Here is a 57,671-nt window from a genome sequence, read left to right on the forward strand (position 1 = left end):
GACCGGTGCAATCAGGGACGCAAAGCGCGCTTGCTCGTCTACCGACAATTGCTGGTAGACCTCACCGAGTAGCGACGGCATGACTTTTATCAAAGCCTGCGCCAGCATCTCGATCTGGGGCGCAAAAGCCGCCCCCAGCACCACTGAAAACACCAATCCCATCGCTATGCTGACCAGCAGCACGCGGTTCCAGGACTCGCTTGCGCGCAAAACCAACGCAAGGCTCGAAGACCCCAGCAGCACCAGAAGTGCCCGTGGGTCGTCGAAGAAAAGCCACCAGATCAACGCCGGCAGCAGTCCCAGAGCAAGTACGCCAACGGCGTCCTTCAATCCGCGCCGCAGGAGCACAAGGCATCCAGCGGCAGCACCCAACCAATACAACAACGGCAATGTTGCGCATCCGGCCACTACCAGAGTGGCCTGCATACGGCCGCGCATGATGAACTCAGCTAAGGCGCGCATGCATTCAATCCTTTGCTACGTGTCGACTGCCCGGTCTCAGCGGCCGTGGCTGTCGGTGTAGGCCAGCAGGGCCAGGAAGCGGGCGCGCTTGATAGCGGTGGCCAGCTGACGCTGATAACGTGCTTTGGTACCGGTGATGCGGCTTGGAACGATTTTGCCGGTCTCGGATACGTAAGCTTTCAGAGTGTTGAGATCTTTGTAATCGATCTCTTTCACGTCTTCAGCGGTGAAGCGGCAGAATTTACGACGACGGAAGAAACGTGCCATGTAATAGGCTCCTCAAAAGGTCCGTGGATTACTCGTCAGCGTTATCGCTGTTGTCGCTGTCATCACTGTCAACGCCTTCAGCGTCGGAGTGCTCAGGACGGTCGCGACGCTCACGGCGCTCACTGCGGTTTTCTTCAGCCTTGAGCATCTCGGATTGGCCGGTAACGGCTTCTTCGCGACGGATGACCAGGTTACGGATCACTGCATCGTTGTAGCGGAAGTTGTCTTCCAGCTCGGCCAGGGCCTTGCCAGTGCACTCAACGTTCAGCATCACGTAGTGAGCCTTGTGAACATTGTTGATTGCGTAGGCCAGTTGACGACGGCCCCAATCTTCCAGACGGTGGATTTTGCCGCCGTCTTCTTCGATCAGCTTGGTGTAACGCTCAACCATGCCGCCGACTTGCTCGCTTTGATCCGGGTGGACCAAAAAGATGATTTCGTAATGACGCATGAATGCTCCTTACGGGTTGTAGCCTGCCGCTCAAAAGCGGTCAGACAAGGAGTGAATGACACTTATGGACTTGCTTGCGATAGACACATGCGTGCCTGCCGTCACAGCAAGGGGCGCAATTGTAGAGAAGGGTCGAGGGAGGTGCAAGGCAATTGGTGATTATTTGAACAATCACTTCGACTGGAAAGCCGAACACTTGCAGGAGCAGCCTGCGGCGGCTCCTGCAAAGGAGTGTCAGGACTTTTTGGCGGTCCCGGCGGCTTTGACGCCACGCTGGCGCAGCGCTTCGAACAGGCAGACGCCGGTGGCGACGGACACGTTGAGGCTGCTGACGCTGCCAGCCATCGGCAGGCGCACCAAATAGTCGCAAAGGTCGCGAGTCAGGCGGCGCATGCCGCTACCTTCGGCACCCATGATCAGGATGGTCGGGCCCGTCAGGTCCTGCTGATACAGATCCTGCTCAGCCTCGCCCGCCGTACCGACGACCCACAAGCCGCGCTGCTTGAGTTTTTCCAGGGTGCGCGCCAGGTTGGTCACGGCGACCAACGGAATCACTTCCGCCGCGCCACAAGCAACTTTTCGAACCGTCGGGGTCAGCGTGGCTGATTTGTCCTTCGGCACGATCACCGCCAGCGCGCCGGCCGCATCGGCCGAACGCAGGCAAGCGCCGAGGTTGTGCGGATCGGTCACGCCGTCGAGCACCAGCAGCAACGGCGCGCCTTCGGTGCGATCGAGCAGCTCGTCGAGCATGGCCTCGCCCCAAACCTGGCTCGGGCTCACGTCCGCCACCACGCCCTGGTGCACGCCTTCAACCCAGGCGTCCAGCTCACGACGCTCAGCCTGACCGACGGCCACGCGATTTTCGGCAGCGAGCTCGATCAGCGTCTGAACGCGCGGATCGCTGCGGCCTTCAGCCAGCCAGATCTGCTTGACGCGTTTTGGGTGGTGACGCAGCAACGCTTCTACCGCGTGCACGCCGTAGATCTTTTCCAACTGACTCATGACTTGGCCTTAGGTTTACGCGCCCCGCCGCTTCTGGCGGCTGGAGCGGAACCCGCTTTTGGCGGGCCTTTACGGTGTTTGCTCGATTTGGCTGGCTTGCCGCCGGGGGCCTTGTCAGGCGCCGACCGCCCGGTCTTTCCCCCAGACGCCGCTTTACCGCCGCTTTTCGCTTCAGACAGCAATGCCTGTTTCATTTCACGACTTTTGCGCAACTCGGCATTTTTTGCCGCCGCATCGCTCGGACGATAGGCCTCGACGGCCTTTTCCTTGGCCGGACGACGCCCAGCTTTGGCCAGTACCGGCTCGGCAGCTGTTTTGATAGCAGGCGCTGCGGTTTCAGTACCGCGTTTTTTGCGACCGATCGGTGCGCTGATGGTTTTTTCGGCCATCTCGAAGTCGATCTTGCGCTCGTCGAGGTCGACGCGCATGACGCGCACTTCAACAGTGTCGCCCAGGCGGAAGCTACGACCGGTACGCTCACCGGCGAGGCGATGGTGCACAGGATCGAAGTGGTAGTAGTCACCCGGCAGCGCGGTGACGTGCACCAGGCCTTCGACGTAAATATCGGTCAGTTCGACGAACAGGCCGAAACCGGTCACGGCGGTGATCACCCCCGGGAACGATTCGCCCACGCGATCTTTCATGAACTCGCACTTGAGCCAGTTCACTACGTCGCGGGTGGCTTCGTCGGCACGGCGCTCGCTCATCGAGCACTGTTCGCCGAGCTGCTCCAGGGTCGCTTCGTCGTACGGATAGATCCGCGCCTTCGGAATGGTCATCGCGCCGGCACGGCGAACGTGCGGGGTGTCCATTTTCGAATGGATGACGCTGCGAATCGCCCGGTGCGTGAGCAAGTCCGGGTAGCGGCGAATCGGCGAAGTGAAGTGGGTATAGGCTTCGTAATTCAGGCCGAAGTGGCCCTGGTTATCGGCGCTGTACACCGCTTGGCTCAACGAGCGCAGCATGACGGTCTGGATCAGGTGGAAATCCGGACGATCCTTGATGCCCGCGAGCAAAGCCTGGTAATCCTTCGGCGACGGGCCGTCCTTGCCTTTGTGCAGGGACAGGCCGAGCTCGCCGAGGAAGGCGCGCAGTTTTTCCAGACGCTCCGGCGGCGGGCCGTCGTGGACGCGATACAACGCAGGGATTTCGTGCTTTTTCAGGAATTCGGCGGTGGCCACGTTGGCCGCCAGCATGCATTCCTCAATCAGCTTGTGAGCATCGTTGCGAACGGTCGGACGGATTTCGGCAATCTTGCGCTCGGAACCGAAGATGATCCGGGTTTCCTGGGTTTCGAAATCGATCGCGCCGCGCACGTGACGAGCCGCCAGCAGAACCTTGTACAGCGCATACAGCTGCTTGAGGTGCGGCAGGACGTCGGTGTATTCACCACGAAGCTGACGCGCTTCGGTGGCTTTCGGCGTTTCCAGCATGGCGCTGACCTTGTTGTAGGTCAGGCGGGCATGGGAGTGAATCACCGCTTCGTAGAAGCAGTAGTCGGTCATTTCGCCGGATTTGGAGATGGTCATCTCGCAAACCATGGCCAGGCGATCGACGTGCGGGTTCAGCGAGCACAGGCCGTTGGACAACTGCTCAGGCAGCATCGGCACCACGCGCTCGGGGAAGTACACCGAGTTGCCGCGAACCTGGGATTCGTTATCCAGCGCCGAACCGATTTTCACGTAGCTGGAAACGTCGGCAATCGCCACGTACAACTTCCAGCCACCGGAGAACAGGCGCAGCTTGCCCGGTTTGGCTTCGCAGTAGACCGCGTCATCGAAGTCGCGCGCATCTTCACCGTCGATGGTCACGAACGGCAGATGACGCAGGTCGATGCGCTTCTCTTTGTCTTTCTCTTCGACTTCAGGCTTGAGCTTGGCGGCTTCTTTTAAGACCGCTTCAGGCCAGACGTGCGGAATATCGTAGGTGCGCAGGGCAACATCGATTTCCATGCCCGGCGCCATGTAGTTGCCCACCACCTCGACCACGTCGCCTTGCGGCTGGAAGCGTGGCGTCGGCCAGTGAGTGATCTTCACTTCAACGAACTGACCGATCTGCGCGTTGGCATTGCGACCTGGCGTCACCAGCACTTCTTGCTGGATCTTCGGATTGTCTGCGACGACGAAACCGATACCGCCCTCCTCGAAGTAACGACCGACGATGCTCTCGTGGGCACGGGACACCACTTCGACAATCATGCCTTCGCGGCGACCGCGACGGTCGAGGCCGGAAACACGGGCCAGGGCACGGTCGCCATCGAACACCAGGCGCATTTGCGCCGGGCTCATGAACAGGTCGTCACTGCCGTCGTCCGGGACCAGGAAGCCGAAACCGTCACGGTGACCGCTGATGCGGCCCAGGATCAGGTCGAGCTTGTCCACCGGCGCATAAGTGCCGCGACGGGTGTAGATGAGTTGAGCGTCGCGCTCCATGGCGCGCAGGCGGCGACGCAGGGCTTCGATCTGGTCTTCTGTGGTCAGACCAAACTCTTCGACCAGCTGCTCGCGGTTAGCAGGCGAACCTCGATCAGCAAGGTGCTGAAGGATCAGTTCGCGGCTAGGAATAGGGTTTTCATATTTTTCCGCTTCACGAGCGGCCTCGGGATCGAGGGACTGCCAATCGGCCATTAGAGAGTTTTCACCTTGTCTATATGCGGGTTAGTTTGGCATAGGCGTAATGAAACGGGAAATTTCAGGCTATGACAGCCCATCTAAAGCCCTTTATCGACACCGCGAAGCTGATTTGAATGCCGCCGGTAAAATTTTCCAGGTTTTTTTGATGACAGGGGTTTACAGTTAAAAAGACGCTCCGTATAGTGCGCGCCATCGACGACGCACTAGCGCTGCCGATACTGCCCAGATGGTGAAATTGGTAGACACGCCAGCTTCAGGTGCTGGTGACCGCAAGGTCGTGGAAGTTCGAGTCTTCTTCTGGGCACCAATTTCGAGCTTGAGATTAGATCAATTTCAAGGCTCACACAAAAACCCGCGAAAGCGGGTTTTTGCATTCTAGACTTCTGAATTATTAAAATTAAATCAGGGGTTTACAGATCAAAATGCTCTCCGTATAGTGCGCCACATCAACAGCGGCAACGCTGAAGATCATGCCCAGATGGTGAAATTGGTAGACACGCCAGCTTCAGGTGCTGGTGACCGCAAGGTCGTGGAAGTTCGAGTCTTCTTCTGGGCACCAATTCAAATTCAAGGTCACGATCTTGAGTTTCACAAAAACCCGCGAAAGCGGGTTTTTGCGTTTCTGGCCTTTGAAAACCCCAAGCCATTACTTCCCCGTGGCGAGGGGGCTTGCCCCCGCTGGGTCGCGAAGCGGCCCTCATCACTCGTTAGTCATACCGTAACTTCAGGATTTACGACTGCTTCGCAGCCGAACGGGGGCAAGCCCCCTCGCCACAGAGTCCAGCGCCAGCCCATTAGCAAACACTCCTCAGACCCTCAAGGCGCACTTGAGAAACAATATCGTTTATCATTGTTTCAAGTTTTTGCAATGCGACAGTGAGGAACCCTGCGAATGATGCTTCGAAATACCCTGCGCCGCGGCCTGACCATCACCCTCCTCGGCCTGACACTCGCCACGCCCCTCACCCAAGCCGCCGATCCGGTTTCCCTGACACTCTATAACGGTCAACATAAGGAAGTCGGCGATGCCGTCGCCAAAGCCTTCGAAGCCAAGACCGGGATTCACGTCAATGTGCGCAAGGGCAGCAGCAACCAACTCGCCAGCCAGATCGTCGAAGAAGGCGATCGCTCTCCCGCCGATGTGATCTACACCGAAGAATCGCCACCGCTGAACAAGCTCGGCGAACAAGGCCTGCTGGCGAAAGCCGATGCCGCCACGCTAGAAGTGCTGCCCAAGGACTACGTTGCCGGCAACGGCACCTGGATCGGCATCACCGCGCGGGTCCGGGTCGTCGCCTTCAACCCTAAACTGATCGACGAAAAAGACCTGCCCAAGTCCGTGATGGAATTCTCCGATCCAAAATGGCAAGGCAAGGTCGGCTTCGTGCCTAGCAGCGGCGCCTTCCAGGAACAGGCGGTGGCGATTATCAAGGTCCACGGGATGGACGCCGCCGAAGAGTGGCTGACCGGCCTGCGTGCGTTCGGCAAGACCTACAGCAACAACATGGTTGCGCTGAAAGCCGTGGAAAATGGCGAAGTCGCCACCGTGCTGGTGAACAACTATTACTGGTTCGCCTTGCAGCGTGAAAAAGGCCAACTCGACTCGAAGCTGCATTACTTCACCGGTGGCGACGTCGGCGGACTGATCACCGTCTCCAGCGCTGGCGTACTGAAATCCAGCAAACATCCAAAAGAAGCCCAGCAATTGCTCGCCTACATGGCCAGCGAAGAAGGTCAGCGCGTGATCACCCGGACCACTGCCGAATACCCGCTGCACAAGGGCATGGAATCGGATCGCGGTCTCAAGCCGTTCAGCGAACTGCAAGCGCCGAACGTCACGCCAGCCGACCTCGGCAATGCCGAAGAAGCACTGGACCTGGAACGTGACGTTGGCTTGAACTGATGAGCGCCTCGTTATCCGCCCCCGCTTCGCACGGGGGTTACATGCCAAGGCGCAAGCGGCCGTCGATCTGGCTGCTGCTACCGGTTCTGCTGTTGGTGGTACTCAGCCTGTTGCCGCTGGCCTATGTCAGCCTCAAAACCTGGCAAGCCGGCTGGGCCGAGGCGCTGCATCTGCTGTGGCGGCCCTACGTGTTTGGCCTGCTGCGCAATACCCTGGCGCTGATGCTGGGCGTCACATTGGCCTGCGGAGTGATTGGCCTGTCACTCGCCTGGCTGCTGGAGCGCAGCAATCTGCCGGGACGGCGGTTATGGGGCGTGATCCTGTGCCTGCCGTTCGCAGTGCCGGCGTTTGTCAGCAGTTTCACCTGGGTGTCCCTGAGCGCTCACTTCGAAGGGCTGGGCGGGGCGATACTGGTGATGACGCTGTCCAAGTACCCGCTGATCTTTCTGCCGGTCGCGGCAACGCTGCGCAATCTCGACCCCTCTCTTGAAGAGTCTGCCCGCACCCTGGGGCAGAATCGTTGGGGTGTATTCTTCAAAATCACCCTACCCCTGCTCTGGCCGTCACTGCTGGCCGGTTCACTGTTGATTGCGCTGCACATGCTGGTGGAGTTCGGCGCGCTGTCGATCATCGGCCTGCAAACCTTTACCACGGCGATCTATCAGCAGTTCGAACTGGAATTCAGCAACGCCAATGCAGCGATGCTTTCTGCGGTGTTGCTGGCGCTGTGCCTGGTGCTGCTATGGCTTGAGTTACGCGTGCGCGGCAAAGGCCGTCACGTACGCACCGGCCAGGGCGCTGCTCGGCATGCAGAGCAGGTTCGGCTCGGGCCGTGGGCGGCTGTGGGACAACTTTACTGCTTGCTGCTGGCGATCATCGGCAGCGGCATTCCACTGGGAATGCTGGCGTACTGGTTGATGGTGGGTTCGTCGGCAGCGTTCCCGGTGGCCGCGATCAGCGAGGCATTGCTCTCGTCGCTGGCGCTGTCGCTCGGTGGCGCTGCGCTGTGCCTGGTGCTGGCGGTGCCGGTGGGGTTGCTGGTGGTGCGCCATAAAGGCCGACTGGCAATCTGGGCCGAGCGCTTGCCGTATCTGCTGCATGCACTGCCGGGATTGGTGATTGCGCTGACCCTGGTGTATTTCGCCCTGCATTATGTGCCAGCGCTGTACCAGACCTCGGCGTTGCTGCTGATTGCCTATGCGCTGTTGTTTCTGCCACTGGCGCAGGCACCGATTCGCACCGCGCTGAACAAGGCCGCGCCGCAGCTGGAAGAGGCCGCACGCACGCTGGGGGCGTCGTCTTTCAGCGCGTTTTGTCGGGTGACCCTGCCCATCATCTTTCCCGCCCTGGGTGCTGCGTTTGCGCTGGTGTTTCTGGATGCGATGAAGGAACTGACGGCGACGCTGCTGCTGAGCCCGACCGGGCTCAATACATTGGCGACGGAAGTCTGGGCGCATACCGCGAATGTGGAGTTCGCGGCAGCGGCGCCTTATGCGGCGTTGTTGATTGTGGTGTCGGGGTTGCCTGTGTATCTGCTGACGACGCGGATGTATTTGAGCCGTTGAGAGCGCCATCGCGAGCCAGCTCGCGATGGCGATTGTCCTGCCTGAAGATCAAGCCCTGAACTGCCCCAGGCTCGCCTTCAGCTGCGCCGCCAACCCATCCAGCACCTTGCCGCTGGCCGTGGTCTCCACCACCGCCTGAGCTGCTTTCTCAGCTTGAGCATGAATGGTCTCAACCCGCCCACGCACAGCCTGCGCACCTTGCGCCTGATGCGCCGCGGCCTGGGTCGCCAGGCCGATCGCTGCATGCACCTGCTCGACCGACGCCTGCACCGACTGCTGCAACCGCGCACTGTCGCGCAACACCAGCAAACCTTCACTGGCCTGACGCCCAGCCTGCCCGATTGCCGCAACAGCCTCACGCGCGCCCTGCTGCAGCGCAACAATGTGCGCCTGAATATCGCCGGTGGAGCTCTGGGTCTTGCTCGCCAGCGCCCGCACCTCGTCCGCCACCACAGCAAACCCGCGACCGGTCTCGCCGGCACGCGCAGCTTCAATAGCTGCGTTCAGCGCCAGCAAGTTGGTTTGTTCGGCGATCCCGTGAATCACCGTCAGCACCACTTCAATCTGCTCACTCTGCTGCGCCAGACGCTCGATGACTTTCGCACCAGTGTCGACTTGTCCAGCCAATGCCTCGATGAGACTGCCGACTTTCGCCGAAGTCCGGGTGTTCTCATCCGTGGCCTGACGAATGTCCACCACCTGCTGCAAAGCGGCCTGCATGGCGTGACTTTCAGACTGAGCCTCGTCAGCCATTTGCGACAACGCGCGCAGGCTTTCGGCCACTTCATCGCGCTGCATGCCAGCCGCTGCATCGGCACCGGCATTGCGCAGGGTCATGGCGCCGATTTCCACGCCGGTACGCTGGGCCACATCGCCTGCCTCGCGCACGATCGGCTGCAACTTATCCACAAAGCGATTGACCGCCGAGGCCATGTCGCCGATCTCGTCCTGGCTGTTGATCTGCACGCGCTTGGTCAGGTCGCCCTCACCTGCCGCCAAGTCATCCATCGCGACAATGAGCATTTTCAGGCGATTGACCACTCGACGCCCCAGCACCACCGCCAGTAACAGCAGCACACCGAAACCCACCACCGCCAGGCCCATGCCGATGCGCCAGCGCAAAGCCCCCGCGGCTTCCTGCACGGCGCCCGTGGTGTTGGCTTTCATTTCAGAAGCAGTGGACTGCGCCGATTGCAGACGCCCACGCATCGCCGTTGCGCTGTCAGCCGCCGCACCTTTGAGGCTGTCACCCACCAATTGATCGCTGCTGGCGATCAGCGCTGAGAAACGCTTGTCCAGCGCCGCCAGATCGGTTTCCACGGAGGCAGTTGAGACCCCCATCAAGACCTTGCCGATTTCCACCCCATTGGGACTGATCGAAGCTTCAAGGTAGTAGACCGAAGGATCGCTCTTCGCTGCATCCAGCACCTTGTCCAGCGCCCGCTCGCCCTGGCCTTTCTCCAGCAGCCCCTTGTTGATCGGGTTCTCCCGGTTGAGGTAGCGCGTCAGGTGCTGGCCCGTGGCGTCGTCATAGACCACGAACAACACGTTGGGATTTCGCTGGGCGCGGCGAGCGAATTCGGACAGGGTAGGAATGTCGCTGTCCCACATGGCGCGGGGTGCGACCGAGGCCAGAAGTTGCGCCATGTCATTGGCCGACTCCTTCAGGTCCTTCTCCAGCGTCGTACGCAGTTGAGCCTGCTCGTCTTTCAAACGTGAAGACAGCCCAGCGGTCAGGCGCTGACGGGTACTGCTAGACAGGTTATCCAGGCTCGACGTGACTTCACGCCCCGCCTGCTCCAGCTCACCGGAGAGCTTTTGGCTATCGGCGCCCAGGCGCACGCCCAGATCGGTTTCCAGCGCAGTCACCGTGCTCCGGGTCAGAGCGACAGCCACCAGCACCTGCACCAAAAGGGCGATACCAAGGGTAACGAACACGGGCCGCAACAAACGGCTTTGTAACAGTGAGAGAACGGCCGACACAGGAAATCCCTCTACTCTAACGCCATTAAATTGATGGCATTCTGAAGGCGATATTCACAGCAAAGGTCATGCCGTCCAACAGGCATAAACGACAAAGGCCCCGATTAAGGGGCCTTTGTGTTTTACATCAACGACTTATTAAGCGAACGGGTGACGCAGAACGATGGTTTCGTTGCGGTCCGGGCCCGTCGAAATAATGTCGATCGGCGCGCCGACCAACTCTTCGATGCGCTTGATGTAGTTGCGCGCAGCCTGAGGCAGCTCTTCCAGGGTCTTGGCACCCAGGGTCGACTCGCTCCAGCCCGGCATCTGCTCGTACACCGGCTCCAGGCCGATGTAGCTGTCGGCGTCGGTCGGTGCGTCGATCACTGCACCGTCTTCGTTCTTGTAGCCTACGCAGATGTTGATGGTTTCCAGGCCGTCCAGCACGTCCAGCTTGGTCAGGCACAGGCCCGAGATGCTGTTCACATCGATAGCGCGACGCAGGATCACGGCATCGAACCAGCCGCAACGACGGGCACGGCCGGTGGTGGCGCCGAACTCGTGGCCACGCTTGGCCAGGAACGCACCAACGTCGTCGAACAGCTCAGTCGGGAACGGACCGGAACCGACGCGCGTGGTGTAGGCCTTGGTGATGCCGAGGATGTAGTCCAGGAACATCGGACCAACACCCGAACCGGTGGCGATGCCGCCAGCGGTGGTGTTGGAGCTGGTGACGTACGGGTAGGTGCCGTGGTCGATGTCCAGCAGGGAGCCCTGGGCACCTTCGAACATGATGTCCTTGCCGGCACGACGCAGGTTGTGCAGCTCTGCGGTGACGTCGAGCATCATCGGCTTGAGCAGTTCGGCGTATTCCATGCACTCGTCGAGTGTCTTCTGGAAGTCGATCGCTGGCTCTTTGTAGTAATTGACCAGTACGAAGTTGTGGTAGTCCAGCAACTCGCCCAGCTTGGCGGCGAAACGCTCACGGTGGAACAGATCACCGATGCGCAGACCGCGACGGGCAACCTTGTCTTCGTAAGCCGGGCCGATGCCGCGACCGGTGGTGCCGATCTTCAACTCGCCACGGGCCTTTTCACGGGCCTGGTCCAGCGCTACGTGGTAGGACAGGATCAGCGGGCAGGACGGGCTGATACGCAGGCGCTCGCGCACCGGTACGCCTTTCTCTTCCAGCTTGTTGATTTCCCGCAGCAGGGCGTCGGGTGCAACCACCACGCCGTTACCGATCAGGCACTGCACGCCTTCGCGCAGCACGCCAGACGGGATCAGGTGCAAGACGGTTTTTTCGCCGTCGATCACCAGGGTGTGACCAGCGTTGTGGCCACCTTGGTAGCGCACTACGGCGGCAGCATGTTCGGTCAGCAGATCAACGATCTTGCCTTTGCCCTCATCACCCCATTGGGTGCCCAGGACTACGACATTCTTACCCATAACACTTGTCCTCATTCGCGCAAACTTGGTGCCGGCGGCGGCCGGCAGGAAAACTCAAGAAGCCAGTGGCGATACTTGCCAAAGCCCGTTCTGCTGAATCAATTGCCGGTCGCAGTCCGCTTCACGGGCGGCGGCCAAAGGTTGCCCAGGCAATGCCTGAACGACACGCTGACCCTCACTGCGCAACTGGCAAACCTGCTGCCAGAGTGCTGCATCCGTACTGTCAGGCATCCAGATACCGCCAGACGGTAGCTCGATCTCAGCACGCCCCAGGGTCACCAGGGTTTTCAAATCGGTGGAGAAGCCTGTCGCCGGACGGGCGCGACCGAAGTCGGCACCGATGTCGTCGTAACGACCGCCCTGAGCGATGGACTGGCCAACACCCGGCACGAACACGGCGAACACCACACCAGTGTGGTAGTGGTAGCCGCGCAATTCGCCCAGGTCGAAGTACAGCGGTAACTCCGGGAAACGCGTGGACAGACGCTCGGCAATCGCCAGCAAATCGTCCAGGGCCGCCAGAACAGGCGCCGGCGCATTGGCCAGACGCTCGCGGGCAGCGCTCAACACTTCACGACCGCCACACAGGTCGACCAGCGCTCGCAGCATGCCCGACAGATCGGCAGGCAGGCCTTCGGTCAAGGTAATGACCTCGTCGATGGCTTTACGTTGCAATGCATCGAACAACTGTTGCTCGACTTCGCCGGACAAACCGGCGGCGCGGGCCAGGCCGCGGTAGATGCCGACATGCCCGAGGTCCATGTGCACATCCGGCACATCGGCCAGTTGCAGCATGGCCAGCATCAGGCTGATGACTTCCACGTCGCTGCTCGGGCTGGCATCGCCGTACAACTCGGCGCCCAGTTGAATCGGGCTGCGCGAGGACGACAACGCACGTGGCTGAGCATGCAGCACGCTACCGGCATAGCACAGACGGCTCGGGCCTTCTCGACGCAGGGTGTGCGCATCGATGCGCGCCACTTGCGGCGTGATGTCGGCACGGAAACCCATCTGCCGGCCCGACTGCGGGTCGATGACCTTGAAGGTGCGCAGATCGAGGTCCTGGCCTGCGCCGGTCAGCAGGGATTCCAGGTACTCGATATGGGGAGTCACGACAAACTCGTAACCCCAGCTCTGGAACAGATCCAACACCTGGCGACGCGCAACTTCAATGCGCGCAGCCTCCGGTGGCAGTACTTCTTCGATGCCATCTGGCAGCAGCCAGCGGTCTACCGTTGCCATTACGCCATTCCCCTATGATCCGGGCAGCAAGCCTTTGGGCGAGCCTTGAGTGAAGCAGAAAATGATCGGCTCATGTGCATAAACCCCGCGCATGAACAACGTGGCGAAAAGCCTGAAACCGGCTTCGCCAACCACTTTCCTCGAAAAACCTGTCGAGTCATTCAACTCGGGCGCCTGCATAAAAACAGCAATCAAACGTGCAGACGCAAAAAAGCCGGGAATTTCCCGGCTGCCGCATCATACACACGTTTTCCCAAAGGATCACCCCGCCCGAGGCTTTAGCCGCCAGGCGGGGGATGATTCAGGTCAACGTCGTATCAAGGCTTGGCTTTTTCCAGGTAACGGAAGAAGTCACTGCTCGGGTCCAGGACCATGACGTCGGATTTGTTCGCGAAGCTTTCACGGTAGGCACGCAGGCTACGGTAGAACGCGTAGAACTCCTGATCCTGGCCGTATGCCTTAGAGTAGATCGCAGCAGCCTGGGCATCACCATCACCGCGCACCTCTTCGGATTCACGATAGGCTTCAGCCAGCAGCACGCGGCGTTGACGGTCGGCGTCGGCACGGATGCCTTCGGCCAGCTCGTTACCCTTGGCGCGGTGCTCGCGAGCTTCACGCTCACGCTCGGTGCTCATACGCTCGAACACGCTGCGGTTCACTTCCTTCGGCAGGTCGATGGCTTTGACCCGGACATCGACAACTTCAATGCCCAGCTCTTTTTCCGCCATCTTGTTCAGCGAAGCGGTGATGTCTGCCATCAGCGCATCACGTTCACCGGATACCACTTCGTGCAGGGTGCGTTTACCGAACTGGTCACGCAGGCCCGACTCCAGACGACGGGACAGGCGCTCGTCGGCAATCTGCTTGAGGCCGGAAGTCGCGGTGTAGAAGCGCTCGGCATCTTTCACGCGCCACTTGGCGTAGGCATCGACCATCACGGCTTTCTTTTCCAGCGTCAGGAAGCGCTGTGTCGGTGCATCCAGCGTCATCAGACGCGCATCGAATATGCGCACCTTGTTAACGTAAGGCACTTTCACATGCAGGCCCGGCTGAACATCGGCCTGGACCACGCGACCGAACTGCAGCAACACCGCGCGCTCGGTCTGAGCCACGATGTAGAAGCAGTTCCAGGCAACGATCGCCACGACGACGCCGACAATAAGGGCGATCAGCGATTTATTGCTCATCAGCGACTCTCCCTGGTACGTGCCTGCTGTTGCTGCAGATCAGCTGCCGCACGCACATTCACTTCATTGCTGCTGGCTGCTGCGCCGGTCACCGGAGTGCTGGTGCGGCGACCATCCTCGACCATCTTGTCCAGCGGCAGATACAGCAGATTGCTCTGGCCATTCTTGTTGCCGGTCACGAGAACCTTGCTGGTGTTGCTGAAGATTTCCTGCATGGTGTCCAGGTACAGACGCTGACGGGTAACTTCAGGCGCCTTGCGGTATTCGGCCACCAGCTTAGTGAAGCGGTCAGCCTCACCTTTGGCGCGGGAGACGGTCTCGTCGCGGTAACCGTTGGCATCCTCGAGGATGCGCTGGGCCTGACCACGGGCTTCCGGCACGACGCCGTTGGCGTAGGTTTCAGCCTGGTTACGCGAACGCTGCTCGTCTTCACGGGCGCGGATCACGTCATCGAAGGCTTCCTGGACTTCACGCGGTGCAGCAGCGCTCTGTACGTTGACCTGAGTGACGGTGATACCGGTGCGGTAGGTATCGAGGAAACGTTGCAGACGCTCCTTGATTTCGCTGGCCATCAATTCACGACCTTCGGTCAGCACCTGGTCCATGGCGGTAGAACCCACCACGTGGCGCAAGGCACTGTCGGTCGCATGCTGCAGACTGATTTCCGGCTGATCGACGTTCAGCACGAAGTCCTGCAGGTTGCTGATCTTGTACTGCACGGTCAGCGGCACTTCGACGATGTTTTCGTCTTCAGTCAGCATTTGACCCTGCTTGGTATAGGCACGCTCACGCGTGACGTTTTCCAGGTACTTGCGATCGATCGGCGGGAAATAGATGTTCAGGCCCGGGCCGACGGTTTCATAATATTTGCCGAAGCGCAGCACCACGGCCTGCTCCTGCTCGTCGACCACGTAGACAGCGCTGTACAGCCACACGGCCGCCAGCACGGTCAGACCGATGCCGAGCAGGCCGCCAAAGCCGCCACTCTTGCCCGGACCACCGCCCTCGTCACCGCGTTTCTTGCCACCACCGAACAACCCGTTCAGGCTTTCCTGCAGCTTTCGGAAGGCCTCGTCGAGATCCGGTGGTCCCTTGCGGTCGCCGTTATTGCGGCGCTTGCCACCCCAAGGATCCTGATTATTCGAGTTGCCACCCGGCTCATTCCAAGCCATAGCGCTCTCCATCTGATAAAGCAAAGACGCACCCACGGCGCGCCGACCAATGCTACAGAATGCCTGTCACCGCGGCACAACCGCTTTCTCAGGCTTTTATTGCAAAGTGTGTTGCTCGATGAATTCCATCGGTTGCAGACCTTCGCGGCTCACGAGTCGATTCAATTCGATCCGTGGCAAGCGAACGGCCAGCAGACTGATGCCTTCTTCGTCGTGTTCTTCTTTTTGCACCGCACCGAGTTCGAAAAACTGCGCACGCAGTCGAGCAAAACGTTGCGGCAAGCGCAAGGTGCCAACAAACAAATCGCTGCCCAACAGTTCCGCCACTGCCTGCTTGAGCAAGTCCAGGCCGGTACCGTCCTTGGCCGACAACCAGACCCGCTGCGGCTTGCCATCGGCATCGCGCTGGATCTGCGGCTCAACCCCCTCGAGCAAATCGAGTTTGTTGTATACCTCAAGGATCGGCAAGTCTTGTGCCCCGATCTCCCCGAGCACCACCATGACCTGTTCGATCTGGGCCATACGATCAGGCTCGTGCGCATCGATCACGTGCAGCAGCAGGTCGGAGTTGCTCGACTCTTCGAGCGTAGCTCGAAATGCTTCGACCAGTTTGTGCGGCAGGTGACGAATGAAGCCCACGGTGTCGGCCAACACGATCGGCCCGAGATCCTCGAGTTCGAGTCGGCGCAAGGTCGGGTCGAGGGTCGCGAATAGCTGGTTGGCGGCAAAGACGTCGGAATCGGTGACCGAGTTGAACAGCGTCGATTTGCCGGCGTTGGTATAACCCACCAGTGAAACCGTCGGAATGTCAGCACGCTTGCGCCCGCGACGAGACTGCTCGCGCTGGCTGCGGACCTTTTCCAGGCGCCCCTTGATCTGACGCAGACGAATCCGCAACAGGCGCCGGTCGGTTTCCAGCTGGGTTTCACCCGGCCCACGCAGACCGATACCACCCTTCTGCCGCTCAAGGTGAGTCCAGCCGCGAACCAGTCGCGTACTCATGTACTCAAGCTGGGCCAGTTCGACCTGGAGCTTGCCTTCATGGGTGCGAGCGCGTTGCGCGAAAATATCGAGAATCAGACCCGTGCGATCGATCACGCGACACTCGAAAATACGTTCGAGGTTACGTTCCTGACTGGGCGTGAGGATGTGATTGAAAATCACCAGATCGACCTGTTCGGCTTTGACCAGGTCGCGTAACTCTTCGACCTTGCCGCTGCTGATCAGGGTTTTGGCGGTTGGCCGATGACGCGGCACGTTAAAAAACGCGACGGTCTCGGCACCAGCCGAAATTGCCAACTCCTGAAACTCCTGCGGATCTTCGCGCGCCTCAGGGTCCTGACCATCCAAGTGAACGAGAATTGCCCGCTCACCACCACCGTGGCGCTCAAAGAACAAAGGAGACTCCTATCAGGCGTTACCTGGCTCAGCGTCGCCTGCTTCGGATTCGGTTGCGCTAGGCAGACGAATTGGACGAACTGGCACCACTGTAGAGATAGCGTGTTTGTAAACCATCTGGCTGACGGTGTTTTTCAGCAGGATAACGAACTGGTCGAAAGACTCGATCGTGCCTTGCAGTTTGATCCCGTTGACCAGGTAGATGGAAACCCCCACTTTCTCTTTACGTAAAGTATTCAAGTAAGGGTCTTGTAGCGAATGCCCTTTTGACATGTGCCGCACTCCTTTAAGGATTCAATATAAAAAATAGGTAAACAGATGGCTTGGGGCCGTCACACCCCCAAGGATAGACGGCAATTGCAAGGACTCAGCTCAATATGGAGATGGTCCCGAGGTATTTCAAGGCGCGCGGCAGATTGTCGCAATCGAGGCTGTCCAACCAGTGTAAATCAGCCCAACTGCGCAGCCAGGTGAACTGGCGCTTCGCCAATTGGCGCGTGGCAATGATTCCACGCTCCTGCATCTCGGCTTGCGTCAGCTTGCCATCCAGGTAATCCCAGACTTGTCGATAACCTACAGCACGTATAGACGGCAACCCGGAATGCAAGTCACCTCTATCTCGCAGGGCTACGACCTCGTCGACGAATCCCTGTTCCAACATATTTGTGAATCTTTGTTTAATGCGCTCGTGCAGTACCTGGCGATTTGCCGGAGCGATGGCCAAGTTCGCGACAGTATAGGGCAATTGTTGCAGTCCCGAAGCGGCTGCTTCAGTACTTTGCGCAGATTGTCGCAAGCGTAGCTCAGTCATGCTCTGACCGCTGACACGATAAACTTCCAGTGCACGACTAAGGCGCTGCGGATCGTTCGGGTGAATTCGCGCCGCGGATTGCGGATCAATCACCGCCAATTGATCGTGCAGGGCTTGCCAGCCAAGGCGTGCAGCCTCCTCTTCGATTTGCGCACGAACGTCCGCATCGGCCGCCGGCATGTCAGCCAGACCTTCGAGCAAAGCCTTGTAATAGAGCATTGTGCCGCCCACCAGCAGCGGAATATTGCCCCGCGCGGTGATCTCGCTCATGGCTTGCAACGCATCGCGACGGAAATCCGCGGCAGAATAACTCTCGGCTGGGTCGAGAATGTCGATCAGACGATGCGGGAATTCGGCCAGGATCTCTTTGGAGGGTTTGGCGGTGCCGATGTCCATGCCACGATAAACCAGCGCCGAATCGACACTGATCAGCTCGCAGGGCAGGACCTTGGTGAGTTCGATGGCCAGATCGGTCTTGCCGGCGGCCGTCGGCCCCATCAGGAAAATCGCGGGAGGGAACTGGCTCATCAACGACCGCGCAAGAACAGTTTGTCCAGATCGTCCAGGCCCAGTTGGGTCCAGGTCGGTCGGCCATGGTTGCATTGACCGCTGCGCTCGGTGTTTTCCATGTCCCGCAGCAGGCCGTTCATTTCCGGCAAGGCCAGGCGCCGATTCGCGCGAATCGCGCCGTGGCAGGCCATGGTGCCGAGCAGTTCGTTCAGGTGCGCCTGAATCCGGTCGCTGGTGCCGTATTCCATCAAATCCGCGAGCACATCGCTAACCAGTCGGTTGGCCTCGGCCTGTTTCAGCAACGCGGGGATTTGCCGGATGGCCAGGGTTTCCGGGCCAAGGCGCTGCAATTCAAAACCCAGACGCTGGAACCAGGCGACGTTTTCTTCGGCGCAGTCAGCTTCGCGCTGGCTGACCGCCAAGGATTCCGGCACCAGCAACGGCTGACCGCTCAACCCCTCGCTGGCCATGGCGACTTTCAGGCGTTCGTACATGATCCGCTCATGGGCGGCATGCATGTCTACCAGCACCAGGCCTTGGGCGTTTTCCGAAAGAATGTAGATGCCCTTGAGCTGCGCCAGTGCATAGCCGAGCGGCGGAATGTCATCCTGCCCGGCGGGCAGCGCAACTGCGTTAGCCTCGGGCAACGGCGCGAAAAACTCGCGATAGGCCGCCTGGGCTTCGGCGACGGGCACGCCGGACTGAGGCCGCGGCGTGTATTGATACTGATAACCGGCACCGGCGCCAGAACTCGCCGCGGTATTGAATGACGGCTGGGCCTGGGGCTGCTCCAGCAGTGCATTGGCCGCCAGACGCATCTCGCCCTGCGGGCCGAACTCGCCGGCTTCGATACCGGTTGGCCGGACCATGGCTGTCGCGACAGGCGCGGCCAACTGGTCTTCCGGCCGCACATCACCCAAGGCGCGATGCAAAGTGCCGTAAAGGAAGTCGTGAACCATGCGCCCGTCACGGAAACGCACTTCGTGTTTGGTCGGGTGCACGTTGACGTCGACGCCCGCCGGATCGACTTCGAAAAACAGCACGAATGTCGGGTGCCGACCGTTGAACAGCACGTCGCGATAAGCCTGGCGCACCGCGTGTGCTACCAGTTTGTCGCGCACGGCACGGCCATTCACAAAGAAATACTGCAGATCCGCCTGGCTGCGGTTGAAGGTCGGCAACCCGACCCAACCCCACAAATGCAGGCCATTGCGTTCGATTTCGATCGGCAGCGCCTGCTCCAGAAAGCCCGCCCCACAGATCGCCGCCACACGCCGGGCGCGGGCCGCGTCATCATGGGCTTCGTGCAGACTGAGGATGGTTTTGCCGTTGTGACGCAGATGGAACGCCACATCGAACCGCGCCAGCGCCAGACGCTTGATCACTTCTTGCAGGTGATCGAATTCGGTTTTTTCGGTCTTGAGAAACTTGCGGCGCGCCGGGGTATTGAAGAACAAATCGCGCACTTCCACCGAAGTGCCCACCGGATGAGCCGCTGGTTGCACGCGAGCCGCCATGTCCCGGCCTTCGGTTTCCACCTGCCAGGCTTGATCGGCGTCGCGAGTGCGGGAAGTCAGAGTCAGACGCGCCACGGAACTGATGGAGGCCAGCGCCTCACCACGAAACCCCAGGCTCATGACCTGTTCGAGGTCTTCCAGGTTGCGAATCTTGCTGGTGGCGTGACGGGCCAGGGCCAAAGGCAGGTCATCGGCGGAAATGCCGCTGCCATCGTCGCGCACCCGCAGCAGCTTGACACCGCCCTGCTCCACATCGACATCGATGCGTTTGGCGCCGGAGTCGAGGCTGTTTTCCAGCAACTCCTTGATCACCGAGGCCGGGCGCTCAACCACTTCACCAGCAGCAATCTGGTTCGCCAGCCGCGGGCTGAGTAGCTCGATACGCGCCGTGTTGGTCAGCACCTGGTTCATTCTTTGGCCGCCAGTTCAGTACCTGGAATGGTCAACGTCTGACCAATCTTCAGTTCGTCACTTTGCAAGTTGTTGGCACTGCGCAAGGTGGCCGCAGACACCTGATAACGCACAGCGATCATCGCCAGGGTTTCGCCGGGGCTCACGCGATGGTCTCGCGGGCCTTGGGCGATCTTGCCGGAATCGCGCAGCCAGGCAATGTAGGTGCCCGGCGGCGGGTTTTGCTGGAAGAATTGCCGCACGCCGCTGCTGATGGAGCGCGCCAGCGCCTGCTGGTGGCTCGATGCCGCGAGTTTCGAGGCTTCGTTGGCGTTGGAGATGAACCCGGTTTCCACCAGGATCGACGGGATGTCCGGCGACTTCAACACCATGAACCCGGCTTGTTCGACACGTTGTTTGTGCAGCGGCGTGACGCGACCGATGTTGCTCAAGACTTTCTGGCCAACGTTCAGGCTGGAAGTCAGGGAAGCGGTCATCGACAGGTCGAGCAGCACGCCGGCGAGCATCCGGTCCTTGTCGTCGAGGCTGACGTTGCCGGCACCGCCGATCAAGTCGGAACGGTTTTCGCTGTCGGCCAGCCAACGGGCGGTCTCCGACGTAGCGCCGCGGTCAGACAGGGCAAACACCGAGGCACCGAACGCAGCGGCTGACGGCGCGGCGTCGGCGTGGATCGAAACGAACAGGTCGGCGCCCTTCTTGCGGGCGATTTCGGTACGGCCGCGCAACGGAATGAAGTAGTCGCCGGTACGGGTCAGTTCGGCGCGGAAACCTTTCATGCCATTGACCTGACGCTGCAACTCACGGGCGATGGCCAGCACCACGTCTTTTTCACGCTGACCGCGAGAGCCCGAGGCGCCCGGGTCTTCACCGCCGTGACCGGCATCGATCACCACGATAATGTCGCGCTTGCCAGCCGGTGCAGGTGGCAGCTTGATCGAAGGCTCGGACGGCGTGACGGGTACGGCGGGTACCGTGGCCACAGACGGTGTTGGCGCAGGCGGTGGCGCGGCGTCGGCCGCGTTGTCGAACAGGTCGACTACCAGGCGATTGCCGTACTGGGCGTTCGGCGCCAAGGTGAAGCTTTTCGGCGTGACCGCTTTTTTCAGGTCGATGACCACCCGCAAATCGGTCGGCGTACGCTGAGCCGAACGCATTGCCGTGATCGGCGTGTTGGCCGTGGAGACGTTCAGTGGCGAGCCGAGCGTCGCGCCATTGATGTCGATTACCAGCCGATCCGGTGCGGTCAGGGTAAAGACGCTGTGCTGGACAGGCCCCGTCAGGTCGAACACCAGTCGAGTGTTATCCGGCGCCCGCCAAAGGCGAACACTGTTGACCTTCGTCTCGGCCACAGCGTCGACGGTCACCGCCAAAAACAACACCCCTACGGCAGCAACCAACGCGCGAAAGCGCATACCTAACCCCATCATTTATTTGGATTCCAATGCCAAAACGGCACACCACGACTCGCCACGCGAGCCTTGGGGCAAAATTCTCAGCGAACGCCCGCTGTCTTGCGGGCTAATGGTAATGGTCAGGTCGGGCTTTGGCAAAAAGCCTGCACCCTTCTGGGGCCATTCAATAAGACACAATGCGTCGTCATCGAAATAGTCGCGGATGCCGAGGTACTCCAGCTCCTCGGGGTCGACCAATCGATATAAGTCGAAATGGAAGGCGCGGACGGCGCCGATCTCGTAAGGCTCGACCAGGGTAAAGGTCGGACTTTTTACCGCGCCGGTATGCCCCAGGCCACGGATGATGCCCCGGGACAGCGTGGTTTTCCCCGCACCCAAATCCCCTTCAAGAAAGATCAGACCGTGCCCTCCGGTGGTTTTGGCGATACGTGCGCCAAAATCGCTCATGGCCTGTTCATCGGCCAGGTACAGGGTTACTTCAGACACGGTGCTTGCTCCTCCAACAACTGACGAATGGCTGGAATCAGATCACTGGCCGCCAGCCCGCGGCCGAATTTACCTTGTTGCTCACCGGCATTGGCGTGCAGCCAGACCGCCAGGCAGGCCGCGTCATACGCGTCCAGGCCCTGAGCGAGCAAGGCGCCGACCAGACCGGCCAGCACATCACCCAGCCCGGCCGACGCCATGGCCGGATGGCCCTGATGACACAGCGCCAGACGCCCATCGGGGCTGGCAATCAGACTGCCAGCGCCCTTGAGCACTACCACCGCTGTATATTTTTTGCTCAACGCATGGGCGGCAGCCGGACGGTCTGCCTGTACGGCAGCTGTCGATATCCCCAGCAATCGCGCCGCTTCGCCCGGATGCGGCGTGATGACACTACCTGCGGGCAAGCTCACGCCACCTTCGGCCAACAGGTTCAACGCATCGGCATCCCAGACTTGTGGCTGCGACGCGTTGGCCGCGGCCGACAACAGGCTGCGCCCCCAGGCGGCCTGCCCCAGCCCCGGGCCGACGACCAGCACCGTGGCCTTCTCCAGCAGGCCCATCAATTGATTGGCCGACGACGTGCCGAGCACCATGACTTCCGGCAAACGCGCCAGGGCGGCCGGAACGTGCTCACTGCGCGTGGCCACGGACACCATGCCGGCACCGCTGCGCAGGGCACTTTGTGCACTGAGCAGGATGGCGCCGCCAAAACCGCGATCACCGCCGATCAGCAATACGTGGCCGAACTTGCCTTTGTGGGCGGTTGGAGCGCGGCCGGTGAGACGCGGCACATTACCGACCGTCAGGCGATGCGCACTGATGTCGGCCCCGATGAATGTCTCGGGGGCGACGTGCAGATCGTTGAATACCAAATCGCCCACCACATCCGCCGCGTCACCGGTGAACAGCCCCACCTTCAAACCGATGAACGTCACCGTCAGGTCCGCTCGAACCGCAATGCCGAGCTGGCGACCTGTATCGGCGCACAGCCCCGAGGGGATATCCACCGCCGCAACCGGGAGCCCACTGGCATTGATCGCGGCGATGACGCTGGCGAACGGCTCGCGTACTTCACCGGTCAGGCCGGTGCCGAGCAAGGCATCCAGCACAATGCCGCGCAACTCGGAGTGCGGGGTCCAGCCTTGAATGGCCACGCCTTCGGCCACCGCCTCGGCATGGGCCGACGCGGCATCGCCCTGCAAACGCCCGGGGTCGCCGGCGGCCAGCACCCGCACATGCCAGCCGGCACGTCGGGCCAGCACGGCCACCAGATAACCGTCGCCTGCGTTATTGCCGCGACCGGCTACCACACTCAATTCGTGCGCCGCCGGCCAATGGCGGACCAACGCACGCCAGGTCGCCCGTGCCGCACGCTGCATCAATTCGAAGCCCGGTGTACCGGCCGCGATCACGCTCGCATCGAGCCCTCGGACTTGCGCGGCGCTATACAGCGCGTCGGGTAATTCATCTTTAGTGTGCGGCATGCGTCTTCAGGCTCCGATGTCTGGCAGAATTATACGCATCTCAGCTCCGGTTTCTCTCGCCTCATGCCCGCTATTACTACAGACCTGCCCGCCCTCGCCCAATCCATCAAGGACTGGGGCCGCGAGCTGGGCTTTCAACAAGTCGGCATCAGCGGCCTCGACCTGGCCGAGCATGAGCAGCACCTGGAGCGCTGGCTCGCCGCTGGCTACCACGGCGAAATGGATTACATGGGCGCCCATGGCAGCAAACGCTCGCACCCGGAAGAACTTGTACCGGGCACCCTGCGCGTGGTTTCGCTGCGCATGGACTACCTGCCGGGCGACACGCACATGGCGCAACGGCTGGCCCAACCGGAAAAAGCCTACGTCTCGCGTTATGCCTTGGGCCGCGATTACCACAAATTAATTCGTAAACGCGTGCAACAACTGGCGGAAAAAATCCAGGCAGTGGTTGGCCCGTTCGGCTACCGCGCCTTTGTCGACAGCGCCCCGGTGCTGGAAAAGGCCATCGCCGAACAGGCTGGCCTGGGCTGGATCGGCAAAAACACGCTGGTCTTGAATCGCAAGGCCGGCAGTTACTTCTTCCTCAGCGAACTGTTCGTCGACCTGCCGCTGCCGGTGGACCCGCCCCACGCCACCGAGCACTGCGGTCGCTGCACGGCCTGCCTGGACATTTGCCCGACCAACGCCTTCGTCGGCCCCTACGTGCTGGACGCCCGTCGCTGCATTTCGTACCTGACCATCGAACTGAAAAGCGCGATTCCTGAAGATTTACGACCGCTGATCGGCAATCGGGTGTTCGGCTGCGATGACTGCCAGATCGTCTGCCCGTGGAACCGCTTCGCCCGGCCTTCCGGGGAAAGCGATTTCAAACCCCGGCACAACCTGGACAACGCCGAACTGGCCGAACTGTTCATGTGGGACGAAGAAAAATTCCTCAGCAGCACCGAAGGTTCACCGTTGCGTCGGGCCGGTTACGAGCGTTGGTTGCGCAATCTGGCGGTCGGCCTGGGCAATGCACCGTCGAGCATTCCGGTGCTGGAAGCGTTGAAGGCACGGCGGGACTATCCGTCGGAACTGGTGCGCGAGCATGTCGAATGGGCGCTAAAACAACACGGGCTTATGTAGTAGCTGCCGAAGACTGCGTTCGGCGCGACTGCGAAGCGAGCCCTTCGGCCTCGAACGCAGCCTTCGGCAGCTGCTACAGGGACTGCGTGTAAATCAGGCTTCGTCGTTATAAACGAACTTGGGCATTTCCCAGTGGAAACGGATCGCCAGCAAGCGCAGCAGGAAGCCGCCGAATAGTGTGATCAGGATCGCCTGTTCACCCGGCAATTGCAGATAGACACAGAATAAATAGCACCACGCCGCGGCAAACGAGACGCTGGCGTAGAGTTCGCGGCGGAAGATCAGCGGGATGTCGTTGCAGAAGATGTCCCGCAGAATGCCACCGAATACCCCGGTGATCACGCCGCTGACCGAGGCCACCAGCATGCCGTGGCCCATTTCCAGGGCGATCATGCAGCCGATCAGGGTAAACGCCACCAGGCCCACGGCGTCGAGCACCAGAAACAGCGAGCGCAGATGGCGCATCCAGCGCGCCGCGAAGACGGTGAACATCGCTGCGATCGACGTCAGCACCAGGTATTCCGGGTGTTTGACCCAGGTCAGCGGGTAATGGCCAAGCAACACGTCGCGCACCGAACCGCCGCCCAACGCCGTGACGCATGCAATCAATACCACGCCAAACCAGTCCATGCCGCGACGGCCCGCAGACAGGGCGCCAGTCATGGCTTCGGCAGTAATGGCGATCAGGTAGAGCATCAGCAACATGGTGGCGGTCCTTACGAGAAGGCGCGCAGTCTACTCAGATCGTCAGGGCACCAAAAGGGGGCAAAGGAACCTGTGACGAGGGAGCTTGCTCTCGCTGGGCCGCAGAGCAGCCCCATCTGCTGACAGAGCAACTCTTCAAATAGACCGCGTCGGCTGACTTTACGACTGCTACGCAGCCGAACGGGACGGTGCGGCGTTCCGACAAGCTCCCTCGCCACAAAAACCTCCCTATACCCAATCAGAACTTGATGAAGTTCTTACGGTAGTGCTGCAGCTCGGCGATCGATTCGCGGATGTCGTCCAGGGCCAAGTGAGTGCTGCCCTTTTTGAAGCTGTCGCGCACATCCGGCGCCCAGCGTGCGGCCAACTCTTTGAGGGTCGACACGTCGAGGTTGCGGTAGTGGAAGTAGCTTTCCAGCGACTTCATATGGGTATAAAGGAAGCGACGGTCCTGGCAGATGCTGTTGCCACAGATCGGCGACTTGCCCTTCGGCACCCATTTCTCCAGGAAGGCGATGGTCTCGGCTTCCGCTTCGGCCATGCTGATGCGGCTGTCGCGAACCCGTTGGGTCAGTCCGGAGCCGCCGTGTTGACGGGTATTCCACTCGTCCATGCCGGCGAGGATCTCGTCGCTGTGATGGATGGCGATCACCGGACCTTCAGCCAAGGTGTTCAAATTACTGTCGGTGACGATGGTGGCCATCTCGATGATGACGTCGGTATCAGGGTTCAGCCCGGTCATTTCCAGGTCGATCCAGATCAGGTTCTGCGGGTTCTGCATATGTCGGCTCCTCGGCGTAGGTTCGCAGTTTAGCCTAGGGAGGCGGCCGGGCGTGCTAAACTCGCGGCCGTTTTACCTAATCGCTGCATTCTCGATACGGAACACCCATGGCCAAACGCCAACTCAATCGTCGTCAAAACTGGCGCATCGAAAAGATTCAGGGCGAGCGCGCTGCCCGCGCCGCCAAACGCGAGTCCTCGGCTGTCGAGGCACTTGAGGGTGGCGACCTGGGTCCGGAACAGACGGGCCTGGTGATCGCGCACTTCGGTGTGCAGGTCGAAGTCGAGGCTCTCGATGGCGAATTGGCCGGCCAGGTATTCCGCTGCCACTTGCGCGCCAACCTGCCGGCGCTGGTGACCGGCGATCAGGTCGTGTGGCGTGCCGGCAACCAGGGCATCGGTGTGATCGTGGCGCAACTGCCGCGCAAAACCGAGCTCTGCCGCCCGGACAGTCGTGGACAGCTCAAGCCGGTGGCGGCCAACGTCGACATGATCGTCATCGTCTTCGCCCCGCTGCCCGAGCCTCACGCCAACCTGATCGACCGTTATCTGGTCGCCGCCGAACACGCGGGTATCCGTCCGTTGCTGCTGCTGAACAAATTCGACCTGATCGACGAGCAGAACGCCCCGGCGCTGAATGCCTTGCTGGCGGTTTACCGCACGCTGGGTTACCCGGTGCTGGAGGTGTCGGCGCACCACGGCAACGGCATGGAGCAACTTCAAAAACTGTTGGATGGGCGCATCAGTGTGTTCGTCGGCCAGTCCGGCGTCGGCAAGTCGTCGCTGGTCAACAGCTTGCTGCCGGAAGTCGAAACCCGCGTCGGCCCGCTGTCCGAGCTGTCGGGCCAGGGCACCCACACCACCACCACCGCGCGGCTGTTCCACTTCCCCGGCGGCGGTGAGTTGATCGACTCCCCGGGCATTCGGGAATTCGGCCTGGGCCATGTCAGCCGCGCCGACGTCGAAGCCGGCTTCATCGAGTTCAACGACCTGCTCGGCACCTGCCGCTTCCGCGACTGCAAACACGACCGCGAACCGGGTTGCGCCCTGCTCAAGGCGCTGGAAGATGGCCGCGTGCAGCAGCAGCGGATGAACAGCTACCGCTCGATCATCGCCAGCTTGCCTGAAAACAGCTATTAAACAGATGCGCCAGCCGCCCAGACATCAATGGGACGGCTGGCTGTTCGCAGCAGCCTACAAAAACCACCCATCGACTTAAACATCAGATATTTCTGTAGGGCATCCGCACGCCTGTTTGAAGGGCACTTCTCTTTCACCGCGAAGCCCTTGTTCCAGCCATTCAACTGCATACATTCAAGCCCTCTTCGCACATTAGCGATACCGAGGGACAGCCATGCCAACCTATCATTTGTTCATCGTTCACTCGTGGAACCGTTCAGGCGCCCATTACCGCGAACTCGCCCTCAAGGGACACGTCTGATGCCTGTATTCATCAGCTACTGTCACGCGGATCGCCCCTACGCGATCGCCATCTGCAGCCGTCTGATACAGGCCAACATCAAGACCTACTTCGACGTGCTGGATCCGGAATCCCAGACCACTGACGACATCACCGGGGTCATCACCCGCTACATCACCGCGAGCACGCATCTGATAGCCGTGGTCTCGGGCAAGACCGTGCCGCCATGGTGGGTACCGTTCGAAGTCGGCGAGGCGACCATCAGCAACAGGCGGATTTGCTCATTCCAGACCGAACCGACGGAACTGCCGCTGTACCTCGATAAATGGCCAAAGCTCAGCACTGACAAGGATCTGGATTTTTTCATTGATGCCTACCGTGAAGAAGTGGCGACCAAGCGTTCAATGACACTCGATTCGATCAGCGAATCCCTTTACGGCACCTACAGACGCAATGCGGAGCTATTCCACGACCAGCTCAAGAGTCGCATCCGACGGGGTTTCTGAGAGGTGCAAAAAAGCCGCGTTCATCGCGGCTTTTTTTGGCCTCAGGAAACCGCTGCCGGCGGTTTCGGTTCGACGCTTTTCAGCCCAGGCTTCTGAAACGGGTACAAGTGCTGGCGCAGGATACCGCCCGGCAAGTCCTTGCCAAAAACCCCGTAGCGCGTCGGCCACTCCTTGGGTGGCAACTTGAAGGTGCCAAACAGCATATCCACCAGCGGCGTATGGATCGCATAGTTCTTGTAGATGTAATCCTTGTGCCGGGCATGATGCCAATGGTGATAGCGCGGCAGGACCAGCACATAATTCAGCCAGCCGCCGTTGATCCGTACATTGGCGTGGGCCAGCACGGCCTGCACCCCGACCAGAATCACGTAGGCGTTCAACGCCTGGGGTGCAAAACCCAGCAGCATCAAAGGCACCAGCACGCCGGTGCGGGTGAGCAGAATCTCGATGAAGTGGACACGCGAGCCGGCGAGCCAATCCATGTGCGTGCTTGAGTGATGTACGGCATGCATGCGCCATAACCACGGCACGACGTGATACAGCCGATGCAGCCAGTACTGACCGAGGTCGGCTACCAGTACCGCCAGTAAGAACTGCACAACGATCGGCAGGCTTTGTACGCTGGCCTGCAAATCCGTCGACACGGCCCAACCAGCCATAAAGCTCGACGAGGCAGTGATGAAAATCAGGATGAACTGCACCAGCATATGACTGACAAAAAAGTAGGTCAGGTCAGTTCGCCAGTGCGGACGCAGAATGTTTTGCTCAGGGTCCTTGGAATAGAGTTTTTCCAGGGGGATAAAGACGATGGCCGACACCAGCAGAGCCAGGACGAACCAGTCCAGCCCCAGCGAGTACGGTGTCTGCCCAATCGAGCTGATCTGCACATTGGTGCCGCCGAGAAACACCGCCAGCCCCGAGGCGACAAGTCCGGTGATCCCCAAGCGCTTTCGCTTGTTGAGCAGGATATTCAGGGTGCCCAGGCTGAAAGACAGTACCAGCCCAAGCAATAGCGTGGTGCGCGCAAACTGCTCGTCGTACACCTTGCGCAGTTCGGCGGTGGTCAGCCATTCGGGAAAGAGAAAGCAGAAGACCGCCAGCAGGCTCAATAGCCCGAGCGTGGCTGAGATGTAGCCACTGACCCGCCCTTCACCAAACTTGAAGGGTGCATTGCCATGCTGCTGAAAATAGGACTTGAGTCTTTCCATTACTGATCTTCCATGATTCCGAAAACAAACTTGCAGTGAGTCGAGTCATTGCGACGCTGCAGTGACGCAGCCAGAAACAGAAAAGCCACTCATGGTGGCTTTTCTGCAGGTTATTGCTTGGGCGGTAGAGCGGGTTTGGGCGGTTCGCCCGGCTTCGGCACCGGGTTATCAAACAGATTCAAACGCTCACGAAGTTCGTGTGCCGGCAGCGGCTCTTTATCCGCCGGCAATGCGTTCGGATCGGCTGGCGGCGCCGGCACTTCGCCCGGACCACCCTGCCCTTGCGTCGGCGCTGGCGCCGGTTCGGCACCTTGTTCGCCTTCGATGGCGCGCTGGGCTTTCTTGGTGAGCACCACGATGTCGATCCGGCGGTTGACCGGGTTGAACGGGTTCTCCCGATCGAACAGTGCCGATGAGGCATAACCCACGACGCGCGCCACCTGTGAATCTGGGTAACTGCCGGCGACCAATGCACGACGAGCCGCGTTGGCGCGGTTGGCCGAGAGTTCCCAGTTACCGAAATCGCCGGTGCCCGAGTACGGCTTGGCATCGGTGTGGCCGCTGATGCTGATTTTGTTCGGCACCGCTTTGATGGTGTCGGCCATGGCCAGCAGAATGTCTTCGAAGTATGGCTTCAGACGCGCACTGCCGGAGTCGAACATCGGGCGGTTTTCAGCGTCCATGATCTGGATGCGCAGACCGTCCTGGGTGATCTCGAAGAGGATCTGGTCCTTGAATTTCTGCAATTGCGGGTTTTCATTGACCTTGTTCTGCAACTCTTGCAGCAACAACTCCAGGCGTTCCTTCTCGACCTGCTCGGCCATGCCTTCAACCTGCTCGGCGTCGATGGTCACCTTGTCTGGCTGCGGCTGAGATTTCACCTCCGGGTTGAGGGTGTTCTCCGGCGCCAGAGTCGGTGTGCCGCCCAGGTCGATGATGTACGGCGTACCGCTTTCGGAAAACCCGACCGGGTCCTTGAAGTAACCGGCGATGGCGATCTTCTGTTCAGGCGTCGCGGTGGACAGCAGCCACAACACCAGGAAGAACGCCATCATCGCCGTCGCGAAGTCCGCGAAGGCGATTTTCCAGGCGCCCCCGTGATGCCCTCCGGCGATGCGCTTGATGCGCTTGATGATTATCGGCTGGTTATTTTCCATGACTTAACGACCGCGAACCGCTTGTTCCAGCTCAGCGAAGCTAGGACGGTGCGCCGGGTACAGAACCTTGCGACCGAACTCCACCGCCAGCGACGGCGGCATCCCGGAAGCCGAAGCCACCAGCGAAGCCTTGATGGCTTCGTAGGTGTTCAGTTCTTCCTTGGCATCGTGAGCCAGAGAGTGGGCCAGCGGGCCAAAGAAACCGTAGGCCGCGAGAATACCGAAGAAGGTACCGACCAGTGCCGCCCCCACGTGCAGACCGATGGACTTCTGGTCGCCTTCGCCCAGGGATGCCATGGTCACCACGATCCCCAATACCGCCGCGACGATACCGAAACCGGGCATGGCGTCGGCGATGCCATTCACCGCGTGGGACGGGTGCTCGAGGTCTTCCTTGAGGCTGTAGAGTTCCATGTCGAACAGGCCTTCCAGCTCATGGGGAGCCATGTTGCCGGAGGACATGATGCGCAGGTAATCGCAGATGAACGCGGTCATGCGTTCGTCTTTGAGCACCGCCGGGTACTTGGCGAAGATCGGGCTCGCGGCGGCATCTTCGATGTCGCCTTCGATCGCCATCATGCCTTCGCGACGGCTCTTGTTGAGGATCTCGTAAATCAGCCCCAGCACTTCCAGGTAGAAGGTGTGGTTGAAACGCGAACTGAACATGCCCAAGGACTTCTTGAGCACGTGCATTGTCATGTGGCCGGGGTTGGCCTGCAGGAAGGCGCCAAGGGCCGCGCCGCCGATAATCATCACCTCGAAAGGCTGGATGAGAGCGGCAATCTTGCCGTGGGAAAGCACGTATCCGCCGAGCACGCTCGCGAATACGACGATGATGCCGATAATTTTAGCCATAGGTAGGAGAGCACTTACTGAGTCGGGTTCAAGGTCATATTCGGAAGTTAAAAAATCTCTTCTTCTACTTATCGGCAAAACTGCGCCAGACTATAGCCAGTTAAGGCGAAAAGCTAATTTGACCCGTTCAGGGCATAGGTAAAGCAGACGATGATCGCGTCCAGACATGGCTAACGAAACGAACGTCCCAACGCCAAAACCAACCACGCTTGAAAGCTGGGTCAAGCTTCTCGATGGCGTACGCCTGCCGGTTCCGCAAACCAGCCACGACCGGGTCTGCAAAGCCATCCGCGATAACCGCAGCTCGCTGCGTGACATCGCTGAACTGATGCAGGAAAGCCCGGCCCTGGCGTTGAGCGTGATTCGCGAAGCCAACCGTCACACCCATGGCAGCATGACCGAGCCTGCTGAAAACCTTGAGGTGGCGATCAATCGCCTCGGTTTGAAACGCACCGAAGAACTGCTCGACCGCCTGCCCGCCGAACCCCAATTGCAAATCCCCGTCGCCCTGCGCCAGCTTCAACTGATCAGCCAGCACGCCACTCAACAGGCCAACGGTTTTTTTGCCAGTCGCCTGGCGCGACTGTGGCAGGACATCCACTGGGGCAGCCTGCTGTTTCTCTCGCCACTCTGGCCCATGGCGCTGACCCATCCGCAGTTGCTTGAAGAGTGGGAGTTGCGGGTTATCCATAAAGGCGAGTCGGCACGCAAAGTCGAAAAGCAATTGTTCGGCGTGCGCCTGCTGGAAATCTGTCTGGCGCTGGTGGACGTCTGGCGCCTGCCGATCTGGGTGCAGCAAGGTTATCGGCTGCTGCGCAGCGAGCAACGTGAGCTGGTGAAAGTCCTGCGCATCGCACGTGACAGCGACCACCCATTGCGCCAACAGAACCGCCTGGATGACGACCCGACGTTGCGCCGCTGGCTCAATCAGCCCGCCAATACCGTGCTGCTGGCCAACGGTCTGGCGCTGGCGGCACAACAGGCCTGGGACAGCCCCCATTGCGAGCGCTGGCAGTACCTGACCAGCCTTTACCTGCAAATGCCGATGGATGAGGTGCAACAACAATTGCACCAGCAGGCCGCCAACAGCGCTCGCCAACACGCCATGCCAGACCTCTGGCACCCGGCCGAATCGCTGATCTGGCCACCGGGCGCGCACCGCGTGCATGCCGGTTTGTTGCCCGCACCGGCGCCGACCGCCGAAGACCTGGCGAAGTGGCGCAAGCAATGCGCCGAATTGCTGGTGGAGCCGAGCCGCTTTACCAATGCCATGCACTTGACCACATCGGCCCGGGACGCTCTGGTGGCGTGTGGCATGCGCCGGGTGATGATTCTGATGGCCGACCGCACGCACGCCAATTTGCGTGTGCACCAGACCGCCGGGCTACCCAAGGAAGTGGCCGGCCTGAACCTGGTGGTCAGCCAGAGCACCGTGCTGCAACGCCTGCTCGCGCAACAGGCCCAGGTGCGCCTGACGCCGGCCAACAACGCACAATTTTCGGCCCTGCTGCCAGCCAGCTTGCGTAACCAATTCAGTGGCGAACACCTGCTGCTGCGCTCACTGGTCAACAACGGCCGGGGGATCATGATCGTGGTAGCGGATCAGGGCGGCGGACCGTTCTCGGAAATCACCGTGCAAGCGTTCGGCAAAACCGCTCAATGCATCGAAAAGGCCCTGCACAGCTTTAGCCACCGATAGGGCCGTGTAGCGACTGCCGAAGGCTGCGTTCGCCGTAGCAGCTGTCGAGCTTGCGAGGCTGCGTTCGGCTGCGTAGCAGTCGTGAATCCGACTGACGCGGTTTGCCTGATGTACCTCAAGTTATGGTTTGACGACTGCTTCGCAGCCGAACGTAGCCTCGCAGGCTCGGCAACTGCTACGGCGAGGCATTAACCTTCAGGGGCTGTTTACAGTTATTTCCTGCCCCAAAATAACTGATAACAGGCCCTCATGACGCTGCGCTACAATCCTCCCCTTTGTGCTCTGGAGACCTCACATGTCTGACTTCTCTGGCTTGGCGCTGGTGATCGAACCGAGCGACCTGCTCCCGCGTCTCGACTCCCGCGAACTGATTCTGGTGGACCTGACCAGCAGCGCCCGCTATGCCGAAGGGCATATCCCCGGTGCACGCTTTGTCGATCCAAAACGCACTCAGCTGGGGCAGGCACCTGCGCCTGGCCTGTTGCCGACCCACGCCGCGCTTGAAGCATTGTTCGGCGAACTGGGGCACAACCCTGATGCGGTCTATGTCGTCTATGACGATGAAGGCGGCGGTTGGGCCGGGCGTTTTATCTGGCTGCTGGATGTCATCGGCCACAGCAAGTATCACTATGTCGACGGCGGCCTGCCGGCCTGGCTGGCAGAAGGTTTGCCCATGTCGATCCAGATCCCGCCGGCAGTCGGCGGCCCGGTCGCCCTGACCCTGCACGACGAACCTGTCGCCACCCGCGAATACCTGCAAAGCCGCCTCGGCGCCGCTGACCTGGCGATCTGGGACGCACGTGGCCCGCAGGAATACTCCGGCGAGAAAGTGTTGGCGGCCAAGGGCGGGCACATCCCCGGCGCGGTCAATTTCGAATGGACCGCCGGCATGGATCAGGCGCGCAACCTGCGTATCCGCACCGACATGCCGAAAATCCTGGAACAACTCGGCATTACCAAAGACAAAGAAGTCATTACCCACTGCCAGACACACCATCGTTCTGGCTTCACCTATCTGGTGGCCAAGGCGCTCGGTTATCCGCGGGTCAAAGGCTACGCCGGCTCCTGGGGCGAATGGGGCAACCACCCTGACACGCCCGTAGAGATTTAAGTTTTTCAAGGACAGTTAATGAATAAGCGTTTGTTTATCCTCAGCCAATACCTGCTGCCCCATCACTTGCTCTCGCGACTGGCCGGCTGCATTGCCGAATGCCGCGTGCGCTGGTTCAAGAACGCCTTTACCGCCTGGTTCGCCAAGCGTTATCAAGTGGACATGTCCCAGGCGCTGGTCGAAGACCTGACGGCTTACGAGCACTTCAATGCGTTCTTTACCCGCGCCTTGAAGGACGGTGCTCGCCCGCTGGATCAAACTCCAGGCGCGATCCTCAGCCCGGCTGACGGTGCGGTCAGCCAGCTCGGCCCGATCGAACACGGTCGCGTTTTCCAGGCCAAGGGCCACAGCTTCAGCGTGCTGGAACTGCTGGGTGGCGACGCGGCCAACGCAGCGCCCTTCATGGGCGGCGATTTCGCCACCATTTATCTGTCGCCGAAAGACTACCACCGTGTGCACATGCCGCTGGCCGGCACTCTGCGCGAAATGGTCTACATCCCCGGCCGCATCTTCTCGGTCAACCAGACCACCGCTGAAAACGTTCCGGAACTGTTCGCCCGCAACGAGCGTGTAGCGTGCATTTTCGACACCGAGCGCGGCCCGATGGCCGTGGTGTTGGTGGGTGCGATGATCGTGGCGTCGATCGAAACCGTTTGGGCTGGCTTGGTCACACCGCCAAAACGCGAGCTGAAAACCTTCCGCTACGATGAAGCGGCCCGTGCGCCGATTCACTTGGAAAAAGGTGCGGAACTGGGTCGTTTCAAGCTCGGTTCTACGGCGGTCGTGCTGTTCGGACCGGATCAAGTGAAATGGGCTGAAGGGCTGGGCGCCCTTTCGCCCGTGCAGATGGGCCAGGGCATCGGCCTGCCAACCGCCTGATCCCTCGATCCGATCCCACGAACGCCTTTCGTGGGATCGGACATTTCCTCCCGTTGCGCCCCCTCCTCCAGCGTTCATAGCTGCTACAGTCAAAGTCATTCGTTGCCCATTTCCCGGTCGGAGTTTGTCCACGGCATGAATGAGACCAATCCTGCCCTGCTGCTACGCGCACCGATCCCGACGCAGTCGCGCCTGTCTTTCTGCGAAGCCACGCCACGCGACCTCAAGCGCTGGATCGCCAACCTGCCCAAAGCCAACATCGGTGAAACCGCTCGCCTGTTGTACCAAGGCTTGAATGAACTCAACCAACTGCTCACACCCAGCGACAATCGCCTGCAATTGCTCGAATTGCTGCGGCCCGAGGTGTATTACGTCTGCAAGCTCCTGGAGCGGCATTTTCTGCACCAGGCCATTGTGCTCGACGAGCGCTCGCGCAAGATTGCCAACCTTTGCCAGGCGCTGCAGAGCCACTTGGCGATCGGCTACAAGCAGATCGTCGTCCGCATTGCACCGCGTTTCAGTAAAGACCGTGCACCGCTGCTGACCCTGGCATTGCAACGTGCCGTCCATTGCTTGAACGGTACGTTGATCCGCGCCACTGAGCTCTATTGCCCGGCGCCCGAAGGGCTGTGGCTGGAACTGCATCAGCTGTACCGGATCGGCTGCGAACTTCAGCTGCAACATCAGAGCGTGCGCGATGAACTGGCCAGCCAGACGCAAAGCCTGAGTATCGAGCAGACCTACGTCGTCGCCCTCCTGCTGGGTGCTTCACGCTGCAATCAACTGCGCCAGAACCAGATAGCCCGGCTCGCCGAAGTGCTGGAACCCTGGAGCCAATGGATCAAGCTGCAACCCTTCAAACCGGACAACGGGCTGTTTGCCGTCGCCCCAGACCTCGACAGCGGCCCGCGTTATCGCGTCAAATTCCCTGCCGAACAACAGGAGCGCTTGTTGGGGATCGACCCGCAGCCCTTGGTCGCCGCCATCGAAATCCATCTGCAACAATCGGCCGACAAGGCATCGCCGCTGCCGGTTCCGACGGGGCTGAATCTGGATACGCTGCAACACCTGTATGCCGCCTGGGGCCAGGCCTCCGAGCGTGGTTTCCAGCGCACCGTCGGCCACGGCACGTTGACCCTGTGCGTGGGCATGAGCGCCCTGCACTTTTATCTCGGTGGCAAACGCCCGTTCAACGACATCCTGAAAAAACCCGGCGCCCGCCCCGCGCAGTTCTCGGCAGCCGAGCCGGCAGGACGCGCCAAGGACCAATGGAAACAGGCCTTCGACGCCGCCCCCCATGGCACGGCAGACACGCTGCTGCCCTACGAAGAGATCGAATATCCACACCTTCAGAAACATGACAACCACGAGGCGTCCGGCCAACAGCATTTCCCGACCTACGCGCTACCGGTGATCAATCACAGCCCTGGCGGTTATTGCCTGGCCTGGCCCGGCGCAGTGCCTGCCGAACTGCAGGCTGGCGAAATGGTCGGTATCGAGGATACGGCCGGTCAAGGCTGGAGCGTTGCCGTGGTGCGCTGGATCCGCCAGGTACGGGGCGGCGGCACGCAGATGGGTATCGAACACGTTGCGCCTTACGCCGAACCCTGCGGCCTGCAACTGATTCGCTCCGGCGACGAACACAGCCAGTACTTGCGCGGGCTGTTACTGCCCGCTATCAGCGCCATCGACCTGCCGGCCACCCTGCTCACGCCGCGCCTGCCGTTCCAGGAAGGTAATAAGGTGTTGATCAACACCAATGGCCAGGAACGCCCGGCCGAGCTGGAGAGACGGATGACGGGCACCAACAGCTTCAATCAGTTTGCCTACCGTTCGCTGGAAGTAGCCAGAAACGAAAACGCCGCGGAAGGCGGCGTGGTCGGGGTAGCGCAAGAGTTCGATTCGTTGTGGAAGTCGCTATAACGGCGAGTCCCAGAGGGTGCCCCTATCGCGAGCAGGCTCGCGATAGGGCTCGCCCGGACGGTCGAAAACTCAGAGCTGCCCGTCGCGATCCCGGAAGCCCAGCAGATACAGCACGCCATCCAGCCCAAGGGTGGAAATCGCCTGCTTCGCCGATTGCTTGACCAATGGTTTGGCGCGGAACGCTACGCCCAGCCCGGCAATCGCCAGCATCGGCAGGTCGTTGGCACCGTCACCGACGGCAATCGTCTGCTCCAGACGCAAACCTTCTTTATGCGCCAGTTCACGCAGCAAATCCGCCTTGCGTTGCGCATCGACAATCGGTTCGACCGCCACGCCGGTGACTTTGCCATCGACCACTTCCAGTTCGTTGGCGAACACATAGTCGATGCCCAGCTTGGCCTGCAGCTGCTTGGCGAAGTAGGTGAAGCCGCCCGACAGAATCGCGGTCTTGTAGCCCAGACGCTTGAGTTCCGCGAACAGGGTTTCGGCGCCCTCGGTCAGGCGCAGCGAAGCACCGATGGAGTCCAGCACGCTGACGTCCAGCCCTTGCAGCAAGGCCAGGCGCTCCTTGAAGCTGGCGCGGAAGTCCAGCTCGCCGGCCATCGCTCGCTCAGTGATCGCGGACACCTGGTCGCCAACGCCGGCGGCCTTGGCCAGTTCGTCGATGACCTCGGCTTCAATCAGCGTCGAGTCCATGTCGAACACCGCCAGGCGACGGTTACGGCGGAACAGCGAATCTTCCTGGAAGGCGATGTCGACGTTCAGCTCTTGCGCGACGCTGAGGAATTCAGCCCGCAGCGCTTGCGGGTCAGCCGCTTCGCCACGCACGGAAAACTCGATGCAACCCTTGCCCTTGTCGGCCGGGGTGTCCAGCGGCATGCGCCCGGACAGACGGTCGATATGGTCGATGTTCAGACCGTATTTGGCGGTAATCGAACTCACACGCTGCAATTGCTCGGCGGTCACTTTGCGGGTCAACAGGGTGACGATGTGGCGTTTCTTGCCCTGGTTGCCGACCCACTGCTGGTAATCCTCTTCGGACACCGGCGTGAAACGCACTTGTTGCTCAAGCTCATAGCCTTTGAACAGGATGTCTTTGAGCACCGAGTTGCCTTGCTCGGTGTCAGGAATTTCAACCAGGATGCCGAACGACAGGGTGTCGTGGATCACCGCCTGACCGATGTCGAGAATGTTCACACCACCCTGGGCCAGAACGCCGGTTATGGCCGCAGTCAGACCCGGACGGTCGACTCCCGTGATGTTTATCAGGACGATTTCGCGCAAGGCGCACCCCCGCAGGTGGAAAAAAACCGCATTCTACCCATTTTCAGTGACCATCGGGCACCGCGAGCGCTTTGACGGCCTAGGGCCTGTCGCTATACTGCGCGTCAACTTCACGGACAAAGAGCCGAGCTCAAGTGAACCGGCCCACGCCAGTAAAAACCGATAACTTCTTTCTGCTGATCTTCCGGGCACTGCGTCATCGCCGTGTACCGATCGCATTACGCATTGCCAGCCATAACGTGATCCTGGTCGCTCTGGCCCTGGTGATCTATGCCTGTGTGATGGGTTTGCAGTTCAAGCAGGCCATGCACGAGCAGGCGGATGCCCTGGGCGAAAGCCTGACTACCCAGACGGCTACGTCGGCCACGGAGCTGTTGGTGTCCAACGACATCCTCAGCCTGAATGTGCTGCTCAACAACCTGACCAAGAACAAGCTGGTGGCCCACGCTGCCATCTACAGCGTGGATAACCGCATCCTCGCCGAAGCCGGTCAGCGTCCCAAGCACGGCCTGCTGGGCGAAGCCGAAGGCATGTACCAGAGCAAGATCACCTTCCAGGACGTGACCGCCGGGCAACTGCGCATCAGCCTGGACATGGATCAGTTCCAGCAGCCGATGACCATCAGCCTGCAAAGCATGGGCATTCTGAGCGCGATTCTGCTGGCGCTGTCCCTGGCCTTGAGCCTGCGCCTGGGCCGCAATATCTCCACGCCGCTGCTGCAATTGCGGGTGTGGCTGCGCAATATCGACGAATACACCCCGGCCACCGAGCGTCAGGATGAAGTCGGCGATCTCGCTCGCCAGCTGCACGCCAATTTCGCGCCGGAGCCGGCCGAACCCGAGCCCGTTCCGGAGCCCGAGTTCGACGACAGCGATGACGACGAAGAGACCGATCCGGCCTTCGAAGTACGCAACCTGCGTGATCCTAGCTTCGATGAAAGCCGACCGGTGGCAGGTCTCAAGCCTGCTCCGCGACGCATTGTCAGCACGGTCGAAGACGACGAGGACGACGAAGACCCGTTTGCCGATCTGCGTGACGATTCGACAGACAGTGCGCCGAAATCCGTCGCAAAGCCGCAGGTATCGAACGTACCTCAACACAGCGCGGTATTGGCGGTGCAACTGGGCGCACAGGATCAACTCCGTCGCCTGCCCCGCGCACGTCTGGAAGAGCTGCTCAAACGCTACCGCGATTGCCTCGATCAGGCTGCGTCGCTCTACCAGAGCGAACTGCACACCCTGAACGATGGCAGCACGCTGATGCTGTTCCATACCGAAGACAGCGGCGATGACTACCTGACCAACGCCATCTGCTGCGGTGAGTTGCTGCGCGCCCTGGGTCATCAGTTGCAGATCGAAGTCGCCGACAGCGGCATCACCCTGCAATTGCAGTTGGGCCTGACCTTGGGCGACGAACTGTTCGGCTTGAGCCAGATCGACCTGCTACTGACCGAAACCGCTCAGGATGCCCTGGCCCTGTCGCAACACAGCCGCAACCTGCTGCTGGTGGAGCGCAAGATCAGCGACGACGCGCTGATTCGCCAGCGTGCGCGGATCCGCCCGATTGCAAGCCCTGAGGGTGCGTGCTGCGTAGAACGCCTGATGGAGCCTTATCCATCGATGCTGGAGCGGCAACTGGCGCGGATGCACGAACGCCGGGCATAACCCGTAACCTTGTGCCCGCTATAGAGAAGCCCGCAGATGAGTGATCGTCTGCGGGCTTTTTGTTGTCCCTTAACTCTTGTAGCAGCTGCCGAGCCTGCGAGGCTGCGTTCGGCTGCACAGCAGTCGTAAAATCAGGCGATGGGCACGGTCAGGCAAAACGCGCCAACAAGGTCTGCGAGGACTTCTTCCTCGAACACAGCCTCGCAGGCTCCGCAGCTGCTACGACCAACCCGCAAAAACAACAAAGCCCGCACAAGGCGGGCTTTGTTCTGGACTCAATCCAGGCTCAGAACCTGAACACTTCCATATCCGTACGAATCGGCGAGGCCATCGGGATCTTTGGCTGTTTCTCCGGCTCTGCTGCCGGTGCGGCCGGTTTGGCAGCCGGTTTGCGCGGTGCTTCAGCGATCGGTGGCTGGTTGGCCAGTGGCTTGAGCGCTGTGGACAGTTGCTCGGCCAGACGCTGCAGCAACACACCCTGGGCCTGAACCTGAGACGCCGTGCCGCCGGAGTGCTGCTCTTGCAGATGAATGATACGGTTATCACGCACCTGACCACGACGATCGATCAGGCGCCATTGCGCGTCCAGGATCGCCGGTTGCGACACACCCGAGTCCAGACGGGTGATGGTCAGCAGAACCTGAACATCCGGCGTGAAGCCCACTGTCGCAGGTGCCAGGACAACGCGCTGGCTGTCCAGATGACCTGCGACCTGACGCAGCAACAGCTGATCGATGTCCGACGACAGGCTGCCCGCCCAACGACCGTCGGCCGATGCTTGAAGGCTGCCATCCGGCTGACGCTGCAACAAGGTTTCACGTTGCAGGTAATCAGCAACCGTTACCGGGCCCAACAATACCGCCATGCCCGCGCTTTGCGCAGGCTGAGCCGGACTTCCGCTGTCCAGTTGATACAGCGACACCGGCTGGTGCACGCTGCAACCCGCCAGGCCAAGAACGCCAGCGAGCATCAAAATAAAAGGAAGGCGCAGAGCAGTCATCGTCCCATCCAGGTGGCTGCCACAAGGCTCACCACAGTGAAAATACTCAAAAAATATGAAGAACGCTCGGCCACGCCGGCGCTTGAAAGGCCATATCATCCGTGAATATGCGTTCCGACTCCAGCGCCAAAGCGTCGATCTACGCGTTAAATCGTAGATCGAGCGCTCTAGGACGCTTAATTGAGGTTTTCGACGAACAGCGCATCCACTCTCTGAAAACCGCGTGGCAGCTTATTACCGCGACGCCCACGCTCACCTTTGTAGTGTTCGAGGTCGTCCGCCTTCAGTGACAAGGTACGTTTGCCGGCCTGCAGCACCAAAGTGGCGCCCTCCGGCAAAACAGCGATGTCCGTGACATATTCTTCGCGACTGGCAACACGCTCACCGGGAATCCCGATGATCTTATTCCCTTTACCTTTACCTAATTGTGGCAGATCGCTGATTTTGAAGATCAGCAGGCGACCCTCGGTGGTCACTGAGGCCAGCCAGTTGTGTTCACGGTCGGCCACCGGACGCGGCAGGATGACCTTGGCGTTGTTCGGCAGGCTCAACAGGGCCTTGCCCGCCTTGTTCTTGGCTTGCAGGTCTTCGCCCTTGACCACGAAACCGTAACCGGCGTCGGACGCAATCACGTACAGCGCATCATCTTCAGGCATCAGCACGCATTCGAAGCTCGCCCCTGGTGGCGGCGTCAGACGGCCGGTCAGCGGTTCGCCCTGGCCACGGGCCGACGGCAGTGTGTGAGTTGCAACCGAATAACTGCGGCCGGTGGAGTCGATAAACACCGCAAACTGGTTGGAGCGCCCGGCCGCCGAGGTCTTGAAGCCATCCCCGGCCTTGTAGGAAAGACCGGTGGCGTCGATGTCGTGACCTTTGGCAGAGCGAACCCAGCCTTTTTCCGACAATACGACCGTCACTTTCTCGTTCGGCAGCAGATCGTGCTCGGTCATCGCCTTGGCTTCGGCGCGCTCGACGATTGGCGAACGACGGTCATCGCCATAGGTTTCGGCGTCCTTGATCAGCTCGCTGCGTACCAGTTTCTTCAGTTTGGCTTCGCTGCCCAACAGGGCTTGCAGCTTGGCCTGCTCCTTGAGCAGTTCATCCTGCTCGGCACGCAGCTTCATTTCTTCCAGTCGCGCCAACTGACGCAAGCGGGTGTCGAGAATGTAGTCGGCCTGGATTTCGCTCAGGGCATAGCGCTCGATCAGGCTGGCCTTCGGCTGCTCCTCGGTACGGATGATGTGGATCACTTCGTCCAGGTTGAGGTAGGCAATCAGCAAGCCGTCCAACAGGTGCAGACGACGCTCGACCTTGTCCAAACGGAATTGCAGGCGTCGACGCACGGTCCGCACGCGGAATTCCAGCCATTCCACCAGCAATGCGCGCAGGTTCTTGAGCTGCGGCTTGCCGTCGAGGCCAATGATGTTGATGTTGACCCGATAGCTGGATTCCAGCTCGGTGGTCGCGAACAGATGCTGCATCAGCGCTTCGTGATCGACCCGGCTGTTGACCGGAATAATCACGATGCGGCAAGGGTTCTCGTGGTCCGACTCGTCGCGCAAGTCCGCGATCTGCGGGGCTTTCGACGGTTTGGCCTGCATCATCGCGGCAATCTGCTCCAGCACTTTGGCGCCAGAGACCTGGTGCGGCAGTGCCGTCACGACGATGTCGCCGTCTTCGACGTGGTAAACAGCGCGCATGCGCACCGAACCGCGACCGGTTTCGTAGATTTTCAGCAGGTCGGCGCGCGGCGTGATGATTTCCGCTTCGGTCGGATAATCCGGGCCCTGAATGTGTTCACAGAGCTCCTCGACCGTGGCTTTCGGTTCATCCAGCAAGCGCACGCAAGCGGTCGCGACTTCGCGCAGGTTATGCGGCGGGACGTCGGTGGCCATGCCCACGGCGATACCGGTGGTGCCGTTGAGCAGAATGTTCGGCAAACGGGCCGGCAACACCAGAGGTTCTTCCAGGGTGCCGTCGAAGTTCGGGCCCCAGTCCGCGGTGCCCTGGCCCAGTTCGCTGAGCAGCACTTCGGAATAACGCGACAGCCGCGCTTCGGTGTATCGCATGGCCGCGAAGGACTTGGGATCGTCCGGCGCACCCCAGTTACCCTGGCCGTCGACCAGCGTGTAGCGGTAGCTGAACGGCTGGGCCATCAGCACCATGGCTTCATAGCACGCCGAGTCGCCGTGAGGATGGAATTTACCGAGCACGTCACCGACGGTACGCGCCGACTTCTTGTGCTTGGAATCGGCGTCCAGCCCCAACTCGCTCATCGCATAGACGATGCGTCGCTGAACCGGTTTCAGGCCGTCGCCGATATGCGGCAAGGCACGGTCCATGATCACGTACATGGAGTAGTTGAGGTAGGCATTTTCGGTGAAGTCAGCCAGTGACCGGCGTTCTACACCGTCCAGGCTGAGATCAAGGGAGTCGCTCATGCGGGCCTCATTATTTCGTGGTCTGGCGCAGCAGCATGGTGCCACCGCGCTGGGTAAATTCAAGTTTGTTCAGTGCGCTCATGCCGAGCAGCACTTGATTGCCGTGCAAACCGGGCGCCACCAGCGCGCGAACGTCACGCAGCACGATGGCGCCCAGTTGCAGCCGGTCGAGGCGGGTTCGATAGCCCTCACTCAAGCCATTGGCCGTGCTCAGGGTCACCCCGAAGCCTTTTTCCAGCTTCAATCGTTCAGCCATTTCGGCTGGGATCGACACATCGGTTGCGCCGGTATCGAGCATGAACTCCACGGGCTGGCCGTTGATCTGGCCGGTGGCGACAAAATGCCCCTGGCTGTTGCCGATCAGCTTCACCTCGATAAAACCCTGGCCCTGCTCAGAGCTGACGACGGTGTTGGGATTTTGTTGACGCTCCTCCCATTGACCGAAGAACCGCGTCGCCAGAAACAGCGCGGCGCCCCAGGCCAGCACCATCAACACCCGACCGGCGCGTTTGCCCGGCGGTTGCTGACTCATGGCTTGGCACTCCAGCCACCTTCAGGCGCGGCAAAGCGCCACACAATCGGGCGCACCTCGCCGTCGGCACGTGCACCGTTGTTGTTGTCGATACCGATCCAGGCACCGTCGACGTCGATGATCAGCGCTTCCGCCAGCCCAAAGGGCTGTGAATAACGACGATTTTCCTGCAAGGCCTCGGCGGCAAACGACCAGCAGCGCTCGACCTTGGCCGTCACCGCATCACGGCGGCAGATCTGGAAGGCATTGCGCTCAAGGGTAAACAGTTTGCCGTCAAACAATGACAGATCAGCAAAATCCCGAGGGCGCGCTCTGGCGTGGGGAAATTGCGCTGGCTGCATTTCCATCCCGCCTTCACTCAGCAGCACACAGCTACCGTCGCAGTCCCACACTGTTTGCTGGCGCTTGATCAGCAGCAAACCGCGGCGCTCACGTTCGGCGGCCAGCCACAGCGTGTCACCGGCCGGATTGATCGCCAAGCCTTCAAATAATGCATTGAAGTGCAACAACATGCCGCTCGCCCGCGCTTCGCGAACCAGCATCGGCGAGATTTTCAGCCAGGACGCAGGCCCGGTTGGCGGTACTTGCAACACCGCGGCGTGGCCTTCGCTGACGATGTAACGATTGCCCGCGCTGTCACAGGTGATGCCTTCGAAATCCAGATCCCCGCCCCGCACGAACGATGCCGCCCAAGTCCGCGCGCGCAAGCCCCAAGGCAAACCGGTGTCGGGCACCAGGGGTACGTCAATGTGCACGGTTTCGGCTTGCCAGGTGGGGTTGCGGGTGTCGAGGCGATAGATTTGATCATCGTCGCGATCCGAAACGGTCCACAGCTCCTTGCCACACTGGGCCAACCCTGACAGATTGCCGCCGCGCATGCCGTCGACGGCATGTTCGGACAACAGGCGCAGCTCTGGCGCAGGCTCGGCAGAAACCGTCACCGAAGTCAGCAGCAACGCACACGCCAGGGCCCAGCCAAAGCGCATCAGCCCAAAACCTCGGCCAGGTTGCCTTTGGATTCCAGCCAGGTCTTGCGATCGCCCGCGCGTTTTTTCGCCAGCAACATATCCATCATTTCCGAGGTTTCGGCGAAATCTTCACCCAGCGTCAGTTGCACCAGGCGCCGCGTGTTCGGGTCCATGGTGGTTTCGCGCAACTGTGGCGGGTTCATTTCACCCAGCCCCTTGAATCGGGTGACCTGCGGCTTGCCACGTTTCTTCTCGGCCACCAGGCGATCGAGGATGCCGTCGCGCTCGGCCTCGTCGAGGGCGTAGTAGATTTCTTTGCCCAGGTCGATACGGTACAGCGGCGGCATGGCGACGTAGACGTGACCGGCATCCACCAGCGGGCGGAAATGCTGGACGAACAAGGCGCAGAGCAAGGTTGCGATGTGCAGACCGTCGGAGTCGGCGTCGGCGAGGATGCAGATCTTGCCGTAACGCAACTGGCTCATGTCCGCCGCGCCCGGGTCGACACCAATCGCCACGGCGATGTTGTGCACTTCCTGGCTGGCCAGCACTTCGCTGCCGTCGACTTCCCAGGTGTTCAGGATCTTGCCGCGCAACGGCAGGATCGCCTGAAACTCTTTGTCCCGCGCCTGCTTGGCCGAACCACCGGCGGAATCACCTTCCACCAGGAACAACTCGGAACGCATCGGGTCTTGCCCGGCGCAGTCGGCGAGTTTGCCCGGCAATGCCGGCCCTTGGGTAATGCGTTTACGCTCGACCTTCTTGCTGGCCTTCAGACGACGGCCGGCGTTGTTGATCGCCAGTTCAGCCAGCAACATGCCGGTTTCCGGGTTGGCGTTGAGCCACAGGCTGAAAGCATCCTTGACCACACCGGAAACGAAGGCGGCCGCTTCACGGGAGGACAGGCGCTCCTTGGTCTGGCCGGAGAATTGCGGTTCCTGCATCTTCATCGACAGGACGAAAGCGATACGCTCCCAGACGTCTTCCGGCGCCAGCTTCACACCACGCGGCAACAGGCTGCGGAACTCGCAGAACTCGCGCATGGCGTCGAGCAAGCCCTGACGCAGACCGTTGACGTGAGTACCGCCCTGGGCTGTCGGGATCAGGTTGACGTAGCTTTCCTGAACGCTGTCGCCGCCCTCGGGCAACCACAGCAACGCCCAATCGACGGCTTCCTTGTTACCGGCCAGGCTGCCGCAGAACGGCTCGTCAGGCAGGCGTTCGAATTCGCTGACCGCGTCTACCAGGTAGGAGCGCAGGCCGTCTTCGTAATGCCATTCGACTTTCTCGCCGGTGGCCTTGTCTTCAAAACTGACCAGCAACCCTGGGCACAGAACGGCCTTGGCCTTGAGCACATGCTTGAGGCGGCTGATGGAGAATTTCGGTGAATCGAAATACTTCGGGTCCGGTGCGAAGAACACGCTGGTGCCGGTATTGCGCTTGCCGACGGTGCCGATGACTTCCAGCTCGGTTTTCTTGTAACCGTCGGCGAAGGTCATCTGGTATTCGTTGCCGTCGCGTTTTACACGCACCCGGACTTCGGTCGACAAGGCGTTGACCACGGAAATACCCACCCCGTGCAAACCGCCGGAGAACTGGTAGTTCTTGTTGGAAAACTTGCCGCCCGCATGGAGTTTGGTGAGGATCAGCTCGACGCCCGAAACACCCTCTTCCGGGTGAATGTCCACCGGCATGCCACGGCCGTCATCGCTGACTTCCAGGGAGTGATCGGCGTGCAGGATGACCTGCACCGACGTTGCATGCCCGGCCAAGGCTTCGTCGACGCTGTTGTCGATGACTTCCTGGGCGAGGTGGTTCGGCCGACTGGTGTCGGTGTACATGCCGGGGCGTTTGCGCACCGGGTCGAGGCCCGAGAGGACTTCGATGGCGTCTGCGTTATAAGAGCTAGCGCTGGGAGTGGCCATGGGGTCTCGTCGTCAGTGTTCAGTGAAAATAGGGGGCAATGATCACAGTGCTGTGAAATCGATCGCCTGATACAAATCTGCGCCGATGCCGGCAAAACTCAATATTGCCGGCAGTTGCGCGGCAAAACCCTGGAAACTATGGTCGCCGCCGGCCTGAATGCGCAAGGCACAGGCCCGGTAATATTGCTGGGCGAGGCGATAGTCCAGTGTTTCATCGCCAGTTTGCAACCATACCTGAAACCGCTGCGGATCCTGGGGCGCCGGCACTTCCAGCTCGGCCAGGGCCGTCACGTGGTCGTGGGTCATTTCCCAGGTCTCATCGGTATACAGGTTTTTCTGCGTCCCCAGAAACCCGTCGAACATCCGGTGTGGGCTGACGGCAGGGTTGATCAACAGGGCTTTCAAGCCATGGCGCTCGGCCAAGTGAGTCGCATAGTAGCCGCCGAGTGAGCTGCCGACCAGCAGTGGCCGCCCCAGCTCCACAATCGCCTGTTCCAGCTGAGCGATGGCCTCACGGGGATGGTGATGCAGGGCCGGTACACGCAACTGATCGCTCAAGCCCAGCCGTTCCATCACATTCATCAACTGACAGGCCTTTTTCGACGCCGGCGCGCTGTTAAAACCATGGATATAAAGGATCGAACCAGACATTTGAGCTCCCTGTGCGTCGGGTAAAGAAGGCGGAGTTTACAGGGACTCGGGGGGAATCGGGGACATGCGCGGGATTCATGTCGCCTGAGCGAATGCCATCGCGGGCAAGCTCGCGATGGCCACGCCTCGGCCTTTGAAAATGACAAAGAAATCAGTAGCCGTTGGAGCCGTAATCAATCTGGAAATCGAACCCGGTCACACGCTCAACGCCAGTTTCAAGCTGACCATCGGGCAACAGCCGCAACCACCGATACCCCGGCGCCTGCTCACTCACCTTGAAATCGTCGCTGCCCGGCTCGAACTGGATGCAGGTCGAGGGCGATGCGATCAGGCGAACACCGTTGCGCTCTTGATCAATCTCCTGATGAACATGCCCCCAAAGCACCGCACGCACCTGCGGAAATCGATCCAGCACCGCGAACAACGCCTCTGGATTGCGCAATCCAATGGGCTCCATCCACGCACACCCGATCGACACCGGATGATGATGGAAACACACCAGATGATGCCGCTGCGGCGCCTCGCTCAACGAGCGCACGAGCAATTGCAACTGCTCATCCTGTAAATACCCCGGCACCGAACCCGGCACCGCCGAATCGAGCAACGTCACCCGCCAGTTGCCGATGTCCACCACCGGCTCCAGCAGCGCACTTTGCACGGCGGCCTCGGCCATGATCCGCGGCTCGTCATGATTACCGGGAATCCAGCGCGCCGGGGCATCGATCTGCCGCGTCAGGTCGCGAAACAACTGGTATGACTCCAGCGTCCCGTCCTGGGACAGATCACCACTGGCGATCATCAGATCGATCCGCGGCTGCTGCTTCAATACCAGCTCGATCACCTGTTGCAGGCTGTCGCGGGTATTCATGCCCAGCAACGTCGCGTCCGCCTCGGCAAACAGATGACTGTCGGAGAGTTGCACCAGCAACGCCGGATCGGCGGTGGTCAAAGTGGATACGCTCGGCAAGGCGTTCTCCCAGGGCGTGATCACGGGATTGGAAAGTGCCGCAATTATGCTGGGGGACGATCAAAAGAGGAAACCTGTGAACCGGAAGCAGTTCACAACTACACAGCACTCTTAGCGCACAACGGCGTACTCGTGTCCGCAAGCCAGGCAATGACTCAGCCATTCCCCCAGGAACAGATTGAGTTGAGCCTTTTCGTCCGGCTGATGCATCGCGGCGTTCGGGTAAGGATAGATGCCGCGAAAGCGTCGTGCATGTTCGGCACTGATAACTTCAGCCATGCGCGCGTCGTGATACACCTGCACTTCCAGTTGCGGCACCGGCAACCAGGGCAGGCTGTGTTCCTGACGCACTTGCAGGGTGGTGGTGTATGGACAGGCTTGCAGCACTTCCAGGGCCAGCACGCCAAGCATCTGGTCACCCTGGGTCACGGCAATGCGCCGGGCCGCCGGATCGTTGCGCATGTCCGGCAACAGTCGCATCAGGCGCGCGTAGTTGGCCTCGCAGGAAGCTTGCAGCCCCACCAGATCAACCCGATAGCGATCGCGCAGCTTGTTTACGACCATAACCCCCTCACTTCCACGCGGTTCAAAGCCAGCCATTGCAAGGCAATGATGCTCGCCGCGTTGGCAATACGTCCGTCACGCACGGCTTGCAGGGCATCTTCGAAAGCCCAGACCGTGACGCGAATATCTTCTGCCTCTTCCTCCAGCCCATGCAGGCCGCCAACCCCGGCACTGTCACAACGCCCCAGATACAAATGCACAAACTCATTACTGCCACCCGGCGATGGAAAATATTTGGTCATCGGCCAGAGCGCCCCGAATACAAGTCCAGCTTCCTCCTGCGCTTCGCGGTGAGCAACTTCTTCCGGTATTTCATCCTTGTCGATCAGACCGGCGACCAGTTCGATCAGCCACGGATTGTCGATCTTGCCCATGGCGCCGACGCGAAACTGCTCGATCAGCACCACTTCGTCGCGCTGTGGATCATAAGGCAGCACACACACCGCATCGTGGCGCAAGAACACTTCACGATTGATCTCGCGACTCATGCCACCGTCGAACAATTCGTGGCGCAAGTGCACGCGGTCGAGCTTGTAGAAGCCCTCGTAGCACTTTTCACGCCGAACGATATCAACGGCGGTCGGAATGGCGTTGGCAAAATCAGTCATGACAATCCTCGTTTACTGCAAATCCGTTACGAGGCTCCTTTTGGTTACTTGCAACCTCGACTTCGCGCCATCCTAACGCGCCCGCGATGTTTGATGCAGCCCCTTTACAGTCAGCGGGATAGACGGTGAGGGCGAAACCAACTCTAATTAGCTTAGTGGCGAACTGACTGCCTCGTTGAGAGTCGAAGCGGGTAACTTTTCGCCTTCCCCTGTTTCATTAAGGACGCCCATGTCGCTTTTCAAGATCGCCTCCGTGGCCGCCATCGCCCTGACCCTGGGTGCGTGCCAGAGTCTTTTCCAGCCCAATTACCGGGCGCCGCTGGAAACCACCCGCGACGCTTCCGAACAGCTGAAACCGGGTTGCGCCAACCCTGACTGCCCGCTGGTGAACATCGATACGCTGCACTTCCCGGCTGAGCCTGCGCTTGACGGCATCATCGAAAAACGTTTGCTGCAAATGACCCGCACCTCACCCGACGCCCCTGTAGCGCCGACACTGGCGGCGTATCGCGAGCAATTTTTGAGCAGTGCCGAGCCGCGCTACAGCAGCTACTTGCAAGCCAAGGTACGTGAGCAGCATGACGGCTTGGTGATCATTGAATTGTCCAGCTACCTGGACAATGGCGGCGCCCATGGCACGCCGGGCCGCGGTTTCATCAACTACTCGCGTCAGCAGCATAAAGTGCTGACGCTGTCGGATATGGTGATCCCGGGGCAGGAAGAAGCGTTCTGGAAAGCAGCCCAAGTGGCGCACAACAGCTGGTTGATCAGCACCAAACTCGATCAGGAGCCAGAGTTCGTCAAGAACTGGCCGTTCGTGAAAACCCAGAACGTAGCGTTGACGTACGGCGGGGTGATCCTCAAGTACGAAGTGAGCACCCTTGCGCCTTACGCATTGGGCCACGTCGAACTGAAGATCCCCTACCCACGCCTGAACGGCATTCTCAAGCCTGAGCTGTTTCCCGGCCGTAGCTGAAGGCTCGACCAAGCACCAGTTGCAGCAGCCCTGCCAGTACCAGCGACGGCAGGGTTGCGCCGATGTCCGGATAGAGATTGGCCAGCAAGTGATAGGTGCTCACCCCGCCCAGCCAGGCGAGCAACGCCGGCCAGCGCAAGGCAGCCGATGCCACACGGGCACTGCGTTTGCGCAGGATGAAGTGATCCACCAGCACCACGCCAAACAGCGGCGCAAACACCGAACCGATCAACAGCAGGAAATTCTGGTACTGGGCCAATGGCGCCAGGCATGCGATCAGCGTGCAGATCACGCCGATGGCCAAGGCCAGATGCTCGACTTTCAAGCGCAACAGAATCCCGCTGGACACCGCCGCCGAATGAATATCGGCAAAGGCATTTTCTGATTCATCCAACAGAATCAGCAGCAACGGAATCCCCAGGCCCGCACCGGCCAGCGCCAGCAGCAAGGCATTCACTTCACCACTCGGCGCAAACGCCAGGGTGTACGCCACGCCCAGGCTCATCAGCCAGAAGTTACCGATAAAGAAACCCAACGCCGTACCGCCGAAGACATTCTTCGCACGCTTGCCGAAGCGTGAGTAGTCGGCAATCAGCGGCAGCCAGGACAGCGGCATCGCGATCGCAATGTCAAAGCCCACGGCGAACGGCATCGAACCATCACCGGCCTGCGCCCACAACGCCGCCAGGTCGGCCTTGGCGAACAGGTTCCAGGTCAGCCAGATGCACGCGGCCAGCAACAGCCAGATGCCCCACTTGCGCAGGATCTTGCGCACAAAGGTCAGCGGACCGCTGACCGCCAGCAAGGTGGCCAGTGCACCGAAGAACAGCGTCCACAGCAGTGGATTCGACCACAGGCTGCCTTCGCTGAATGCACGGGCGCCGAGCAGGCTGGCGGCGTCGCGCATCACGATGATTTCGAACGAACCCCAACCAATCAGTTGCAGCAGGTTCAGCACCGCCGGAAGGCTTGCGCCTTTTTTACCAAGGCTGAGTTTGAGCGCGGCCATCGATGACAGGCCGGTGTCACTGCCGATCACGCCGACAGCGGCCAGCAACAGCACGCCGACCAGCGTGCCGAGAAAAATCGCCAGCAATGAACCGGACAGGCCCAGACCCGGTGCGAGCAGCGCGCCGGTCTGCAATACCATCAGGCCGATGCCGAGGGAGAACCACAGGGAAAACAGATCACGACCGCCGAAGACGCGCTTGTCGGTCGGCACCGCGATGTCCGGGGAATAAGTGCTGGGTTGAATGCTCAAGGGTGTTATCTCAGAGGAACATTTGTTGTGGTGTTGACCCCCATTTGTGGCGAGGGAGCTTGCTCCCGCTGGTCTGCGAAGCAGACCCAAAACAAGTCACCGCGGTCTGACAGTCAGGTTGCGATTACCGATTTTACGACTGCTTCGCAGCCGAGCGGGAGCAAGCTCCCTCGCCACAAGGGTAAGCGGCGCACCCGAGTGCGCCGGTCAGATCAAACCTTCTTGTACAGCTGACTGCCTTCCTGCTTGAACCGCTCAGCCTGTTCCGCCAGTCCCTTGGCGACTTCGGCATCGACGGTTTCGATCCGCTGGTTGGCCGCGTATTCACGGACTTCCTGGGTGATCTTCATCGAGCAGAATTTCGGCCCGCACATGGAGCAGAAGTGCGCGACCTTGGCCGAATCCTTCGGCAGGGTTTCATCGTGGTACGAGCGTGCGGTATCCGGATCGAGGCCCAGGTTGAACTGGTCTTCCCAACGGAATTCGAAACGCGCCTTGCTCAAGGCATTGTCGCGAATCTGTGCCCCCGGATGCCCTTTGGCCAGGTCGGCGGCGTGAGCGGCGATCTTGTAGGTGATGATCCCGGTCTTCACGTCATCCTTGTTCGGCAGGCCCAAGTGCTCTTTCGGCGTCACGTAGCAGAGCATGGCGCAACCGAACCAGCCGATCATCGCCGCACCGATACCGGAAGTGATGTGGTCGTAGCCTGGGGCGATGTCGGTGGTCAGTGGGCCGAGGGTGTAGAACGGCGCCTCGTCGCAGCACTCCAACTGCTTGTCCATGTTCTCTTTGATCAACTGCATCGGCACGTGGCCCGGGCCTTCGATCATGCACTGCACGTCGTGTTTCCAGGCGATTTTGGTCAGTTCGCCGAGGGTTTCCAGCTCACCGAATTGCGCTTCATCGTTGGCGTCGGCAATCGAGCCCGGACGCAGGCCATCGCCCAGCGAGAAGCTGACGTCGTAGGCCTTCATGATTTCGCAGATGTCTTCGAAATGGGTGTAGAGGAAGTTTTCCTTGTGATGCGCCAGGCACCACTTGGCCATGATCGAACCGCCACGGGAGACGATGCCGGTCACGCGCTTGGCAGTCAGCGGCACGTAGCGCAGCAACACGCCGGCGTGGATGGTGAAGTAGTCGACGCCCTGCTCGGCCTGTTCGATCAGTGTGTCGCGGAACAACTCCCAGGTCAGGTCTTCGGCGACGCCATTGACCTTCTCCAGTGCCTGATAGATCGGCACGGTACCGATCGGCACCGGCGAGTTACGGATGATCCATTCGCGGGTTTCGTGAATGTGCTTGCCGGTGGACAGGTCCATGACCGTGTCCGAACCCCAGCGAATGCCCCAGGTCAGTTTCGCCACTTCTTCTTCGATGGACGAACCCAAGGCACTGTTGCCGATGTTGCCGTTGATCTTCACCAGGAAGTTACGGCCGATGATCATCGGTTCCAGTTCGGTGTGGTTGATGTTGGCCGGAATGATCGCGCGACCGCGGGCGATCTCTTCACGGACGAATTCCGGGGTGATGATTTTCGGCACGCTGGCGCCAAAGCTGTGGCCGGCGTGTTGCTGGTCCAGCAGGCCGGCGGCGCGGGCCACTTCGAGTTTCATGTTTTCGCGGATGGCAACGTATTCCATCTCGGCGGTGATGATGCCTTTACGGGCGTAGTGCATCTGGCTGACGTTGGCACCCGGCTTGGCGCGGCGCGGGTTGTTGACGTGGGCGAAACGCAGCTTGGTCAGTTCCGGATCGGCGAGGCGTTCCTGGCCGAAGTTGGAGCTCAGGCCGGACAGGCGCTCGGTGTCGCCACGGGATTCGATCCACGGCGACCGCACATCGCCCAGGCCTTTGCGCACATCGATGGTGACATTGGGGTCGGTGTACGGGCCCGAGGTGTCATACACCACCACCGGCGCGTTGATTTCGCCGCCGAAGTCAGTCGGGGTCACATCCAGGCTGATTTCGCGCATCGGCACGAGGATGTCCGGGCGTGTGCCCTGAACATAGATTTTTTGCGAGCGGGTAAACGGCTGAACCGATTGCTGATCGACCTTGGCCGAGTCACTCAGGTTGGTTGCGATTTTTGATTTTGTAGTCATCACGGGCTCTCCAGACACACATCCAGGCAGTGGATTTTTGTCGGAGCGAACCTGTAAACGAATGGACGCACGGGCGCTGGAGATTCCAGCAGGTGCTGTGCTCAATGCTCGAGGGGTGTTCGATTGTCGAACAACATCCCGGACGAAGCACAAGAGGACTCGCCGGGTGACGAGAAATCTTGTTCCCTACGCAGGCGCTAACCTGATCAGGTTCAACGGGATCCGAAATTATTCGATCTCAGCCTCATAGCAAGGCACCCCGACAAGAACCCGGCCAGTCTAGACATAACCGGCAAAGAACGCCAACACCACGGTAAACACCATGATGAATGGCGCAATCAGCGGATTGTTGCCGTGCCTGCGTGCAACTACACTCGCTACGCCGTGCCGCGCCTTGACGCTCTGCCTTGACGCTCTGCCTTGACGCTGCAGGGCGCCGCACCGTAGCCTTGACGCTCAAATTATCAGCGTAATTTTTAGGGATGGCCTCATGCTGCGCAAACTCTCACTGGCCCTTGCCGTGTCTTGTGCGTCCAATGGAATGGCTTGGGCAGCAGAAGCGCCCTTATCGACCAAAACCGACCTGGTCAGCGTCTATCAGGAAGCGGTGGACAACAACGCCGATATCGCCGCCGCCCGTGCCCAATACGGCGCCCAGAAGGAAGTCGTGCCCCAGGCCCGCGCCGGGCTGCTACCCAACCTGTCGGCCGGTGCCGACATGAACAACACCCGTACCGCGCTCGATCAGCCATCGGTGACCTCGACCCGCAGCGGCACGGTGTATCAGGCGACCCTGTCGCAACCGATTTTCCGCGCCGACCGCTGGTTCCAGTTCCAGGCCGCCAAGGACGTCAACGAACAGGCCGCCTTACAACTCTCGGCCACCGAACAGAACCTGATCCTGCAAAGTGCCGAAAGCTACTTCAACGTGCTGCGCAGCCAGGACAACCTGGCCTCGACCAAGGCCGAAGAAGCAGCCTTCAAACGCCAGCTGGACCAGTCCAACGAGCGCTTCGACGTCGGCCTGTCGGACAAGACCGATGTGCTGCAATCCCAGGCCAGTTACGACACGGCGCGGGCCAACCGGATTCTCGCTCAGCGTCAGGTAGATGACGCGTTCGAAGCGCTGATCACCCTGACCAATCGTCAGTACAACTCGATCCAGGGCATCGTCCACACCTTGCCGATCCTGCCGCCGGCACCGAACGACGCCAAGGCTTGGGTCGATACCGCGGCCAAACAGAACCTGAATTTGCTGGCCAGCAACTACGCGGTGAGCGCCGCCGAAGAAACCCTCAAGCAGCGCAAGGCCGGGCATGCACCCACCCTGGATGCGGTCGCGCAATACAAGAAAGGTGATAACGACGCCCTCGGCTTTGAAAACCCGAGCGCGACCGGCGTGCGTTACGGCGGCAATGTGGAACAACGCACCGTCGGCCTGCAATTGAGCATTCCGATCTACAGCGGCGGGCTCACCAGCTCCCAGGTGCGTGAGTCTTATTCACGGCTGGATCAAACGGAACAACAACGCGAAGCCCTGCGTCGCCAAGTCGTGGAAAACACCCGCAACCTGCACCGCGCCGTCAACACCGACGTCGAGCAGGTGCAGGCACGTCGGCAGTCGATCATTTCCAACCAGAGTGCGGTGGAGGCAACCGAAATCGGTTATCAGGTGGGGACGCGCAACATTGTCGACGTACTCGACGCCCAGCGTCAGCTCTACACTTCGGTGCGCAATTACAACAACACGCGCTACGACTACATCCTCGACAACCTGCGCCTGAAGCAGGCCGCCGGCACCTTGAACCCGGGGGATTTGCAGGACCTGACGCGTTACCTCAAAGCCGACTACAACCCGGACAAGGACTTCTTGCCGCCGGATCTGGCCAAGGCTGCGGCGGAGCAGTTACGAGCTAATCCCGCTCATTAATAGGTAAACCTGTGGCGAGGGAGCTTGCTCCCTCGCCACAATTGGTCGGTGACAAACTCAAGACTTGTCGATCAACCTGCCCAACCCATCCAGCAACCGCTGCAACGCACCCTGATTGGTGCGCATTACCTTCAGCCCCGCCTCCGCCATCCGTTGAGCATCACGCGGCAGTTCGAACAGCCGCTGCACCGCCAGTGCCAGGCCTTCAGCATCGTCGACCTCGGCCAGCGCCCCGGCGCTGCGCAACTGCGCGGCGATTTCGAGGAAGTTGAACAGGTGCGGCCCACTGAGCACCGGTTTGGCCAAGGCCGCCGGTTCCAGCAGGTTATGGCCACCATTGGGCACCAGGCTGCCGCCGACGAAAGCGCTGTCGGCCAAGGCGTAGAGAAACAGCAACTCGCCCATGGTGTCGCCCAGCAACACCGAAGTGTCTGCGGTCACCGGCTCGCCCGTCGAACGCCGCACCGTGGTGAAACCTTTTTGCCGGCACAACTCAAACACCGGGTTGAAGCGCTCCGGATGACGCGGTACCAGAATCAGCAGGGCATCGGGATGATTGGCCAGCAGCCGACGATGGGCATCGAGCACCACTTCGTCTTCACCTTCATGGGTGCTCGCGGCGATCCACACCGGGCGATCCTGCGCCTGCCATTGCCCGCGCAGCTCGGCAGCACGCTGCAGCAGTTGCGGATCGATGGTCAGGTCGAACTTGATCGAACCGGTCACTTCAACCGTTTCCGGGCGCGCGCCCAAATCGCGGAAACGCTGCGCCTCGGCTTCGGTCTGCACTGCGAACAGGCTCATCTCGGCGAGCATCGGCCGGGTCAGTTTATGGAAGCGGCCATAACCTTTGGCCGAGCGCTCAGACAGTCGCGCATTGGCCAGGGCCACGGGAATTCCACGCTTGGCGCACTGATGGATATGGTTGGGCCAGAGTTCGGTTTCCATGATCACCGCCAGTTTCGGCCGGGCCCGATCAAGGAATCGCGCCGCAGCGCAAGGCAAGTCATAAGGCAAATAGCAGTGCTGAATGCGCGGCTCGTTGGCAAACAGCGCCTGGATGCGCTCGGATCCGGTCGGGGTCATGCAGGTGACGGTGATCGGCAGCGTCGGATATCGCTGCAGCAAGGCACGGATCATCGGCGCTGCGGCAATGCTTTCGCCCACCGACACCGCGTGCACCCAAAGGCCGTCCGGCTTCATCGCCGGTAGCGCGAGGGAGAAACGCTCGCCAATGCGTTTAGCGTACGCCGGCGCCTTGCGCGCCCGCAGCCAAAGCCGAATCGCTACCAATGGCAGCCCCAGGTAAAACAGCGCGGTGTAGAGAGTTCTATTCATGGCGGCGGAGTTTATCGGTTTTTTAACCGATCGCCTGCAAGTGCACGGCAAAACGTTCCGCCAGCCAACGGGCTGCCGGGCCGAGGGGCTCGTCGCGGCGCCAGACCAGCTCCACAATCAATGCCGGCGGCGTCCATTCGCTGGTCAGTTCGACCATCAGATTCTGATACGCCGGGTACTGCACGACATGGCGCGGCAACCAGGCCCAGCCAAGGCCGCGCATCACCCACTCGGCCATCACATAGAAACTGTCGGCCCGCCAGACCTGCGGGCTGGCTGGTTCACTGCCGGGATAGACGCTGGACTGCGTGGACATCAGCAACTGTCGATGCTGCGCCAGTTGCTGGCAATTGACCTGCGTCTGCTGCGCCAATGGATGCCCCACGCCGCACACCGTGACCATTTCAACGCTGCCCAGCACTCGGCGCTCAAGGGCTTCGGGAATCTGCTCGTGATAAAACAGCAAGCCCAGGTCGGCCCGACGCTCCACCAGTTTGCGCGCGACATCACCCTGGGCAGCGCTGGTCAGTTGCACTTCGAGGCTGGGAAATTGTTCGGCCAGGGCTTCGAAGCTTTCAACCACTGCCTGATAAGGCATCGCCTCGTCCTGAGCCACCCGCAAACTCGCTTCCTGGCCGCGCATCATCGCTAGTGCCCGGCCGTTGAGGCGCTCACATTGGCGCAGCACTTCCCGCGCCTCTTCAAGCAGCGCGGTGCCGGCTTCGGTGAGTTTCGGCTGGCGACCACTGCTGCGATCGA

At 60.5% G+C, this 57,671-nt stretch carries 48 protein-coding genes, 2 tRNA genes and 1 riboswitch (2 of these 51 running past the window's edge); of the genes, 14 read left to right on the forward strand and 36 right to left on the reverse strand.

All coding sequences use genetic code 11. The features are described from left to right. The 5 genes from JUI81_RS05410 to rnr form a co-directional block, all read right to left on the reverse strand. On the reverse strand, positions 1 to 462 hold the 5' portion of the coding sequence (locus JUI81_RS05410) for a hypothetical protein (RefSeq protein ID WP_019582207.1). The gene continues 432 nt to the left of window position 1, outside the view; the window shows 462 of its 894 coding nt (coding positions 1–462); it begins with the start codon at positions 460 to 462; the stop codon falls past the left edge of the window. 36 nt (positions 463 to 498) lie between these two features. Further along, complete coding sequence (gene rpsR, locus JUI81_RS05415; RefSeq protein ID WP_002551829.1) at positions 499 to 729, reverse strand: 30S ribosomal protein S18; 231 nt, start codon at positions 727 to 729, stop codon at positions 499 to 501. A gap of 28 nt (positions 730 to 757) precedes the next feature. Continuing rightward, positions 758 to 1,180 (reverse strand): 30S ribosomal protein S6, encoded by a 423-nt coding sequence (gene rpsF, locus JUI81_RS05420; protein WP_007939579.1) that lies wholly within the window; start codon positions 1,178 to 1,180, stop codon positions 758 to 760. 234 nt (positions 1,181 to 1,414) lie between these two features. After that, the gene (gene rlmB, locus JUI81_RS05425) at positions 1,415 to 2,182 is read right to left on the reverse strand and encodes a 23S rRNA (guanosine(2251)-2'-O)-methyltransferase RlmB (RefSeq protein ID WP_018928494.1); all 768 of its coding nucleotides are present in this window, start codon (positions 2,180 to 2,182) and stop codon (positions 1,415 to 1,417) included. Continuing rightward, positions 2,179 to 4,809 (reverse strand): ribonuclease R, encoded by a 2,631-nt coding sequence (gene rnr, locus JUI81_RS05430; protein ID WP_204123905.1) that lies wholly within the window; start codon positions 4,807 to 4,809, stop codon positions 2,179 to 2,181. The genes rlmB and rnr overlap by 4 nt, the downstream gene beginning before the upstream one ends. 226 nt (positions 4,810 to 5,035) lie before the next feature. Here rnr and JUI81_RS05435 point away from each other — a divergent pair. From JUI81_RS05435 to JUI81_RS05450, 4 genes are all read left to right on the forward strand, one after another. Further along, a tRNA-Leu gene (locus JUI81_RS05435) sits at positions 5,036 to 5,122 on the forward strand. Positions 5,123 to 5,287: 165 nt separating this feature from the next. Further along, positions 5,288 to 5,374: transfer RNA gene (locus JUI81_RS05440), tRNA-Leu, on the forward strand. A 333-nt stretch (positions 5,375 to 5,707) separates the two neighbouring features. Further along, a complete protein-coding gene (locus tag JUI81_RS05445; RefSeq protein WP_028940164.1) occupies positions 5,708 to 6,718 on the forward strand; it encodes an extracellular solute-binding protein in 1,011 nt (336 codons plus the stop codon). After that, positions 6,718 to 8,283 (forward strand): iron ABC transporter permease, encoded by a 1,566-nt coding sequence (locus JUI81_RS05450; protein WP_028940165.1) that lies wholly within the window; start codon positions 6,718 to 6,720, stop codon positions 8,281 to 8,283. Before JUI81_RS05445 ends, JUI81_RS05450 begins: the two co-directional genes overlap by 1 nt. Positions 8,284 to 8,331: 48 nt before the next feature. Here JUI81_RS05450 and JUI81_RS05455 read toward each other — a convergent pair whose 3' ends face one another. The 12 genes from JUI81_RS05455 to JUI81_RS05510 all read right to left on the reverse strand — a co-directional run bounded on the left by JUI81_RS05455 (position 8,332) and on the right by JUI81_RS05510 (position 23,330). After that, on the reverse strand, positions 8,332 to 10,266 hold the full coding sequence (locus JUI81_RS05455) for a methyl-accepting chemotaxis protein (protein WP_019582203.1): 1,935 nt from the start codon (positions 10,264 to 10,266) through the stop codon (positions 8,332 to 8,334). Between the two features lie 138 nt (positions 10,267 to 10,404). After that, a complete protein-coding gene (locus JUI81_RS05460) occupies positions 10,405 to 11,697 on the reverse strand; it encodes an adenylosuccinate synthase (protein ID WP_018928499.1) in 1,293 nt (430 codons plus the stop codon). Positions 11,698 to 11,751: 54 nt separating this feature from the next. Beyond that, on the reverse strand, positions 11,752 to 12,939 hold the full coding sequence (locus tag JUI81_RS05465) for an ATP phosphoribosyltransferase regulatory subunit (protein WP_007939588.1): 1,188 nt from the start codon (positions 12,937 to 12,939) through the stop codon (positions 11,752 to 11,754). Positions 12,940 to 13,256: 317 nt separating this feature from the next. Further along, a complete protein-coding gene (gene hflC / locus JUI81_RS05470) occupies positions 13,257 to 14,126 on the reverse strand; it encodes a protease modulator HflC (RefSeq protein WP_007939589.1) in 870 nt (289 codons plus the stop codon). After that, positions 14,126 to 15,298, reverse strand: coding sequence for an FtsH protease activity modulator HflK (gene hflK / locus JUI81_RS05475; protein ID WP_019582202.1), 1,173 nt, complete (start codon positions 15,296 to 15,298; stop codon positions 14,126 to 14,128). Before hflK ends, hflC begins: the two co-directional genes overlap by 1 nt. 96 nt (positions 15,299 to 15,394) lie before the next feature. Continuing rightward, positions 15,395 to 16,696 carry a ribosome rescue GTPase HflX gene (hflX, locus tag JUI81_RS05480; protein ID WP_007939591.1) on the reverse strand — a complete coding sequence of 434 codons (1,302 nt, stop codon included), beginning with the start codon at positions 16,694 to 16,696 and terminating at the stop codon, positions 15,395 to 15,397. Positions 16,697 to 16,708: 12 nt separating this feature from the next. Further along, positions 16,709 to 16,969 carry an RNA chaperone Hfq gene (gene hfq / locus JUI81_RS05485; RefSeq protein WP_007902656.1) on the reverse strand — a complete coding sequence of 87 codons (261 nt, stop codon included), beginning with the start codon at positions 16,967 to 16,969 and terminating at the stop codon, positions 16,709 to 16,711. Positions 16,970 to 17,063: 94 nt separating this feature from the next. Next, positions 17,064 to 18,035: a tRNA (adenosine(37)-N6)-dimethylallyltransferase MiaA gene (gene miaA, locus JUI81_RS05490; RefSeq protein WP_019582201.1), complete on the reverse strand. Its 972-nt coding sequence runs from the start codon at positions 18,033 to 18,035 to the stop codon at positions 17,064 to 17,066. Then, positions 18,035 to 19,945 (reverse strand): DNA mismatch repair endonuclease MutL, encoded by a 1,911-nt coding sequence (gene mutL / locus JUI81_RS05495; protein WP_019582200.1) that lies wholly within the window; start codon positions 19,943 to 19,945, stop codon positions 18,035 to 18,037. The genes miaA and mutL overlap by 1 nt, the downstream gene beginning before the upstream one ends. Then, on the reverse strand, positions 19,942 to 21,372 hold the full coding sequence (locus JUI81_RS05500) for an N-acetylmuramoyl-L-alanine amidase (RefSeq protein ID WP_019582199.1): 1,431 nt from the start codon (positions 21,370 to 21,372) through the stop codon (positions 19,942 to 19,944). The genes mutL and JUI81_RS05500 overlap by 4 nt, the downstream gene beginning before the upstream one ends. Further along, entirely contained in the window at positions 21,373 to 21,843 is a 471-nt protein-coding gene (gene tsaE, locus JUI81_RS05505) for a tRNA (adenosine(37)-N6)-threonylcarbamoyltransferase complex ATPase subunit type 1 TsaE (RefSeq protein ID WP_018928505.1), read from the reverse strand. Then, entirely contained in the window at positions 21,831 to 23,330 is a 1,500-nt protein-coding gene (locus JUI81_RS05510) for an NAD(P)H-hydrate dehydratase (RefSeq protein ID WP_204123906.1), read from the reverse strand. Before JUI81_RS05510 ends, tsaE begins: the two co-directional genes overlap by 13 nt. 63 nt (positions 23,331 to 23,393) lie before the next feature. Here JUI81_RS05510 and queG point away from each other — a divergent pair, with 63 nt between their 5' ends. Beyond that, the gene (gene queG / locus JUI81_RS05515) at positions 23,394 to 24,458 is read left to right on the forward strand and encodes a tRNA epoxyqueuosine(34) reductase QueG (protein WP_018928507.1); all 1,065 of its coding nucleotides are present in this window, start codon (positions 23,394 to 23,396) and stop codon (positions 24,456 to 24,458) included. A 93-nt stretch (positions 24,459 to 24,551) separates the two neighbouring features. On the opposite strand, the gene JUI81_RS05520 is transcribed toward queG, so the two are convergent. Together JUI81_RS05520 and orn are read right to left on the reverse strand one after the other, a co-directional pair. Further along, positions 24,552 to 25,163 carry a trimeric intracellular cation channel family protein gene (locus JUI81_RS05520; RefSeq protein ID WP_028940166.1) on the reverse strand — a complete coding sequence of 204 codons (612 nt, stop codon included), beginning with the start codon at positions 25,161 to 25,163 and terminating at the stop codon, positions 24,552 to 24,554. Positions 25,164 to 25,401: 238 nt separating this feature from the next. After that, positions 25,402 to 25,944, reverse strand: a complete 543-nt coding sequence (orn, locus tag JUI81_RS05525) for an oligoribonuclease (protein WP_019582197.1) — start codon at positions 25,942 to 25,944, stop codon at positions 25,402 to 25,404. Positions 25,945 to 26,051: 107 nt separating this feature from the next. On the opposite strand from orn, the gene rsgA reads away from it, so the two are divergent. Together rsgA and JUI81_RS05535 are read left to right on the forward strand one after the other, a co-directional pair. Further along, positions 26,052 to 27,083: a small ribosomal subunit biogenesis GTPase RsgA gene (gene rsgA / locus JUI81_RS05530; RefSeq protein WP_019650697.1), complete on the forward strand. Its 1,032-nt coding sequence runs from the start codon at positions 26,052 to 26,054 to the stop codon at positions 27,081 to 27,083. A 300-nt stretch (positions 27,084 to 27,383) separates the two neighbouring features. Next, positions 27,384 to 27,869: a toll/interleukin-1 receptor domain-containing protein gene (locus tag JUI81_RS05535; protein ID WP_204123907.1), complete on the forward strand. Its 486-nt coding sequence runs from the start codon at positions 27,384 to 27,386 to the stop codon at positions 27,867 to 27,869. A 41-nt stretch (positions 27,870 to 27,910) separates the two neighbouring features. Here JUI81_RS05535 and JUI81_RS05540 read toward each other — a convergent pair whose 3' ends face one another. From JUI81_RS05540 to motA, 3 genes are all read right to left on the reverse strand, one after another. Further along, entirely contained in the window at positions 27,911 to 29,077 is a 1,167-nt protein-coding gene (locus JUI81_RS05540) for a sterol desaturase family protein (protein WP_019582195.1), read from the reverse strand. Between the two features lie 110 nt (positions 29,078 to 29,187). Beyond that, on the reverse strand, positions 29,188 to 30,234 hold the full coding sequence (motB, locus tag JUI81_RS05545) for a flagellar motor protein MotB (protein ID WP_204123908.1): 1,047 nt from the start codon (positions 30,232 to 30,234) through the stop codon (positions 29,188 to 29,190). Between the two features lie 3 nt (positions 30,235 to 30,237). Next, the gene (gene motA / locus JUI81_RS05550) at positions 30,238 to 31,089 is read right to left on the reverse strand and encodes a flagellar motor stator protein MotA (protein WP_018928515.1); all 852 of its coding nucleotides are present in this window, start codon (positions 31,087 to 31,089) and stop codon (positions 30,238 to 30,240) included. A 166-nt stretch (positions 31,090 to 31,255) separates the two neighbouring features. Between motA and JUI81_RS05555 the strand changes: the two genes are divergently transcribed. From JUI81_RS05555 to JUI81_RS05570, 4 genes are all read left to right on the forward strand, one after another. Further along, complete coding sequence (locus JUI81_RS05555; RefSeq protein WP_204123909.1) at positions 31,256 to 32,788, forward strand: HDOD domain-containing protein; 1,533 nt, start codon at positions 31,256 to 31,258, stop codon at positions 32,786 to 32,788. Between the two features lie 295 nt (positions 32,789 to 33,083). Next, complete coding sequence (gene rhdA, locus JUI81_RS05560; RefSeq protein WP_019582192.1) at positions 33,084 to 33,899, forward strand: thiosulfate sulfurtransferase; 816 nt, start codon at positions 33,084 to 33,086, stop codon at positions 33,897 to 33,899. Between the two features lie 18 nt (positions 33,900 to 33,917). After that, positions 33,918 to 34,778, forward strand: coding sequence for an archaetidylserine decarboxylase (gene asd / locus JUI81_RS05565; RefSeq protein ID WP_007939614.1), 861 nt, complete (start codon positions 33,918 to 33,920; stop codon positions 34,776 to 34,778). 135 nt (positions 34,779 to 34,913) lie between these two features. Next, entirely contained in the window at positions 34,914 to 36,701 is a 1,788-nt protein-coding gene (locus tag JUI81_RS05570; RefSeq protein ID WP_019582191.1) for a hypothetical protein, read from the forward strand. Between the two features lie 69 nt (positions 36,702 to 36,770). On the opposite strand, the gene serB is transcribed toward JUI81_RS05570, so the two are convergent. Beyond that, complete coding sequence (serB, locus tag JUI81_RS05575; protein ID WP_007939616.1) at positions 36,771 to 37,985, reverse strand: phosphoserine phosphatase SerB; 1,215 nt, start codon at positions 37,983 to 37,985, stop codon at positions 36,771 to 36,773. Between the two features lie 134 nt (positions 37,986 to 38,119). On the opposite strand from serB, the gene JUI81_RS05580 reads away from it, so the two are divergent. Then, positions 38,120 to 39,649, forward strand: a complete 1,530-nt coding sequence (locus JUI81_RS05580) for an AhpA/YtjB family protein (protein WP_028940170.1) — start codon at positions 38,120 to 38,122, stop codon at positions 39,647 to 39,649. A gap of 286 nt (positions 39,650 to 39,935) precedes the next feature. Here JUI81_RS05580 and JUI81_RS05585 read toward each other — a convergent pair whose 3' ends face one another. The 9 genes from JUI81_RS05585 to JUI81_RS05625 form a co-directional block, all read right to left on the reverse strand. Next, positions 39,936 to 40,649, reverse strand: a complete 714-nt coding sequence (locus JUI81_RS05585) for a membrane integrity-associated transporter subunit PqiC (RefSeq protein WP_019582189.1) — start codon at positions 40,647 to 40,649, stop codon at positions 39,936 to 39,938. A gap of 176 nt (positions 40,650 to 40,825) precedes the next feature. After that, positions 40,826 to 43,090 (reverse strand): DNA topoisomerase IV subunit A, encoded by a 2,265-nt coding sequence (parC, locus tag JUI81_RS05590; RefSeq protein ID WP_019582188.1) that lies wholly within the window; start codon positions 43,088 to 43,090, stop codon positions 40,826 to 40,828. Between the two features lie 10 nt (positions 43,091 to 43,100). Next, a complete protein-coding gene (locus JUI81_RS05595; protein ID WP_018928522.1) occupies positions 43,101 to 43,622 on the reverse strand; it encodes a TIGR02281 family clan AA aspartic protease in 522 nt (173 codons plus the stop codon). Next, positions 43,619 to 44,608: an esterase-like activity of phytase family protein gene (locus JUI81_RS05600; RefSeq protein ID WP_019582187.1), complete on the reverse strand. Its 990-nt coding sequence runs from the start codon at positions 44,606 to 44,608 to the stop codon at positions 43,619 to 43,621. Before JUI81_RS05600 ends, JUI81_RS05595 begins: the two co-directional genes overlap by 4 nt. Beyond that, complete coding sequence (gene parE, locus JUI81_RS05605; RefSeq protein WP_019582186.1) at positions 44,608 to 46,515, reverse strand: DNA topoisomerase IV subunit B; 1,908 nt, start codon at positions 46,513 to 46,515, stop codon at positions 44,608 to 44,610. Before parE ends, JUI81_RS05600 begins: the two co-directional genes overlap by 1 nt. A 42-nt stretch (positions 46,516 to 46,557) precedes the next feature. Continuing rightward, positions 46,558 to 47,166 carry a YqiA/YcfP family alpha/beta fold hydrolase gene (locus JUI81_RS05610; RefSeq protein WP_018928525.1) on the reverse strand — a complete coding sequence of 203 codons (609 nt, stop codon included), beginning with the start codon at positions 47,164 to 47,166 and terminating at the stop codon, positions 46,558 to 46,560. Positions 47,167 to 47,317: 151 nt separating this feature from the next. Next, positions 47,318 to 48,133 carry a 3',5'-cyclic-AMP phosphodiesterase gene (cpdA, locus tag JUI81_RS05615; protein ID WP_204123910.1) on the reverse strand — a complete coding sequence of 272 codons (816 nt, stop codon included), beginning with the start codon at positions 48,131 to 48,133 and terminating at the stop codon, positions 47,318 to 47,320. A gap of 111 nt (positions 48,134 to 48,244) precedes the next feature. Further along, complete coding sequence (locus tag JUI81_RS05620; protein WP_007939629.1) at positions 48,245 to 48,697, reverse strand: DUF1249 domain-containing protein; 453 nt, start codon at positions 48,695 to 48,697, stop codon at positions 48,245 to 48,247. After that, positions 48,688 to 49,305: an NUDIX domain-containing protein gene (locus JUI81_RS05625; protein WP_204123911.1), complete on the reverse strand. Its 618-nt coding sequence runs from the start codon at positions 49,303 to 49,305 to the stop codon at positions 48,688 to 48,690. Before JUI81_RS05625 ends, JUI81_RS05620 begins: the two co-directional genes overlap by 10 nt. A 229-nt stretch (positions 49,306 to 49,534) precedes the next feature. On the opposite strand from JUI81_RS05625, the gene JUI81_RS05630 reads away from it, so the two are divergent. Further along, the gene (locus JUI81_RS05630; RefSeq protein ID WP_204123912.1) at positions 49,535 to 50,281 is read left to right on the forward strand and encodes an RsiV family protein; all 747 of its coding nucleotides are present in this window, start codon (positions 49,535 to 49,537) and stop codon (positions 50,279 to 50,281) included. Here the strand turns inward: JUI81_RS05630 and cytX are convergent. Both cytX and thiC read right to left on the reverse strand, forming a co-directional pair. Beyond that, a complete protein-coding gene (cytX, locus tag JUI81_RS05635) occupies positions 50,250 to 51,542 on the reverse strand; it encodes a putative hydroxymethylpyrimidine transporter CytX (protein WP_019650713.1) in 1,293 nt (430 codons plus the stop codon). The genes JUI81_RS05630 and cytX overlap by 32 nt on opposite strands. 212 nt (positions 51,543 to 51,754) lie before the next feature. Then, complete coding sequence (thiC, locus tag JUI81_RS05640) at positions 51,755 to 53,644, reverse strand: phosphomethylpyrimidine synthase ThiC (protein WP_064615999.1); 1,890 nt, start codon at positions 53,642 to 53,644, stop codon at positions 51,755 to 51,757. A 166-nt stretch (positions 53,645 to 53,810) separates the two neighbouring features. Further along, positions 53,811 to 53,916, reverse strand: a riboswitch (TPP riboswitch). Positions 53,917 to 54,134: 218 nt separating this feature from the next. Here thiC and JUI81_RS05645 point away from each other — a divergent pair. Beyond that, complete coding sequence (locus JUI81_RS05645; protein WP_204123913.1) at positions 54,135 to 55,574, forward strand: TolC family outer membrane protein; 1,440 nt, start codon at positions 54,135 to 54,137, stop codon at positions 55,572 to 55,574. Positions 55,575 to 55,631: 57 nt separating this feature from the next. Here JUI81_RS05645 and waaA read toward each other — a convergent pair whose 3' ends face one another. Further along, positions 55,632 to 56,912 carry a lipid IV(A) 3-deoxy-D-manno-octulosonic acid transferase gene (gene waaA / locus JUI81_RS05650; RefSeq protein WP_204123914.1) on the reverse strand — a complete coding sequence of 427 codons (1,281 nt, stop codon included), beginning with the start codon at positions 56,910 to 56,912 and terminating at the stop codon, positions 55,632 to 55,634. 22 nt (positions 56,913 to 56,934) lie between these two features. Further along, a protein-coding gene (locus JUI81_RS05655) for a LysR family transcriptional regulator (protein WP_018928534.1) crosses the window boundary here: on the reverse strand, positions 56,935 to 57,671 show its 3' portion. It continues 154 nt past the right edge of the window; only the last 737 of its 891 coding nucleotides appear in the window; the start codon falls outside the window, past its right edge; the stop codon is at positions 56,935 to 56,937.

It is taken from the genome of Pseudomonas sp. 008 (assembly GCF_016861935.1).
Taxonomy (GTDB): domain Bacteria; phylum Pseudomonadota; class Gammaproteobacteria; order Pseudomonadales; family Pseudomonadaceae; genus Aquipseudomonas.

What these genes read in the sequence shown, in the direction of transcription:
- JUI81_RS05620 (WP_007939629.1), bottom strand. Translation starts at nt 48,697, where the DNA reads ATGGTCGTAAACAAGCTGCGCGATCGCTATCGGGTTGATCTGGTGGGG.
- parE (WP_019582186.1), bottom strand. Translation starts at nt 46,515, where the DNA reads ATGGCCACTCCCAGCGCTAGCTCTTATAACGCAGACGCCATCGAAGTC.
- JUI81_RS05460 (WP_018928499.1), bottom strand. Translation starts at nt 11,697, where the DNA reads ATGGGTAAGAATGTCGTAGTCCTGGGCACCCAATGGGGTGATGAGGGC.
- rlmB (WP_018928494.1), bottom strand. Translation starts at nt 2,182, where the DNA reads ATGAGTCAGTTGGAAAAGATCTACGGCGTGCACGCGGTAGAAGCGTTG.
- JUI81_RS05625 (WP_204123911.1), bottom strand. Translation starts at nt 49,305, where the DNA reads ATGACTGATTTTGCCAACGCCATTCCGACCGCCGTTGATATCGTTCGG.
- JUI81_RS05500 (WP_019582199.1), bottom strand. Translation starts at nt 21,372, where the DNA reads ATGATGGGGTTAGGTATGCGCTTTCGCGCGTTGGTTGCTGCCGTAGGG.
- JUI81_RS05600 (WP_019582187.1), bottom strand. Translation starts at nt 44,608, where the DNA reads ATGCGCTTTGGCTGGGCCCTGGCGTGTGCGTTGCTGCTGACTTCGGTG.
- orn (WP_019582197.1), bottom strand. Translation starts at nt 25,944, where the DNA reads ATGCAGAACCCGCAGAACCTGATCTGGATCGACCTGGAAATGACCGGG.
- JUI81_RS05630 (WP_204123912.1), top strand. Translation starts at nt 49,535, where the DNA reads ATGTCGCTTTTCAAGATCGCCTCCGTGGCCGCCATCGCCCTGACCCTG.
- waaA (WP_204123914.1), bottom strand. Translation starts at nt 56,912, where the DNA reads ATGAATAGAACTCTCTACACCGCGCTGTTTTACCTGGGGCTGCCATTG.
- motA (WP_018928515.1), bottom strand. Translation starts at nt 31,089, where the DNA reads ATGGCTAAAATTATCGGCATCATCGTCGTATTCGCGAGCGTGCTCGGC.
- rnr (WP_204123905.1), bottom strand. Translation starts at nt 4,809, where the DNA reads ATGGCCGATTGGCAGTCCCTCGATCCCGAGGCCGCTCGTGAAGCGGAA.
- hflC (WP_007939589.1), bottom strand. Translation starts at nt 14,126, where the DNA reads ATGAGCAATAAATCGCTGATCGCCCTTATTGTCGGCGTCGTCGTGGCG.
- rpsR (WP_002551829.1), bottom strand. Translation starts at nt 729, where the DNA reads ATGGCACGTTTCTTCCGTCGTCGTAAATTCTGCCGCTTCACCGCTGAA.
- hflK (WP_019582202.1), bottom strand. Translation starts at nt 15,298, where the DNA reads ATGGCTTGGAATGAGCCGGGTGGCAACTCGAATAATCAGGATCCTTGG.
- parC (WP_019582188.1), bottom strand. Translation starts at nt 43,090, where the DNA reads ATGAGCGACTCCCTTGATCTCAGCCTGGACGGTGTAGAACGCCGGTCA.
- JUI81_RS05585 (WP_019582189.1), bottom strand. Translation starts at nt 40,649, where the DNA reads ATGACTGCTCTGCGCCTTCCTTTTATTTTGATGCTCGCTGGCGTTCTT.
- miaA (WP_019582201.1), bottom strand. Translation starts at nt 18,035, where the DNA reads ATGAGCCAGTTCCCTCCCGCGATTTTCCTGATGGGGCCGACGGCCGCC.
- JUI81_RS05610 (WP_018928525.1), bottom strand. Translation starts at nt 47,166, where the DNA reads ATGTCTGGTTCGATCCTTTATATCCATGGTTTTAACAGCGCGCCGGCG.
- JUI81_RS05510 (WP_204123906.1), bottom strand. Translation starts at nt 23,330, where the DNA reads ATGCCGCACACTAAAGATGAATTACCCGACGCGCTGTATAGCGCCGCG.
- asd (WP_007939614.1), top strand. Translation starts at nt 33,918, where the DNA reads ATGAATAAGCGTTTGTTTATCCTCAGCCAATACCTGCTGCCCCATCAC.
- JUI81_RS05555 (WP_204123909.1), top strand. Translation starts at nt 31,256, where the DNA reads ATGGCTAACGAAACGAACGTCCCAACGCCAAAACCAACCACGCTTGAA.
- rhdA (WP_019582192.1), top strand. Translation starts at nt 33,084, where the DNA reads ATGTCTGACTTCTCTGGCTTGGCGCTGGTGATCGAACCGAGCGACCTG.
- JUI81_RS05445 (WP_028940164.1), top strand. Translation starts at nt 5,708, where the DNA reads ATGATGCTTCGAAATACCCTGCGCCGCGGCCTGACCATCACCCTCCTC.
- JUI81_RS05450 (WP_028940165.1), top strand. Translation starts at nt 6,718, where the DNA reads ATGAGCGCCTCGTTATCCGCCCCCGCTTCGCACGGGGGTTACATGCCA.
- hfq (WP_007902656.1), bottom strand. Translation starts at nt 16,969, where the DNA reads ATGTCAAAAGGGCATTCGCTACAAGACCCTTACTTGAATACTTTACGT.
- JUI81_RS05645 (WP_204123913.1), top strand. Translation starts at nt 54,135, where the DNA reads ATGCTGCGCAAACTCTCACTGGCCCTTGCCGTGTCTTGTGCGTCCAAT.
- queG (WP_018928507.1), top strand. Translation starts at nt 23,394, where the DNA reads ATGCCCGCTATTACTACAGACCTGCCCGCCCTCGCCCAATCCATCAAG.
- rsgA (WP_019650697.1), top strand. Translation starts at nt 26,052, where the DNA reads ATGGCCAAACGCCAACTCAATCGTCGTCAAAACTGGCGCATCGAAAAG.
- JUI81_RS05570 (WP_019582191.1), top strand. Translation starts at nt 34,914, where the DNA reads ATGAATGAGACCAATCCTGCCCTGCTGCTACGCGCACCGATCCCGACG.
- mutL (WP_019582200.1), bottom strand. Translation starts at nt 19,945, where the DNA reads ATGAACCAGGTGCTGACCAACACGGCGCGTATCGAGCTACTCAGCCCG.
- JUI81_RS05465 (WP_007939588.1), bottom strand. Translation starts at nt 12,939, where the DNA reads ATGGCAACGGTAGACCGCTGGCTGCTGCCAGATGGCATCGAAGAAGTA.
- motB (WP_204123908.1), bottom strand. Translation starts at nt 30,234, where the DNA reads ATGGAAAATAACCAGCCGATAATCATCAAGCGCATCAAGCGCATCGCC.
- JUI81_RS05540 (WP_019582195.1), bottom strand. Translation starts at nt 29,077, where the DNA reads ATGGAAAGACTCAAGTCCTATTTTCAGCAGCATGGCAATGCACCCTTC.
- rpsF (WP_007939579.1), bottom strand. Translation starts at nt 1,180, where the DNA reads ATGCGTCATTACGAAATCATCTTTTTGGTCCACCCGGATCAAAGCGAG.
- JUI81_RS05535 (WP_204123907.1), top strand. Translation starts at nt 27,384, where the DNA reads ATGCCTGTATTCATCAGCTACTGTCACGCGGATCGCCCCTACGCGATC.
- thiC (WP_064615999.1), bottom strand. Translation starts at nt 53,644, where the DNA reads ATGACTACAAAATCAAAAATCGCAACCAACCTGAGTGACTCGGCCAAG.
- JUI81_RS05595 (WP_018928522.1), bottom strand. Translation starts at nt 43,622, where the DNA reads ATGAGTCAGCAACCGCCGGGCAAACGCGCCGGTCGGGTGTTGATGGTG.
- JUI81_RS05520 (WP_028940166.1), bottom strand. Translation starts at nt 25,163, where the DNA reads ATGTTGCTGATGCTCTACCTGATCGCCATTACTGCCGAAGCCATGACT.